The sequence below is a fragment of the Nitrospira sp. genome (assembly GCA_024760545.1).
GTDB lineage: Bacteria > Nitrospirota > Nitrospiria > Nitrospirales > Nitrospiraceae > Nitrospira_D.
Map to the genome: position 1 here is coordinate 1,601,887 of CP060501.1, position 57,671 is coordinate 1,659,557.

Here is a 57,671-nt window from a genome sequence, read left to right on the forward strand (position 1 = left end):
GTCCACGACCTTTGTGGTCACGAATTGCCGTCGGCTAAAGGCCAGCAGCTGGCTGGTGAGGCCGGCCGCCCGGTCAGCGGCTTTTTTCACCTCTTCCATTTCACGTCGCGAAGCATCGCCCTGCGCCAAGCGGCTGAGGATCAGCTCACTATATCCACGGATCACGGTCAGCAGATTGTTGAAGTCATGGGCCACGCCGCCGGCGAGCCGTCCCACCGCTTCCATCTTCTGCGCTTGGCGAAGTTGCGCCTCAGTCTGGCGCAACGCCTCTTCGGCTCTGGTGCGCTCCCCGAATTGCCCGATCTTGAGGGCAACATCGGCGATCATGCTCAGCAGCTCTCCATCCGGCTCGCGTATCTGATGGCTGAAGAACTCGATGACGCCTTCGATTTCACCTCCGATACGAATCGGAAACCCAAAGGCTCCGTGAAGCCCCGTCTTGGCCGCCAGATCCGCTCGAACAAAGGTGGGATCGAGCGCTACATCTCTGATCCATACCGGCCGTCCGCATTCCCAAATCCGACCCGGCAACCCTATCCCTGGTTTAAAGCTCTGACCCTGGTCCATGGCCACGAACTCATCGGCAGAGATCGCCCCTGTTTGCCAATGATGGAGACACCGTAATGTCCCCGTGTGTTTGTCCACCCGCCAAAAGACACCCAAATCCCATTCAAGACTCTCTCCGACAGCTTCGATGATTCTTGGGACCGCTTCCTCCATTGTCACGGCCTCGGAGAGGACGCGCGTGACCGCATACTGCGAGGCGAGGCGACGTTCTGCCCAGCGGCGGTCCGTAATATCGCGGACGAAGGCGCTGAACATATACGTTTCGCCGATGCGCGCCGGCGAGACAGCGAGCTCGACCGGAAACTCGTGACCATCTTTGTGCCGGGCAGCAATCTCAATCCGTCGATTCAGCACAGGACCGACCCCGGTCCTGAGATACTCCCGAATCCCTTGGGCATGGGCCTCTCGATCACGCTCAGGGATGATGGTTTCTGAAAGCAACTTCCCAAGCGCTTCATCGCGGGTCCACCCAAAGATAGCTGTGGCCTGGGCGTTCCACTCCGTCACGATCCCGGCAGCATCGATGGTGATCACTCCGTCGAGCGCCGTATCGACAATCGCTCGATTCCGTTCCTCACTTTGCCGCAACGCCGCTTCCGCGGCTCTCGCCCATGCACTTTCCTGTTGGGCTTGGCGATATTCTGCGCGCAATCGCGCCGTCGTCCATAGGAGGAACACGACCAAGGCCAACCAGACGATGATACCGACTGTCCCGACCTTCCACAGCACAGATCGGATCGGGAGGAGCACATCTTCGCGATCCATCCGCATCAACACCGTCCAGTTGAGACCGGGGAAATCCCTGAACCCCTTGGACGAGGCAAATCCAGTGACAGCCCGCACATGCCGCCGCAGGTGATCCTCTTCGAGAAATCCCGTCCGGCCGTCCCGGCTCACCACGGCGGAGGGCAGCCCCATCTCCCGCAGATTCACGTTGCCCTTGTATGCCAAGTCAGAATCCACGAAGGCGTCACCGTGCCGGGTGATCATCTGATATTCAACCGACCCCACAAACCCTGCGCGGAGTTCCAGGGATCGGATAGTCCGGAGGGCGATCTCTTCGACCGTGGTCACCGCGATCCGGCTGATCACCACGCCCAAGAAGTTGCCTTCCGGGTCGAGCATCGGCGCGGTGAAGGCCACTGTTTCGATTCCATTGTCCGCCTGATGGCCCCCGACGTCGTCGGCCACAATTTTCCGATCCACCCGAGCCGACTCAAACCATGCGTTCTTGCTGAAATCTTGCCCGACCAGTGAGCTTTCCGTCGAAGCCGTCATGATGCCTTGCCGGTTTGTCACCCCCAACCAGGCATAAACCGGTACGTAGCTCAATTTGATCGACTTGAGATAGTCGGTTAGGTAGGGCTGGTCGGCGATATGATTGGCCAGCGTCCGGGCTATCATCCGGGTATCGCCGTAGCGTTCATAAAGCAGCTGATCCAGCTTGTCCGACACACAGGCCGCCGCCAGCATCAGCTCTTCTCCGGAGGCGGCGACGAGGCGACGCTCGACGGCACCGAGGAGAATGATGCCGTTCCCCAGCGCGAACACGCTGATCCAGACGATCAGAAACGTGAGCCAGCTATACCGGTGGGGTGTGCCGTCCGCTTGTACCTCCACTTGCACATCCGGTGGCGAAGCCTTCGGCAATGTCATCGTAGAAAATCCGTCATGGTCCAATTTTCGATGACGGCCATGGGGCGATACCCCAGCTTAGCCCTGCGCAGCCCGGGAAGGCCTGCATCGTCCATGGCATTGATATAGACTGCCCCTTTGGCCATCGCAGTTCGACAGGTTTCGCGGAAAACCCACTGCGCCAGACCCGCGATCGAGCGATCTGCAACTTCCAACAAGATGGCCCAGGTGTGAGGAGTCAGCCAGTAACCGAAGGTATAGGCTGCAACGTCATTGTTGATTTTGACCACTGTACCCGACAGTCCAATTTGCTCGTGTTCTCGAAAAACACGACTATGGGCGGCTTCGGCGTCCTCCAACAGCAGCTTCCCCATGCAATCGAGATTCCCCTGACGCTTCTGGTCTGCCCACCGTCGGTGCAGAAGCGCGCAATCACCTCCATATTCAGCACGATACGGTTCGATCGCGATGGCGTAGTCTCGGCCGGCTCGATTGCAAAGCGCCCGTTGGGATTTATAGTGGTCTCCTGCCAATGCAGCAAGCGCAGCGGCGGAGTATAGATAATCCCCATCCTTTTTCCTGAACGAAACCCCGTCGCGTTCCAAGAAGCGCTTTTGTGACTCAGTCACGTTTTCGATTCGACTCACCGGCGATCGCCCATTCCACTGACGCATCAATGCAAAGGCTTGATCGACCGCCTGATCCAAAGGACCAGGCCCGAGCGGTGGCAGCAGCATGAACCACCCGTCTGGAGATTTCGCGAAGAGGAACAACGTATCATTGGATTCCATCCACCATGAGGGGAGCAGCGACGTCCATATGTAATGGTACGGGAATGCGAAAGCGGCCGGCGTGTCATGGCGGAGCACCTGAGCTCGTTCGAGCGCCTCCGTGATATACGGCGCGTCCGAGGCCGTCAATGGGCGGAGCCGAGAATCAATTTGCCTTGGCGCGAGACGGGCGGTCAGGTGCGGAAGTGTTCGGAGAACGACCACATCGTCCTGAAAGGGGCCAATCAGACGAGGGTGAGCAACAATCCTCTCAACAATGGTGTCAGACTCCAAGAAACTTGCCATATGCTCGGCATAGACGCGAATCGCACTGGAAGACTCTTCGCGCATAAAGGGGCACTTGGTATCCCAGCCAAGAAGGATTTCCTGTCCCAATGCATCCCACATCAGTGCCAGCGGATAGAGTTGACAATCCAACGGGCGCACGTCGTAGATTCCACACCGGCCGGACTCTCCATCAAAAGCAGGACAGAGATATCCCTCGCCCGCTGAATTCTTGACGAGATCGACTTGCGTGCCGGACTTGTCGGGAAAGAACGAATCGGACACTCCATGCATCACGGCATCGGCGATTTCTTGGCGCGTAAAGTACGGGCGCAAAAAACTGTCCGCTTCCGGAAAACGGCAGCAGACATCACAGCGTAAACACGTTGAATCAGGCACCAACTGGGGCAGCGTCCTCATAAGAAGTTTGGAATCCAATGTAATGAGATTCATCGGCTTCCAATCATACGACGCAAGGCGAAAGGTAGCAAGGATGGTTCGTTTCCGATCAACGCCCTCCGTGTCCCCGCGCCTCACTTCTGCACCCGAGAAAGTTGCGGACCCCTTGTCCGCCCATGAGCTACGTGCTAGCATTTAAATTTTTGAATCATCCGACGCCGCATTTCCGATTTGCCGGAATATCCAAGGATATTTTATTGGCACCGACTGAAGCCATCTGCCAGACGCTCTCCACCGAGGCTGCGCGCGATCGCTGTGCCGCCATCCGCACGCAGCTGTCTCTTGCCAATCTGTTTGGAGCTTCATCCACCGCCCCTCCTAAAGAAACAGCCTCAGACGTATCGGTGGTCAATTCCTGGCGAATCAGCCCCTGCCCGTTTTTCCTGTCTTCTGATCAGCTACAGTTCTTCACACAATTGGGCCCGCAACTCCTGTCGTTCTATCGAGGACTGAATCGGCTTTACAACGAGAGCGTCAAAGGAATTCAACCGGGCTGGGTCGCCGGCTACCTGGATCAGGGCAAGCCGGAAGCATTGGTCCAGTACAGCCGGATGAAACGATTTCGGGACGCATTGCCCGCCGTCATCCGGCCGGATATCATTCCGACCCAAGACGGCATGGTCATTACCGAGCTCGATTCAGTTCCAGGGGGTATCGGGCTCACCGCCTGTCTCTCCCGCATCTATCACGATCTTGACGGAGGTCGCTCCCAGATCATCGGCGGACGGGACGGCATGGTACGGGGCTTTGCCCGCATGCTGCGTTCCTACCGTGATCAGCGTGAGGGATGCGTTGCAATTCTCGTCTCTGAAGAATCCAAAGACTATCGGCCGGAAATGTCTTGGCTAGCCGCTCAACTCCGCGAAGACGGAATTTCCGCTTGGTGCGTCGAACCACGGGACATTCGATTTACGGAAGACGGGCTTCGGCTCCAGACTGACCGTAGCGAGCAACCCATCGGCGTGGTCTACCGCTTTTACGAATTGTTCGACCTGCTGAACATTCCCAAGGCCGAGCTCGTCCAATATGCCGCCAAGAAAGGGTTGGTCTCCATGACACCACCCTACAAGCCGGCCCTGGAGGAAAAATCAGCCTTTGCGCTGCTTCACCATCCCATGCTTCGACCGTTCTGGGAAAAGGAACTCGGAGCCGACGGCATGCTCCATTTGAGTACGATCATGCCGAAGACCTGGGTGCTTGACCCAACCCCGCTTCCCGCCATCGCGACGATTCCCGACCTTCATGTGGGGAACCGTCCAGTGGCGCATTGGGCTGCTCTCGAGACGGCCACGCAGAAGGAACGGCATTTCGTCATCAAGCCTTCCGGATTTTCCGAACTGGCGTGGGGGAGTCGAGGCGTCTCGATCGGGCACGACATGCCGCAGGCCGAATGGACGCAAGCACTTCGCGAGGCGCTTACATCATTTTCTAGGACACCCTATATTTTGCAAGAATTTCATAAGGGGCGATTGTTTGAGATGAGCTTTATGGACGAGGACCGAGGCACGATCGCACCTATGTCAGGCCGAGCGAGACTCTCTCCCTACTATTTTGTCTCAGAGGGGAGGACAGAACTAGCCGGTATTCTCGCGACGATCTGCCCTTCCGACAAAAAGATTCTTCATGGCATGAAGGACGCGATCATGGCTCCCTGCGCCCTTCTTCCCGACTGATGCATTCCCCGACAATAAACCTCAAAAAATGGGCGTTTCACTTTCCGGCTTTTCCTGGTAGCCTTATATGATTGTGACACTAACGCTTTTCCATGTTGATTGGTGTCCGGAGTGCGACGTCGTCCGCGAAAAGCTGGCCGAGTTGGGAGTGGCTTATGAAGCTGTCGTCGTGCCCGACATCAGACGAATGCGGACGCAAGTCTACGACGCGTCTGGTCAATATTATGTGCCGGTCATCAAGGACGGAGATCTCGTTCTGACGGAAACCGCCGACATTCTGGCCTATCTGGATGAGCGATACGGAGCCCGCGCCGAAGGAGCCGCATCATCGACACAGTTTCAGTCGCAGGCTCGAACGATGCCCGACGCGTCGGGCCCAGAGGACGAATTCCCTTCTTGCAGGATCAACTGATTACCAAAGGACGATTCATGGAAGACTGGAGACAAGTCCTAGCGGAAAGTATCGTAAAGGCCAAAGATCTGGCGGATCGGTTCGGCCTCGACGAGAAGGAGGTGGAAGCGATCGTCGGCCCGTATCCTATGCGGATCACGCCAACCGTACTCGAGACGATCAAATCACCGGGGGATGCCATCTGGAAGCAGGTGATCCCAGACGCGGCGGAGTTGGACGACCTTGAAGCCGACGATGACCCACTCGAAGAAGATCTCATGAGCCCGGTACCCCATCTCGTGCACCGCTATCCGGACCGGGTCCTACTGATGGTCACCAACCAATGTCCGATCTACTGCCGGTTCTGCACCAGGAAACGGTTGGTCGGCAAACCTGGCTTCCTCAAGAAAGGCGAATTGGACCGCGCCATCCAGTATCTTCGCGAACACACGGAGGTGCGCGACGTCATTCTCTCGGGCGGTGACCCGCTCTTGCTCCCTGACCATCTTCTTGAACGTGTGCTGAAAGCGCTTCGGACAATTCCGCACCTGGAGCTCATACGGATTGGGTCACGAGTCCCCGGAACGTTGCCACAACGGATCACGCCGAAGCTCTGTGAGTTGGTAAAACAGTACCATCCGATCTATATGAACCTACACTTCAACCATCCCGACGAACTCACCCCTGAAGTCAAAGCGGCCTGTGGCAGGCTCGCTGATGCCGGCGTCCCGTTGGGTGCCCAAACGGTTCTCCTCAAAGGGGTGAACGACGATCCGGAAATCATGAAACGCCTCGTCCATCAGCTGCTCCTCGCACGGGTGAAGCCCTATTACCTGTATCAAGCGGACCTGACGAAGGGCACCAATCATTTCCGGACCACGGTCGAAACCGGGCTGAATATCATTAAAGCCCTGCAAGGCCACACGAGTGGAATGGCCGTGCCTCATTTTGTGATCGATGCACCCGGCGGCGGAGGGAAGATCCCCTTATTGCCGAACAATTACTTGGTACATCTTGATAAAGATGGCGCGCTTCTCCGTAATTACGAGAACAAATCGTTCCACTATCCGCAGCCCAAGACTGAGCACGGGCGTGAACTTCCGATGCTTGGTGCACGATCATCGCGTGATGATTCCGAAGAGGCCTATGTGGCCTGCGGTGATAGTTACCCTGATCGCGATGGCTATGCCGCCTGGGGCAACAGCTGCGGCGGAGATTCGGACGACCTGTGACAACTCATTCACGCCGGGCCGGTATTCTTCCCTATCAAGACATCAAACGGCTGATCGCGAACAAAGCCATCAGTGCCTCTCCCGCAGTTGAAGACAGGCAGATCCAACCGGCCAGCCTTGATCTCCGTCTGGGCCGTAAAGCCTATCGGCTTATCAGCAGCTTCTTGCCGGAACTCTCGGCCATTTCTTCCAGATTGAATGTGCTGGATTTCTATCAATCGGACCTCGTGATGTATGAGATGGACCTGACCGACGGTGCCATTCTGGAAAAGGGCCATGTCTATCTCGTTCCGTTGCTGGAACAGTTGGCTCTGCCGAAGACAATTCGTGCACGGGCAAATCCAAAAAGCACGACGGGTCGTCTGGATGTGTTCACTCGTGTGGTCACCGATCTCACGGCCGGATTTGATGAAATCCGGGCCGGCTACCGGGGCCGGCTCTTCCTGGAAGTGGTTCCACGCTCGTTTGCCATCAAGGTGCGCACTGGGCAGTCGCTGAACCAAATTCGATTTGTCTGTGGCGAGTCTACCGTTTCGGACCGAACTCTTCAGACGCTTCATCGGAGCACGCCGTTGCTGTATCACAATGTGACCTCCGGTAAGATCATCAGCAGCCGAGACTTTCGCGCTGAACGAGGGTTGTTCCTCCGCATCGATCTGAAAGGCACGGATCAAGCCGACTCCCGTGTGATTGGGTACCGCGCGAAAAAGAACAGCCACGTTATCGACCTTGCCAAAGTCGGCCACTATGCGGCGGCCGATTTTTGGGAACCGCTCCATCGTCATCGCCATGACAGTTTGCTATTGGAGCCGGAAGAGTTCTATATCCTTGCTTCGAAGGAACGCATCTGCGTGCCGGCTGGCTATGCGGCTGAAATGGTTGCCTATGAAGCGGCCTGTGGAGAGCTGCGGACCCACTATGCCGGTTTCTTCGACCCAGGCTTCGGCTATGGGTCGAAAGGAGAGATCAAAGGCACACAAGTCGTGCTGGAGGTTCGCCCCCACGACGTGCCATTCTTGATCCATGACGGACAGACTTTTTTCAAGGTCGTCTATGACAAGATGATGGGACTGCCAACACAACTCTACGGATCATTACTGGGATCATCCTATCAACAACAAACGTTGACGCTCAGTAAGCATTTCAAAGTCTGATCATGACTCCATCCGACCTGCCACCTCATCAAGATGAGTCGCTGAAGCCGTCGCCTCCGACCGAACCGGGCGAGCAAGATGGTGGGAGCGATCACCAAGTGCATGTCATCGGCTTGATGGTCGGCACGGCGTTGATGTTTATCGGCTTTCTCAATGTGTTTCTGTCCATCAGCGGCGGCTTCGAAATCAATGTCGTCCCGTTTCTCATTTATTTCTGCGGCTTGACGATATGGGCCAATGCGGCCATCGAAACTCCGACTATCCGTTATGGGGTCATGGGCCTTGCGATCGCGTTAGCCTTGGGCCTTTTTCAATATGGGGAAGTCCTGTTTTGGCACAAGCAGGTCATCTTCTGGGCAACCATCATCATCGTCATGTACTTCATGTTCGTCGAGCCCAAGAAACCTACAACGTGATCTCCTCGATGACGTTATCCGTCATCATTCAAACTCTGAACGAAGAGAGCACACTCGCCCGGACGCCGGCATGCCTATCGGCCTCGGACATCCACGAAATGATCAGTGAGTAGAAAAGAATGCCGAACCCTCGTGTCAGCACTCAGCCCGCATCGTCTGCTCAGCGAGACGAGCATCCGACGCTCCGTACTGCATTGGTGATATTCGCCAAGGCACCGATTCCCGGCCAGGTGATGACGCGCCTCTGTCCGCCACTCACTGCCGACGAAGCGGCTACCCTGCACGGCAGTTTCGTACTCGACACGCTCGAACGTACAAAGGCCGCGGTCGGGAAGCCGCCGATCGAACGCTACCTAGCCTGCGCGCCATCTTCCACCCACGTGTTTTTCAAAATTCTGGAGGAGCGGCACGGTGTGAAGTTGATCGACCAAGTCGGCCACGACCTCGGTACACGCATGAACCAAGCTGTTGCAACACTGTTCGCCGGAGGATACCGGCGGGTGATCGTGATCGGGACGGACGCGCCGACGCTTCCGCTCGACCGTTTCAAACAAGCACTTACCCAGCTGGGAAATCACGATGTCGTGCTCGGTCCCGCGTTTGACGGAGGTTATTATCTCATCGGCCTGAAACGGACATGCCCCGAGCTCTTCGCTGATATTCCCTGGTCGTCTGAGCACGTGCTCAGACTCACCCAAGAGAAAGCGGCCACGCTCGGACTCACGACCGCCTTGATCGAGCCTTGGCGTGAGATCGATACCGTTGACGATCTTCAGGCCCTCATCGAGACAAGCATCGTTGACGGCAAGAAGCCCAAGAATGATCGGGCCTTTTCAAGTCGTACCACCGGCGTACTGCAACTACTCGCCAAACGACTGAGTTTAAGAGCATAATGCGCGAGGTCTTCATCGGCCAAAGGTGTTCTTATGGATGAACGTGTAGCACTCATTACCGGAGGGGCTAAAGGCATCGCACGCGGGATCGCGCTCGACCTCGCCGCCCGGCATTGGAAGATTGCCTTCTGCTATCGGAACAGCGAAGCAGCGGCACAGACAACGGCACAGGATATCACGCGGCAAGGAGGGCAGGCGCTGGCGATTCGCTGCGATGTCTCAGACCCCATAGCCGCCAAGAATCTGGTAGCACAGGTAGAAAAAGACTGGGGGCGGATCGACGTCCTGGTCAACGGAGCCGGTCCTTATCACCGAGTGAACATATTCGACGAGACGATCGAGGGGTGGAACGAGATGTTCGACGGCAATCTGCACCCTATTTTCTATCTTGCGCAAGCTGTCGCGCCAGGCATGAAAGCCCGCAAAACCGGTCGGATCATCAGTTTCAGTATGGCCAATGCGGACCAGATGGAAGCGCAGGCCGACGTCACCGCCCACTATATCGCCAAAGCCGGAGTGCTCATCCTCACGCGCACGTTGGCCAAACTATTGGCGCCATATGGCATTACTGTCAATGCCATCTCGCCCGGCTTCATCGACTCGGGCAGCGCACCGCCGCAGGAACTTGCAGCCATGACGAAACGCATTCCGGCCGGCTACATCGGTACAGTTGAGGACACCGTTGCAGCTGTCCGTTACCTGCTCAGCGAGGACGCACGGTATGTGAATGGTGCGAATATTCAAATCAGCGGGGCGTGGGGAATCTAGAAGGGAGGGCTGGATGCTATCGGATCAGGAACGGGAGAAGCATCGTCGATTCGTTCAGGCACTCCAACATGAGCATCTCACGTGTACCAAACCCGGCTGCGGGGGAGCGATGGCGATCACCGATCATACTCCGCACAGCGCCCGCATCAAGACATACGAAGCGGCATGCGAGCGTTGTCACACGATCGAGAAAATCACCGGCAAGGAAGAACACCAGCCGTCGTGGGACGTGGCCTCCATCACCTTGATGGCGGAAACGCATCTCCTTCACGAACAACCGGCGTGCCCCTACGACGATACACCCATCACTTTCATTTCCTTACCCAATCCTCGCCGAAAAGCCCGATACCGTCTCTTGTGCTACTACTGTGGCCGCCACACTGAAATGAACTGGCCGCCACCGGAAGCGAAAGGGTAACAAATACTCGCAGCTAGCGACGTGGTCCAAGGGAGATGGCGGTGCCACGTTGGCCATCCATCTCCCCTGAAACCATAGCTGGAGTCTACCGGTCCGCAATTCCTGGCGCGAGGACCAAGTTGACCGGAAGCTTCTCGTCTAGCGTATATGGGCTAGCTCTGTTTTCCTTGACCCATCGCTTCTCCGCCACAGATTCGAAGGGGGCAGGCAGCTCCCCTTGAAGCGACCACAGGTCAAAGGGTGTCTCATCTATGGATATCTCCCAGTCATATCCTCTGTCCTTCACAAAGGGAGCAATCACTTTATCCAGTGTCTTGACCCACCATTCTCTCAGAATCGGACCGGGCAGCGTCCTGGCGATTTGATCGACCTTGAATCGCACAAATCGGTCATTCGGTTCGCCGCCCACAAAGCACGAACCCTTGGGTACTTCCTCGAAGATATGGACGACATAGAACTTCGGTAAGGGAATGCTTGCGTACACCTCCGTGATGCGCTTAGCCATTTCCCTCTTGTCTTCAGCCGTATACGCTCCCGCCGGATGATAGACTTTCCACAATGGCATCGTTCTTCCCTCCTCATCTGTTGAGCACATGATATATCAACGGTGGCCTCGTAAAAGCTCACCTGTCCCTCTTCAACTAAACGACTCTTCTAGGTCGCTCACTTATTGATGATGTCTCCTCAACCGAGAGCGTTTCTTTCCTGACAAGAACTCTAGCCATTGCTCGCTTATCAATTGCGAAGCCTCTCCTATATATGGGCATATGCCCCTATATATCACCGTGTATTTGCCGTGTCAAACTCTTTATGTAGGAGGTGATTCAGTCATATAATGGTGTGGCATGTTTGGGCCGGCTTAGAATAGACCATCGATTGACGCGTATGAACAATGACTGATCATCTGTCGTTTCAATCTCCCTGCTACTGCGCTGAATTGCGAAAGGCCTCACGTCGTGTCTCGCTCATCTATGACGCTCGGCTGAAGGCGAGCGGGCTCAGAACGAGTCAGTTTTCTTTACTCGCTGAAATTGCCCGAGATCGTCCTGTACCTCCGACTATGAATGAACTGTCAAATTATCTTGTGATGGACCGTTCAACGCTGGGGCATAACCTGCGTCCTCTTCTACGTAAGGGACTTGTGGCCTTGCAGCAGGAATATGAGCAAGCATTGGGAGAAGGAGAAGCCGTATCACTCAGGACTACGCTCCACAAATTATGTAGATCGAGACTCCTAAAAAGTTGAACTCACGCGAGCGCCATTCTTTCCGCACGAGAAAGGTTGATGACGGAAGCGTCGCTCTTACTCGCCTTCTGAGCTAAGCTGATAGGGATTTTTTGACGAATTCTCCGAGCCGGCGGAAGTAGGTTTTGCCACCCACTGCATATGTGTCGTTGTGGTCGGCCCCTTGGATCACATACCATTCTTTGGGTGGCTTAGCAGCGTCGAACACTTGGCGTCCCAATTCAACAGGGATGATGTCATCCTTATCCCCGTGAATGATCAGCTTCGGCAGTGAGAGATACGGCAGCCGATCGATCAACCGAAATTCAGCCCCAAGGAACCAATGCATCGGCAAACCGCTGTAATGGAATTTAGCCACTGCCTCAATAGAGGGAAACGACGACTCGAGAATCAACGCTGAGGCGGGTCGTTGGGCCGCAAGGTCACCTGCCACGGAAGCCCCAAGCGATCGCCCAAACAGGACGACTCGTTCAGGGCGAATCTTTCTGGTTCGCGTGAGATGATCGTACGCTCCGCTCGCATCTTCGTAGAGCCCTTTCTCACTGGGACGGATATTCTGGCTCTTCCCATAGCCCCTGTAGTCGAACAAGAACACGGACAACCCCATCTGGTACAGGAGCCTGAGATTATCAAGGCGGTTGATGATATTCCCCGCATTGCCGTGACACCAGAGCATAACAGGACGATCAGCTGCTGCCTCGACATACCAGCCGAAAAGTTGGACACCGTCGGATGATTGAAACCACACCTCCTCAAGCGGTAACCCGCTCTGCCGTGCCCAATCGCGATCTTGCCAAGGTTCCGGATGATAGACGAAGAATTGATCGAGGATGCTCACCGAAAGAGAATAGCGGAACCGCCTTTGAGAAGGAAGAGCTCTCTCTCCTCACCACCCACATGTGCTCAATTCATTGAATCAGAAAAATCTTTGGACGCTGAATAGGACATCATTGTCGCGATCGCGGTGGTTGTACTCCAGCCTCATCGACCAATTTCGAGCCAACGTGAAGCGCGATCCCACATACCACCGAAAATCGTCGGATTTATCTCCCAACGGATACTTCAAATACGACCCCGTCGCCATCAGTTTCCAACGCTCCGTGACATCAGCCAACATCCCAACCGTTGCCCCACCTCCAACTCGATGCATCTCATCATAGGCCTTGCTGACGTTCGCCTCTACTTCCGCAAAGGCGAATAGCACTTCCCGTTTCAGCAAGCGAAATTCCTTTGCTCCTCCGATGCCGCCGTTGAAGAAGCCGTTGCTGCACAGTTGACAATCGTTGTGGCGGATCGTGTTCATACCGATGTTCAGTTTCCATGAGGGTGCGTGAAAGACGGAGTCCATCGGGGAAAGCGAGAGGAGGTTCAGCAACGTGGCCCGTTCTACCCGCGTCTGATCCGCGCGGTTGTAGTGTCGTACCGTGATGGAAGCCATTTCAATTTGCGCATCGGGAGTATAGCCGACCTCAGGATCCAGCAAAGTGTGGTAGCCTCCTCGAAACGTCGCTTCTTCAAAGGTATCGTTATTCCGCCAGCCTCCCCCGATGGCAGCCTGTAACATCTTGTGGCCGAGTTCGGGCTGTCTCGCGAAGGGACGCACGGTAAACTCTTCAGACGGGATGCGGAGCTGACTGCGGGCTGTCAGAACCGCTCGGTTTCGCTCCTTCCACTCTGGTTTTTGAGAGTCCGTCGTCTCAATCCGATAACGCAAATAATCTGATGCCAAGTCCAGCACGAATGCCTGCTTCGCAGGAACCAATCGGGTGAACGTCGGCGAGTTAAGCTCCCCAAGATCCTGTGTAATCCGGTGAGCCAGATCTCGCTCCACAGGAGGTAAGGACTCTCGCTTTCGCTTGATGACGGTACTACGGGAAGGGCGATAGGTGATATTCGATACCAAGCCTGGCTTTGACACAATCAATCTGACGGTGTCAGCTGGAACAGTCCAAAACATGAACTCGTCGGTCAAATGCAAATCGGGGTCGGCATAATCCAACAGCGCAAGGAGATGGTAAGAACAATTCTCCTTGAAGAAAAAATAGTCGAAGTACGCATTCCCGAGTTCCCACGCATGCATCAAGAATCGCCGCAGCTGGTCTTCCGTGAGATTTAGACGATATTCCCAAATATCCCGGTTTTCGATGTCCCGATACTGCTGTACCTTGAGGTAATAGGGAATCGTCGAAAAGTATCCCTTATAGCTTCCGAAGATACCCCGAATAGGATAGGCAAGGCCGGCGCCGGGAGGTACGTCGGCTGCATAGTTGATAGTGTAAGCAAGGATGCGGGTCTGCTCGGTCTGCCCCTTCTGGTCGACACGAAACAACGTATGGCCGAACATCGACGCTGGATTATTAAGGAAGGCCGAAGGAAAAATCAGGGAAATAGATTGAACCTCGAAATCTTCGTACCATCGATCAAACCGCTCGCAAGCGAGAGGCGGAAGACGGGTTGGATCAAACTTCAGTAGCTCCTTGAGCCAGTGGTAGCGGGCGATGAAGGCACATTGAGCCGGCTGTCGAGAGCGACCGACCAGTTCGGTGGAAAAGAATCGCGTAAGCGTGGCCGCGAGTTCGGCAGAAGGATCAGTCTTCCCTTGAGAGGATAAGAAAAATCCTGGATCATCCTGTTCGCTCTCATATCCTCCAAAGATTCCCTTGCGATAGTGCAACAACAGATGCCATTCACGCCGATCCGCAAGTTTTTCTTGCTCAGCTTGGTCGATCAGTTGAGCGAGATACTGCTCATGATCCGATTGTTGCGCACTGGAAGGAAACGGAGCGAACAAACATGCTAGAAGCGCAAGGAGGGAAACCAACACGGTGTAAGAAAGAGACAACAAGGGCTCTGGCATCTCTGCCAGAGCCCTTGCAATAACTTAGTTAGCGTACCGATGCTTGTGCGAGGACTGGATGGCCCGCAATGGCATCATTGAGGGACTTCACCAATGCTACCGGAGAAGCTTCTCCAGCTTGTACCAGGGACGTATAGCGCTCCTGGGTCATGGCAAAGAACTGTGCGTGGCGCTCGGCCGGCACACCCATCAGAGTCGCGAGTGAGGCCAGGTGTTCACCCTGCCCCTGAGCCATCTCCGCCGTGAGGGCATCGAAGTTCAGCGACGCGAACATCGTCGTCTTGTGCTCGCTCATGATCTTGCCATCGTTGGTGCATCCGGAGGTGCCAAAACTGATGCCGAAGGTCTGGCTGCCAAAGGTACCATTCGTGGTTGCCTGCAGCACCTGAGGGGCAATTTCCTTCTGGCCCTTATATTCGCCCCACGCCAGTTTCCCCAGCCCGCAGCCTGGACCGGTGTCTGGATTTGCCGCCATTGCCAGACCCGCCTGGGCGCCGAACAATACGGCGATAGACAACAAGAGCACTTTCTTCGACATAAGTCCTCCTCCGTTAGAATTGATTAAGTACCCACCGATATTGTGATATTGCCAAGACACCGACCCGAAGTATAACCGAATTCATCTCCGATGTTGACAAAAAAGTTCTCGCACCGAAATCATCAAGCCCACTTAAGTGAGGCGGATGATTATAGACAAATCACATGAGCGCAACAACTTTTTCTTGGCGCCGTCTTTCTTACGCGAACCCAACCGATGTCCGCCTTATAATCTCTTCCAGATCTCCAACTCGCTCGGCATCGACGGACCACCGTGAGCAATGGATTCCAGCTGTCCCACGCTTAACTGCTTGACCACTCGGCAATCTCCGTCCAGGAAGCGGATGTTGCCGTCAGCATCATGCTCTGTCTCTGACAGTACACGTCCGTTTTCATCAAGGAGGCGATACCCGGTTGCGCCGGCTACGATGGTCGCACGGTGTTCGACGATCCCATGGCGCTCGTATGTCACGGTTGCACCATCATCTGTCGGCGCCCATCGGATGGTGGTTTCACCTAGAGTGGCCACCTTCATATCATCACTTCCCGAAGCCGACCCCTTAATCGGACTTTCTCCGGTCCAAAAATGCATCGCGTTGAAGATGAACGTATCCAGCAACGCCGAGAACATATAGGCGGGAATGATCAGCATGCCGAAAAACACAATTTCCCTCATCCACTTATCGTTGATTTGGCCGCTGCCTTTGACGTTGCTGTTCCAGTGATAGACATTCTTCGTGAGATTGAACGGGCCATAGCATGCGGTGCTAACGGTTACGAAAGACATCAACACCACCGCGATGACAAACCGGCGAAACAATTTAGTCATCATCTCTCTCCTTTCTCAAAACACGACAAGATAGACTTCCAGCCTCGTTGGTCGCCCGGGACTTTCATCTAGCATAATAAGAGTTTGGGTACAAATCTGTTTTCAAGCAAGTTCACCGCAAGGCACAAGACCATGAGCAAAATTGCTACGGTTTCGCTGTCAGGTCATGTACGTGATTAGGGAAATAGAGTAGCTGGATGACAAGGCAGCTAGTGAGGGAATTGACTACTGATCATCAGCGCAAGCCGCTGCGCCGGCAGAGCTTTAGAAATACTGGGATCCTAGCGTCGTTGCAAATCTCTTCAACGAGCCCTCAGCCGCTTAGCTCTGGTCAACGATAAACCCGACGGGCGGTCGTTTTCGCACAGACCGTCACTCGGAAATCAAATCCATTTGTCGATCCTCATCAACATCCCTGGGCTTCCAAACCAGACTGATTCACTTTATTGAGACGCCATATTTCAACGGTTTGAGATGCATCGTATGTTGCAAACGCCTGACAAGTCGCATCCTTCATAACCGTCAGTTCCATGGGCCAGAGAATAATTTCGGCGAGACCTAATGTAACGATATCTGCCCCCAAATACGGGATTACACGCAATTTTGACAACTGATGCATTCCTGATTGGAACTCGAACATGTCCTGTTTGCGCCCTTGAGGATCGGTTTCTGACAGCTTTGGTATGCCGAGCCGTCCTACAACGTGATCCCTCTGCGAACCAATGCCTAATCCGTCAATATCTCTGGGAGGTGGCTGTTTCAACGCCCAAGCGATCGAACAGGCGCTCTGGACTAACATGAGTGAAACAAGCATCAACATGCGCATCACTCTCCCCATGAGTACATCTCCTTGTGTTGGTGGCAGGACCTGCACGTTGGCCAATTAAAAAACCAGGGTACAGACATTATCAAAACTATGAAAGCAATAATAACTTTTATGCGTGCAAATCGAGACCTATCTTGAGAAGGACGAGTTACGATAATATTACACCTCAATTCAAATATCCTAAGTAACTATATCTCTTAACACTATATGTTTCGCCAAGAGCCGATCCCCAATCGATATCGTTCCAATCATCCTGGGCAATGTGAACCGTCTTGGACCGGCCGATCCCGGGTTGAATAAAAGCGTCTCTCCCAGCCGTTCGTTTCTCGGCTGATGGGTGTGTCCGAAAATACAAATGTCCGGATGCGTACGATCCAAGAAAGCTCTTCCCTCTTTGGTGAGCTTTCCGCCTTCGTACAGAATGTGGCGGATGGCAATCCTAATGCCGGCCAACTCGATCACTGTCTCACGTGGGAATCCGCTTCGTTCATATTCGTCGACATTACCGGAAACGGCGGTTACTGGAGCAATCGTCTTGAGCTGCTCGATCACGGATTGTCCGCCGATGTCGCCTGCGTGAACGATATGATCGACACGACGAAAGTGCTGCTCAAGCACCGCATCGAAGAGGCCATGAGTGTCCGCCAGGACACCGATACGAAACGTACGGGAGGCACTCATGAGCCCGCACCAACCTGCCCGCCAAGCGATGCTCGGACCTTGACCCACTCGAATGTGAAGGGCTCAGGCCGTAACTTCGGCATGGCCGCAATCTCAGCTTTCAACCGCTCGGCCCGAGCGCCACTCATGGGATGGGTGGAGAGCCACTCGACTCGTCCCTCGTCCTCCTCCGCTAGTCGTTCAAAGAATGTAATCATGCCGGAGGGATCGATCTTGGCGCGATGCAGCAGTTGAAGGCCGGTCATATCCGCTTCGGTCTCTTGTGCCCGGCCAAACTTCAACGTCATCAATTCGACCCCAAGTTGCTTCATCACCTGGCCGAGGCCTTGCTGATTCCCCAGTACGATCGAGACAACGGCCACAAAACCCAGTTGCTTCACGATGCGTTCGAGTCCATGCCGCTGCAGCACATGGTTCAACTCATGAGCCAACACTCCCGCCACCTCTTCAGGATTTTCGGCTTTTTTCATCAATCCGGTAAAGACCACGACGTAGCCGCCCGGCAGGGCAAAGGCATTCACGACGTCACTCTTCACGACGGTCACATCGAATGTGTAGGGGTTATCCGGAATCTGCCTGGCCAAGCGATCAGTCATCTCCTTGACCGCCGCGATAGCCTGGCCGTCTTTCACAATCTCCTGACCGGCAAGAAAATCATGATAGGCCGACTCCCCCAGCTTCTGCTCCCATGCTACCGGGATTCGATCAACGGCGAGTTCGACCAGCAGGTCACTCCCAAACCACAGCCCCACTACCAAAGCCAAAAGAGTCCCTCCGACGATACTCCACACAATCCGGTGCCGTTGCCGCACATGACGGACTTGTTCCACTGCCTGTTCAAGCGGAGCGGTTAAATGATCCGGCGCTGCCTGCCGGAACGCACGAATCACATCGGAGCTCTTGAGATACAACGTTCGCTGCCCCATAGGCCCTGCCCATTTTATGACGAGTTGGTCGTGGTCCAACCCTCCTGCTGAGACCGCCATACCAGAAAATGGCAGCGCTTCCGACTGCGTGTGATTGGCCTCAGAGGAAAAAGTAATCGTAAGCCCATGGCCTTCAACATGGACAAGGCAAGGCGCGCCACTGGCAGGAAATTCTTCTCCAAAACAGAGTGCGTTGGGGTGGAATTCGGTCATGGTGTGGGTCTCGATTGATTCATTGGCAGCGGAATGTTCTCGAGCAGATGCTCAAAACCGCCACCAACAAGGCCGCAGGCGTCGTAGTTCTCACCCTTCCGCCCCGAGCTGCCAAGACAGAGCTCTCTCCTCCTGTGGGGTACATTGAGGATCGCTTCGAACCGAGAACGAACCTTGGGAACTGGCGCGTCTTGGCGCGACTGGGTTGGGAGGGTGATACCGTAGGCGGCTTCAGCATCCGCTATTCAGAGACTGGAATGAACTGTCTCACCCACGCACCGAACCCGCCTGGGTTTCGACTCTGGATATAGACAACACCCGGCCCGCGAAATCGGCAGACAAACCCTTCGCCGGAAGTGAAACTGGCCACCCACCCGGAAGTGGCTTTTTCGATGTTATACGAGGTCGTAGTGGACCAGGCCACTAGATGACTATTGTCGACAATATACTCCTGACCAGGTTTCAACTCGATCTTGTGAATGGCCCCGAAACTGTTCAGAACGAGCATCCCCTTCCCGCTCATCTTCAGAATGAAAAATCCCTCGCCGCCCAGCAGCCCGCGGCTCATACTCTGCATTTGACTGTCAATGTTGATGCTATCCGCTCCCGCAAGGAATCCATCTTTCTGCACCATATACTCGCTGACCCCATCGAGTTCCAGGACGACGATTTCACCGGGTACGGTGGGAGCAAGCAACGCTTCTCCGGCGCCTCGGCTGGCACGTAGCGTCTGAAAAAAGAACTTTTCTCCTGTGAGAAACTTCCGCGACAACGCTCCCAGAAACCCTCCTTCCATTTTGCTTTCAATGTCGATGGTCGGCGAGCACGCCACCATCGCGCCTGACTCGGCCTTGATGTGCTCTCCGTCTGCCAACTCCACACGCACCATCGGGAACGCACCGGGATAAAGAATTTCACTTTTCATCGTTCCTCTCCTCTTTCTTTCACTTCACCCATCCGCGGGCGGAGCTGGTCGATGTCTCGTTGCGCGCATATACCGAGCACCGACCGTCGCCTAGCTCTATAGTCAATCCTGTGTGCGCGGTGCGCGAGCAGGAGACACGACCTGATCCGCCCGTTCACCCCACCACCCATCCATAGACTCGTTGACTCGGTTTCGGTCCCTCTTCCAGATAGCTCATCCTCAGCCGGCCCAAGGCGTCCTGCGGCACCTCACGTCGTTTCGCCTCGGCGTCGACACCGAAAATCTTGGCGGCGTTCAACCCGAAAATCCGTTCTTTGACCTGCCTTGTCAAAGGAAGATAGTGATGATTCTCGATCAATTGATCGGGGATCTGGAACCGCCGGAACGCTTCGATCTGCCATTGCGGTGTCCCATACCAAATCGAATCTGTCCCCCACAACACGTGATCCACACCGAATGCGCGGATGGTCTGTCCAAGCAGATGCGCGCAGATCAGCGGATATGTCGTCACCAATTGCGCGAAGGTGGAACCCAACTCCATATAGATATTCGAGATCCCCGGCTCCTTTTCTTTCATCCGGCAGAATTCTGTCGTCCACGGAATCTCGCCTGTTTTCGCAAACACCTGATCGGCAGATGTCACGCCCCGGAGCCCGGCGTGATACACCAAAAAGTCAAGATCGGGGAAGTCTTTGGCCGCTTTGATCAGATCTCTCGGATGGTTGTAGTCCGGTATGGGACCGAGGGGCAATCCCTTGTGGACGCATACCCGCTTCACCCCGAGCTTTCGAGCCTGTTCCAACATCGGATAGGCGATGTGTTCATCGTTCATCCACCAGCCTCGGTCGAATCCCTTCGGGCAAGAACCGGTATAGCATTTCCAGGCATCAACCTTAAGGGTTTCAGCCTGCATCGCCATGAATTCCAAATCGGCCGTACCCAGTTGCGGAGTCGCCAATCCATGCGCCAACATCCGTTGCGAACCAGCCAACCGATTGATCTCATCCCGAATATGAGCCATTTCCTTCGGCGGAACGACGGCTTCTTGCGGATAAGGCCCGGGCGGCGTGCTGATCAACCCCAGGGTGGTTTCACTATCGAGAAACACTTCCTTCACAAAATTTTTCCATGACAAATCATCGATGGTTCCTCGATCCCCTGCCAACTTTGGATTCAGCCCTGCTTCACGGATGTGTCGTCTCAACGAGACCAGGGCCTGCTTAGAAACGGCACCCTTGCGCTTGGTCTCGGCGTCGGACGGATCATAGCCGGCACTCACGTAGTGCGTTTGCACGTCAAAAATAAAATAGGGCATCCCCTGTTGCTCGGCAAATGCCGCCGACTCGAATAGCTCAACCTCTGTGATGTTAAAAAAGCGTCCAAACGCGGCATTCATAGCCAACAATGCGGCCGCCATTCCCCCAGTCGTTGTCAGAAACTCTCGTCGAGTCAACCCTGCTCGAACCGCCGCTATTCCGGACAGCTCTGTCGCGAGGTGCTCGACGGCCTCTTGCTCCCTAGTCTGAGGAACAGGACAAAACTCTTCATTGGAGACAATCTGGGTAGGAATAGGCGTGGGACACGTCATCCCCTGCTTCATCGAAAGACGGCAAGAAGATAGGTTGGATGGATACCCCATGGAGCCTCTTCGTCTGAACAGCACGGGGAGATTGTGTGGAATACTGGCAGCGCTGTCAAGCAAACGATTCGAGGACAGTTGAAAAGCGACTGTGAGAAGGTACGGACTTTATCTGGACTTGGATGAACTAGTCGAAGATTTCGTCGGAGGGACTGTCGAATGAGCAACGGGGATTCCCACGACCACGTCCGACTGTGGATCGGCATCCTGATCTTTCCCGTCGTGCCCGACACTGTAGAACACACCTTTCTTCATGTTCACCAGCATCGGCAGCCCTGTATAAGGGTCATAGAAATTCTGCCCGGCTTTCGCCATACGAGCGAGAAGATCACCGTCTGCGGGACCACGGCGGAGCCAGGCCTGTAAACTGGCAAGCCGAAGATGGGCATCGGTGTCGACGACGAATCCATTGTACAAATCCCAAGGCGCAAGCGGTTCAAGACCCACAACGTTTTCGATCGGATTGGTGAAATAGTCCATCAAGCCGGATGCAGGGAAGTGGATATACTCCTTCCACTTTGGTAAGGAGCCATAGCGTCCTTCCCCAGCGGCCTTATAAGAGGCTTCGTAATACTCTGCATAGTCGTTGAGACGGCGCTGCTTCGGCAAGGGAAGAGCCGAGGCCACCATTGCGTGAGCCGCTTGTTCTTCAGCTCTCTCCGCCTTCAACTGTGCGTCGTATGTCTTTGACGCAGAGACCAATTCGCTCTGCATCGGCCAGCGCATCGAGAGTTCACCCTGGTCAAGCGGTCGAAGGAACTTGGTGACACGTCCGAGGTATTTGCCATCGAAATCGGAACGGACAAGTAGCCCAGAAGCAACTACAATGTCGTCATTGATCGCCTGCAGTGCCAGCATTTTCACTGGAAGGGTCTTTGCCTGGCCTAATACGATACGCCACGCTTCCATGTCCGTTTCAAGTCGGTCAACGCCGACATCTGTACTTTGCACGAACCCGTCCGCCAGATTGAGCTGGTGAGCAAAGACTATCGCGGCACATGGGGGCGTGACAGTTTGGCCATAGCCCCAATCTTCGAAAGGAAGCTTTTTCCATTGATCATACCGATTGAGCGCAAGCTGATTCTGACCGACCCATCCTTTGATGGTCTCCTGACGAGATTTGAACTGGTTGATGGGGTCCGAGCTACGGAACCAGCCACGAATGACGCTTGCCGATGCATTCGATCCATCCATCGACTTCGATCCGGAGTTCCCAAAACAGGCCAATGCTGTCTCACCACTTTTGACATCGGGCTTCCGATCAAACCCCGCCTGCACAGGATCTTGATCTGCCGACGCCTCGATCCCTAGCAAGAGCAGATAGCCGTTCTTTTTGTAATCAGACAGCGTTCGCTGGGGAGTCGTCGTGAGACTGTGATATCCCGGTGACGGGGCCTCTTCCATGATGAGCCATGTCACCGCAACGACACCGATTCCCAACGCGACAAGCGCCCCGGAAAGCACCACGAGGCCCACCAGCGTCGTCACGATGGCACGCGTGGTCGAGAAGCATGAGCTGACAAATCCGGCAATCGCGATACGGATCCGGCTCAGTGTCGAGCCGAGTTTTCGGTTCGGCTTCGGCTCAGCCGGACGTTCTCTCGTCTCTGCTTTCCTAACATTCCGGCTCGATTCGAAGAGCACGTCCACGGCAGAGGCTGCTGCCGACATCGGCCGGCCGACTTCAACTGGACCCGATAGTGGTGACGCTGCGTGCACAACCGAAGCGACGGAAGGCTGTTCGACGAATCGAATCGCTTCTTCGGTCCGCACATATTCTTCTTGACGAGGCGCCGGTTCAGGAATGGGCATTCGCGCTTCAACAAATGCTGCTTCCTGTGGCGGGCTTTCCTGCGGCTGATTCTCGGTCGCTTCCTTTGTGACAGGAGGGAACACCGCTCTCTCGGGTAACGGTTCCCAGGCTGCCTGTTTCTTGAGAGCTGACGGAGAAGATTGAATTTTGTCAGTATCCTTGTCCGTGATCTCATCAGCAGGTTGTAATGAATGCGTTGGAGGCTCTACCGAGGATTCCTGAAGAGAGTCCGGGGGTGCGACCGTAGGGACCTCCTCCATTTTCAAGAGCGCATCGGGGCTCTCAGAATGAGGTTCTTCCGGAGGGACCGCCACATTGTCCGCGATCGGTTTGTCGGCAAACATCGGCGGTACTGGCTCTGAGACAGATGTTTCCGAGATCGGCTCCTGCATCGCAGGAGCCTCCGCTACGGCAAGTTGCGCAGGCTCTACGAAAGTAGATTGCTCTCCTTCTGTTTGGACTAGAGCAAGCCCCACATCGCCGGCCGGAATGTCCGGTTCCGGTGACACGAGCGCTTGTGGAGCTTGACCTATTGAGAAAGAATCCGTTTCTGCAACAGGACTAGCTTGTGAAAGAGGTTCTGGTTGGCTTTCGCCAACCGTTGGTACCATGTCTTGCTCAGCTACTTCAGCTGATCGATCTACCGTCGGCTCCACGTTCTCTGCGATCACCTGATCCGTCTGAGCCGGAGGGATCGTGATGACGGATTCCTGAACTTGATCCCATGGCATCGGCACAATGGTAAATTCAGAAGCCGGTTTGTCCTCGAGCAAAGGCTCTCGCTTGTCTTCCGGTATCTCAACCGATGGATTCTCAAGCAACGGTTCCTGAAGAGAAGAAACAGTCGGAACTTGTGCTGTTGCCTCCTCGGCACTAGCCGGTACAAGCTCTGGCTGAGAGGTCTTTGGCGAATCGTCCTTTCCGAAATTCCAGGCACTGTTGAATACCGATGCCCATGAAAATCCCGGCTGCTTCCAAGGCTCTGAGATCTCATTCTCTGAAGCTGGTGCCGGGCTTGAGGAGTTACCGATACCGGACGGCGTTTCCGCAAGCAACTCGTGAGAATCTGTCTCGATAGGTTGCGGACTGGAGAATCCCGCAGTTTTTTGCGGCTGAATTGGTTCTGAAGTCAATGGCCCCGTCTCCAAGGACGGAGGTACTCCTTCAACCCGTGGAGAGGGTGTGTTGTCATCATGTGGAACATCCACTGACGTGCTGATCGGAGATTGTTGTGCATTCACCGAATCGGTCAGTACGGAAACCATTGATGCACCGGCAGCATCTGCAGGAGGCTTCGATTGAGACTCACCCGGCAACCTGTCTTGCTCATAAGCCGGCGCAGGATCGGCTACCGGCACAATTGGATCAGACTCTGCTTGTGTTTCCTGGATCTCACCCACTGAATCAGATAGCGAAACAGATGACGAGGAATCTGCGGAAATACCCTGTCTGGAAGGATTGCTTGTTTCCGCTCCATCCCGAGCGAGTCTAAATTCCTGAGCTGGACTTTCAGTCGGTGCCTCAGGGGGCACTTCATCGATCCGGATTTCGGCTGGCTGTAGTAGGGGTGGAGCAGAAGGCGATGCGTCTCCCACTAACGAAAACCCCACGTATGCACGATCATCCGTACTCGCAGGCGAGTCTGAAATGGACCGAGAATCAGCTGAGGCGGCTGCTTCGGTAGAGAACCCGGCCGCATCTGGAGAGTGCTGAACATCCCATGGCATGGTCCCGGTCACCGGCTCCGGCATGGGCGAACCGCCCGGACTCTCTGCCGTCGAAGAAAGGGATGGTGCGGCGGCGGTTTCTCCGGTATTGCCAGGCTGGCGAGCCAACAATTCGCCGGTTTGCGCGTCAAACAAAGACGCGAGACGGAACGCCACGGGACTCGCGGGAGCGAGTTCCCGTATTTTTACATAGAGCTGAGAGACATGGTGTGGATTTTCAGTATCAGGATCTTCGATCAAGATATCGACAGCCTTGCCATACTCGGCTACGGCCTCGAGGGCATCACCTTTTTCTTGATACAGCGCCCCAAGCTTTTCTAAGAACGGAACACATCGAGGACCTGCCACTAAGTATTCACGAAGCAGAGATTCCGCAAGCCAGTAGTCTTGACGTTCAAAGGCTTCGTGAATAAGCGAGTCAAAGGCCTGTCTCGCCGGAATGAGACTCCCAAGTCGAAGATGCAGTGTGGCAAAAAGCCGCCTTGCCTCCATGTTCTGCGGATCGAGTGCGAGTAATTCTTTGAGAGCAGTGGAGGAACGCCCATATTTCCCGGCGTTCATTTGGGTGATGGCCTCTTCGAGGAGCGCGGTCTTCCTGCTGTAGCCGACCACACCGCGCTTTTGAGCGCGCATGGCCTGAGTTTTATTCGCTTTTAATGGGGATTTCTTATTCGACAGCACAGTACAACCTTAGCAGATTTCGGCGCTGTGGGAGCCTGCAACGGCGACCTGATCCGCTACTCTAAGCTCTCGGAACTGGCTGTTCGCCCAGGCAAACTTGGGAAGAGAATGCAATCTAGGTGCCTTACGGCTTCAATAAGCCACGCAGAAAATCTTTTTAAAATTAATGGTTTATGTCTTGACTCTTCCATGCATTTGCATCACCCATCCATTATTGGACGGTCCCGACTTTGTGAAGAAGGGAAGCGCAAGGCTTCGGATACAACATCGAACGAAGCAGATCAATCAATGATGAAGCCACCATACAAGCGCAGTGCTGCAAAACAATGGATCTCGGTCTGCGTTCCAGACGTCGAGCCGACTTGTAGGTACATCATCGCCGTCCTAGAGCGTGGATAAGGTTTTAGGTACAGGCTCGGTAGTCATCACACGGTTCAGAGGTCAATCGTGGCCCAATTTCGAAAATATACCCTGGAACAAACGTTTCTTCTCGCTGATGACAATCTCTGGCCAAAACCTTTCCACATCGAAGGCAATGTTGAATTCCCTCCCATGAGACATCCCCGATAAGATGCTGAGTAGGTATCTGGGGCTCGCTTGTGCTGTCCGGCATCAGAACATGGCGTACTTCGAGCATGAGGCGCCAAGCATGATCTGGTGACGGAAGCTCTGCCCCATCCAAAACGAGGACCAAGAGCCCCAAGGCGCGTATTGGGTCACCCTTCGCCTCATGAAGCAGTTGCTGAGTAAATGCCGCAACTTTATCCTGTATGGCCCTAGGATCCATCGTTGGACTCGCCCCCTTCACCTCTCCTATCGGCTATTTTGTGGAAGGAATTAACAAGCATGGAAACCGGCCTGTCCCTCACCCCGTGCGCCGTTGCCGGGACTGTGGAGAGCATTAAAAGACGTTCAAGTCGTCGGGAACTATGGCAGAATCCGCAAGACAATCATTGAGTAAGAATCCTTTCCATTCGCAGTTTTGCCTCAGATCCTCCCTCAAAAAATTGCATCCTGGTTGTGTCATTCGATATGCCTATGATACGGTCAAACTTTGTTATCTGACTCAGCTGATATCACGGAATCACTAACCACCACCGTGCTACATCGTTCAAGCTTGAAACGTGCATTGGGAACGACCAGGGGATTTGGAATCTGCCTGGCCTTGTTCCTCCTATTCCCTTTCGTCTTCCCTTCTGATCTTTTTTCGCAAGGAACAGGAGCTCAATCGACCAAAGTCGCCCTTGATTTCAACGATGTTGATATCCCCGTTTTTGTTCGTTTTATCAGCGAGCTCACCGGAAAAAACTTTGTGTTGGATGAAACCATCAAGAAACAAGGGGGGAAGATTTCGGTCTTCTCACCCAGCAAAGTTTCCGCAGATCAGGCGTTTAACATGTTTGTGGCCGCATTAGAAGCAGCCCGCATGGCCGTTGTCCCCAAAGGAGGAAACCTCTATCAGATCGTGCCGATGGGCGACCTTCCCCCCGAACGCGGCGTGTTTGTGTATAAGCTCAAACATGCCAATGCGACAGACCTGGCTGCGGTGCTGACAAATCTGGTGGCTCGCTCACAAACCGTTGCACAAGTCACTCCTGGCGTTCGGCCTCCGATCAGGCCCCTGACGGAATTTGAAGCCCCCGTTCAAGTGTTTGCCGATAAGGCAACAAACTCTATCGTCATCAGCTCGACCAAAGCCGCCTGGAGTCGTCTTCAAACCGTGATTCGTGATTTAGACATACGGCGTAAGCAGGTCTTTGTGGAGGCAGTTATTTTGGAGGTTCAGGTTGACCGCCTGCGACAAATCGGCACTGACCCCACGCAAGTTCTGGGTGCAGGGAAGTCAGGATTTTTGCAGGGAATCGGCGGATTCAACAGGACACCCGAGGACCTTGCCACCGTGGCCCAGGCCATCAGTGGGGTTGCTGCGGGCGGGGCCACCGGTGGCGCAGTTACCGTGTTAAACACGATCAACGTCCGAGCCTTCTTAAACTTACTGATGAACCTAACCGATACGAATGTTCTGTCCACACCTCAAGTCCTCGCCGCCGACAATCAAAAAGCCAAGATTGTCGTCGGTGAGAATCGTCCATTCCCGACCGGGCAAGCTCAGGGCATCACCGGTGGAACCCTCGTAACAATTGAACGAAAAGATGTCGGCGTGACGTTAGAGTTGACTCCGCAGGTGCTTGAAGATGACTTGATTCGCCTTGAAATCAAGCAAGAGATTACGGCCATCGCAGAAAATGTAGCTCAGACGATTGGGTCTGGTACGGCATCTATCCCCGTTGGACCCACCACGACGAAGCGATCCATGGAAACAACAACGATTGCCCAGGACAAACAGACACTCGTGGTTGGAGGGCTGGTACGTGATAACGTCACGCTCAGCGAAAAGAAGATTCCTCTCCTAGGAGATATTCCTTGGTTAGGTTGGCTGTTTAAATCCCAGTCTCGCCAAACTGAGAAGCTTAATCTTCTCGTCTTTCTTACTCCCCATCTTGTTCGGGACGATGCGGATATGATCGAATTGAACGCCAGAAAAGCTAAAGAAGTCAATATCTTACAACGAGATAACCGCATTGAGGAACCTACAAAACTCAAGCAGGATGTGATTGAACGTCTGGAACTTTCTCCGACAGTCCCCCCTCCCTCGCCTGCTGAAGGGCCCAACAAGCCATAACACTGACGAATCTTGGCTGCCAAGTGAGTGCGAGACAGAGGCATTCTCTTGGAGGCTGACCAGCTACTGACCGGAGCGTCCTCCTGGTTTTCAAGAACATTGCGGGAATTGTTGCACTGCCTACTTCGTATGCCCTTAGGCCCCTCCTCCGAGGAATGGCCCCATTCCATCCCTCTCGATAGACTCCGTACCTAACGGAGGGTATTGGAATGGTGGACACAACTGTCAACTGGCGAATACATCCTCGGCTTCCTGTGGCATATCCTGTGATATTTGGAGGCGCCCCATTTGTAGGAGAGGGGACTGTCTCCGACCTTTCCCTTTCCGGCTGTGCAGTGACCTGTGATCGGACAGTCCTGTCCGGGAGCTACATTAAACTGAGCGTCCTCTTACCCGATCCAGCCTCTTCTCTATTTATCGAGTTGGGAAAGATCCGCTGGGTTCGCGAAAATACCTTCGGCGTGGAGTTCATTCGCTTGCCGACCATCGCCCGTCACCGACTTGATCGAGTGATGACTGGAGGGCTGGCCACAGATCAAAACCTCCTCCCAGCGTTGACCTAACCATCAAGTCTTGCTTCCAAATACTCCTCACAAACATCCCGCATTTCGGCGTGCCGCCTCTCAGAAATCCATGATTCAATCCATACCGCATGGTACAGTGAAGGCGGATACTGGATTTTGAAGATTGGCGGCCGGTATGAAATCGATGCACAACCTTCCTTTCAATCTCTCCGATTACGACATTTCGCCGGAGCGAGGCTTTCTTCCCGAAGATCCTCTTAAGGACCTTCCTAACTCTCCTGAGATAAACTTTGTCGGTGAGGAATTACCGAAGCTGCTCGTTGCGCGAGCAGTTCGGCGATTCATCGACGAGCAATTTCAGCAGAGCCCAGTCATTCCCCAGACATGGCAACGTGAACATTATAAGGCCGCGATGCGGATTCTTTCGTTCGCAAGTCATGCCTATGTGTGGGAAATTCCGGATCGACCGGCTCCGATATTACCCCCCCAATTAGCGCAATCCTGGTTTGAGGTCGCCCAGAAGCTCGGCCGGCCACCGGTACTATCGTACGCGTCTTATGCCCTCGACAACTGGCGAAGGCTCGATCCTGAAAAGCCGATCCAACTCGATAACATCGTCTTGTTACAGAATTTTCTCGGCGGTCAGGACGAAGAATGGTTTGTCGTTGTCCATATCCAAATCGAACAACAAGCCGGCTTAGCATTGGCTGGACTTCTTCTCGCGATGCGAAGCGCAGTTGAGGACAAGGAAGACGAAGTCTTGTCGGGCCTTCAATCGCTAGCGACAGCCCAAACCGCCATGCGCGATACGCTGATCAGGATGAAAGAGCGCTGCGATCCCTATGTTTACTATACGCGTGTGCGACCCTACATCCATGGGTGGAAGAACAGTCCTGCCTTGCCATCCGGTCTCGTATACCAGGGCGTCGCAGCCTTTAACGGTACCCCGCAGCAATTTCGCGGTGAAACCGGCGCACAAAGCTCTATCGTGCCCTGCCTTGACGCCGGGCTGGGTATCGTTCACGCCCCGGGTCTTCTGACTCTGTATCTGCAAGAAATGCGTGAGTACATGCCTCCGCGTCATCGGGCATTCCTGGAAGCATTGGAGCAAGCCACCGATGATCTGGGCCGGCCGGTGCTCCTCGGTTACGTTCGGGATCGAAAGCACCGACATCCTGCTCTCTGGGCCGCTTACCGAATCTGCATCGAACTTCTCGCGCAGTTTCGCGAGATCCATATCGGATATGCCGATAGCTACATCCATCGCCAGCACCAATCGCACACGAGCAATCCCACCGCCGTGGGAACAGGCGGCACGCCCTTCATGGCGTACCTACAAAAGCATCTTGACGAGACACGGCAGGTCTTGGTTGAGTAATCGGTATGCCCAAGATCTCCATCGGCCTGTCCGGTTATTCCTATAAAGCATGGCAAGGTTTACACAGGTTTTATCCACCGGATATCAAGCCCGCTGAATTTCTCCGCTACTATGCTTCTCGGTACTCGACCGTTGAACTCGACGGTGTCTGGTACAGGCTCCCAACCGAGAAGACAGTAGAGACCTGGTCTCAAATAGCACCACCGGATTTTATTTACGCTCCGAAAGCACATCGAGAGATCACACACATCCGCCGCCTGAAACCTGAAGGATTGACGACGCTGAACGCGATGCTTCAACGACTCGAACCGCTTCGTGAGATGGGCAAGCTGGGTCCGATCCTGCTCCAGCTGCCTCCTAACTTGAAGCGCGATGACGGACGGTTGGAGACGTTTCTCGAATCTCTGCCAACCACACATCGGTGGGCCATAGAATTTCGCCATGAGAGTTGGCACACGGACGAGATCGAACAACTCCTTCTCCGACATGCTATCGCGTGGGCAGCAGTTGAGACGGATGAACGAGAGGCGGAGCATCGAGACACGGCAGACTTTCGGTATGTGCGGCTTCGAAAAAGCGCCTATAGCGAAAGCCAGCTCAATCGATGGGCGGCACATCTTCAGGAGGCGTCACAGAAGGGAAAAGACTGCTTTATTTACTGCAAGCACGAAGACGAAGGTTCGCCCTGGCTCTGGGCAGATACACTGATACGACTTCTGAATCTGTCGAGGGCTTCAACCGACACAGTGGAGGAGAAAAACAACGGCCAGCTCTAGAAGTTGTCCAGAGCCGGCCGGCTGAGCCTTTCGCTAGCACTGAGTGACAAACCAGTGTGTTACGTCTGCAGGCTTATGGCTTGATGTCCCAGTGAATCGACATGCCCGCATGCGCGAAGATCGTATCGATGTTGGATGAATAGCGATTCACAACAAGAGTCCCTTGCGATATAAGATCATCGCCAAAGGCTTGGCCAGAGTTCCCGTACCGATCCGAGGTCAGCCCGGTGTGATGGGCATGGATATACTTCGCCTCCACAAACACGGCCACGTACTTGAAGAGATGCGCCTTGATTCCGCCTACACCCATAAACCCAACCGTCGTATCCCGTTCTTCGGTGATGGCGCGGAAAAAACCCGTCGCCCGTTGTCCACCTGGCTTCATCGCCATCTGATGCGCGCCCACGCCGATCCCGACGTACGGAAACCACCGCCCGTTGGGATAGGCCTCGGAAATCGCCAGGGGGTAGCGAATCAGGAAATTGGGGCCGACGTAGATGCCATTAACTTCAGTCGTGGTACCCCGATTGGCGATACCATCCTGTTGAAAATTCCCCGTGGGGTCATTGTTATAAAAGTCCTTACAGCAGGCCACATCCGCATACCACAGCATGCCGGCGATTTCGAAGCCGAGATCGAACCCCGCCAACTTGTTTCTGGTGGGAAACCAGATCCCCGCGTTACCCCCGAATGAGTGTTTCGTCTGATAGTCGACATCCTTGACCACCGTCGGCTGGGTCCCATCCGTAAACGTGGCGTCCGCACTGCGCGGAATTGCGACGCCCGCGAAAAAAGACAGATAGGGCTCGATCGTCCCGGAGGACATGGTCGGGGGAGCGGCACTCATCGATATCGCATAGGGATCGGCGATCCGTTGGCTGGAGGGATCCTCCGCCCTGGTAAGATCCGCAGAGCCGAAAACAGAGAGGAGACAAATTATCGCCGAAATTCTCGCTTTCATTCATCGTCCTCCTACAGTAAAGCAACCATGTTCTGCAACGAATGTGGGTTGCACACTCTGAGTTCCGTCAGTCGATCGTTGAGGGTCAATGCGGTGAGGCGAGTGTGTCTTCATGCGACTCGACTCGACCCCCCGACCCTACGGCTTGACGTCAAAGTGAATCGACAAGCCCGCATGCACCAGGACCGTTTGGATCGTGGATGAATAGGGATTCACAATTGGACCAGGGCAATCTGACCCGGTACCAAAACATAGACTGCCAGAGCCCGAATTCCCGAACCGATCCGACGACAGCCCGTTGTGATGGGCATAGAGATACTTCGCTTCCGCAAACGCCGCCACGTACTTGAAGAGATGCACTTTGATGCCGCCCAAGCCCTGAAACCCGATCGTCGTATCCCGTTGGGTAATGTCGAAGCCGAAAAGGGACCCCCCCCGGAATCCACCATTCCTCATCCCCATCTGATGCGCGCCCACGCCGACCCCGACGTACGGATGCCACCGCCCGTTGGGATAAGCTTCGGAAATCGCCATGGGGTAGCGAATCAGGAAATTGGGGCCAACATAGACGCCATTGCCTTCAGTCGTGGTGCCTTGATTGGCGAGCCCTTGACTATTCTGACTCCCCGTGGGGTCATTGTTAAAAAAGTCCCGACAGCAGCGCACGTCCGGATACCACACATAGCCGGTGATTTCGAAGCCGAGATCGAATCCTGCCAACTTGTTTCTGGTGGGAAACCAGATCCCCGCGCTGCCCCCCCATGAGTGTGACATCCCATAGTCGACATTCGGGATTACCGTCGGCTGAGTCCCATCCTGAAACGTGGCATCCTGACTGAATGGAAGTGCCACGCCCGCCATCATGGAAAAATAGAGCTCTGGCGTCCCGGAGGACATGGCTGGGGGATCAGGCGAGATCGCATAGGGATCGGCGACCCGTTGGCTGTACGGATCTTCCGCCCGGGTGAGATCCGCAGAGCCGAGGACACAGAGAAGGCAAACGATCGCCGAAATTCTCGTTTTCATTCATCGTCCTCCAAAGATAAAGCAACCATGTTCTTCGACGAATGTGGGTCGCGCAATCTGAGATCCGTCAATCGATCGTCGTTGGTCAGTGTGGCGAGACGAGTGCGTCTGCATGCGACTCGACTCGACCCCCGCTTCGGCGGTTGCGGTGCTTGGCATGAACGTCCATCTCTCCGCCTCTCAGAGCGATCAGGAGGGGAATGCTCTTCTCGCATCGTAGGGGCGAACGGCGCCCACAGTAGCAACCCCGCGTTCAGTTTTGAAAATAGATAAAACGGATTGAAGCTATCGGTAAATCCAATAGCCCATCGGACGTGCGGACAGGGCTGTGGCGCTGGCTGAATTGACTCTGTCTCCTGCCGTCACGCACCGTCATCACACGTCGCGCTTTATCTATGGCACTGCCACACGCCAGCAAACACATCTTCGAAGGATCTGACCATCGTCATACCGACGTCACGGAGTGGAGGCAATGGACATTCCATCGAGATGACATCGACGACGTCATGACGGAGGAGGATGCCAACGGAAGAATGGACCTGAGGAACTACCGTCCCAGCGCCTGTTTGACCGCCGCGCCGATCTCAGCTAGATTCTTAATGATTTTGCCCCAGCCGCTTCCAGGGCATTCATCTTTTCGGCTGCGGTAACCCTTGCCGCCGGAGATCCGCTACAAGCCTACGGTTTGACGTCAAAGTGAATCGACAAGCCCACATGCACCACGATCGTATTGATCGAGGATGAATATTGATTCACAACTAGAGGAGCTCCCGCTGCAATGATTGCGGAATTCCCGAACCGATCCGACGTCAACCCGTCGTGATGGGCATGGATATACTTCGCTTCCGCAAACGCCGCCACGTACTTGAAGAGATGGGCCTTGACTCCTCCCACTCCCAAAAAGCCGACGGTCGTATCTCGTTGGTCGGAGATGACATTTCCATTTCCAAAAATATCAGAATTCGCTCCCCTGGATCCACCTGGCCTCATCGCCATCTGATGCATGCCCACGCCGATCCCGACGTACGGAAACCACCGCCCGTTGGGATAGGCCTCGGAAATCGCCAGGGGGTAGCGAACTAAGAAATTGGGGCCGATGTAGAGACCTTGGACCTCAGTGGTGGTGCCTTGAAATTGTCCGCCTGAATCAGTTTTCCCATTAAAATTTTCCTGACAGCAGCCCGCGTCCGCTTGCCAAAGAAAGCCGGCGAGTTCCATGCCGAGATCGAATCCCGCCAACTTGTTTCTGGTTGGAAACCAGACCCCCAGGTTGCCTCCGACCGAGAAATTCTGTCTATAGTCGACATCCTTAACCACCGTGGGCTGGGTCCCGTCCGTAAACGTGGCGTCCGCACTAGAAGTATGCGCATAGCCCGTCAGAAAGGAAATATAGAACTCGGGCGTCCCGGAGGACATGGTGGGGGGATCAGGCGAGAGGGCATAGGGGTCGGCGACCCGTTGGCTGTACGGATCTTCCGCCCGGGTGAGATCCGCAGAGCCGAAGACACAGAGGAGACACATCATCGCCGAAATTCTCGCTTTCATTCAGCGTCCTCCCACGGTAATGCAACCATGTTCTTCGACGAATTTGGGTCGCGCAATCTGAGATCCATCAGCCGATCGTCGTTGGTCAGTGCGGCAAGACGAGTGCGTCTGCGTACGACTCGACTCCCGCTTCGGCGGTTGCGGTGCTTGGCATGAACCTCCATCGATCCGCCTCCCAGAGCGATCAGGAGAGGATACTCTTCTCGCATCGTAGAGGCGAACGGCGCCCACAGTAGCAACCCCGCGTTCAGTTTTGAAAATAGATAAAACGGATTGGAGCTATCGGTAAATCCAATATCCCATCGGACAGGGATATGGTGCTGGAGGAATCGACTCTGTCTAAAGTCTGTACTCACCCTCATCACACGTCGCGTCTATCTATGGCACTGCCGTACACCAGCACACAACCCATTGGAAGACATGACCGTCGTCACACGCGCTTCACTGCGCAGAGGCGCTGGACACCCCATCGAGATGACATCGACGACGTTGTGACAGAGGAGGATGCCAACGGAAGAATGTACCTGGAAAACTACCGTCCCAATGCTTGTTTGACCGCTGCACCGATCTCAGCTGGGTTCTTGACGACTTTAACCCCAGCCGCTTCCAGGGTTTTCATCTTTTCAGCTGCGGTCCCCTTGCCGCCGGAGATAATGGCACCGGCGTGGCCCATGCGACGTCCAGGAGGCGCCGTGATACCGGCAATGAAGCTGACCACCGGCTTCTTGACGTTTTTCTTGATAAACTCGGCGGCTTTCTCCTCGGCATCGCCGCCGATCTCTCCGATCATGACGATCGCCTGCGTCTCAGGATCTTTTTCAAATAGCGGTAAGACGTCCACAAATCCCGTCCCATTGACCGGATCGCCGCCGATACCGACACAAGTCGTTTCTCCTAATCCCAAGGTCGACAATTGATGCACGGCTTCATACGTCAAGGTGCCACTACGGGAGACCACCCCCACGACGCCTTTCTTGTGAATGAAGCCCGGCATGATGCCGATCTTCGCTTCATCGACCGTGATGACGCCGGGGCAATTCGGTCCGACCAAGCGCACCTCTCGGCCTCGGAGAGCCCGCTTCACTTTCACCATATCGTTGACGGGAATACCCTCCGTGATGCAGATCACGAGTTTGATGCCGGCATCAGCCGCTTCCAAGATTGCATCGGCGCAGAACGGCGGCGGCACAAAAATCAGCGAGGTATCGGCCTCAGTCTTCTTGACCGCATCAGCCACCGTGTTGAACACGGGAATGCCTTCTACCTCTTGCCCTGCCTTCCCCGGTGTGACACCGGCGACGACTTTGGTTCCGTAGGCCTTACACTGAGTCGCATGGAACGAGCCTTCTTTACCCGTAATCCCCTGCACCACCACCCGCGTATTCTTGTTTACCAATATGCTCACGATTCCCTCTTTTCCTGTTCTTCCTTTTCAAGAAGGTGTGCCGGGTCGGGGCTCAGACTGTGCGCATCAATCTCACCCGCCCACCCCAGTCGCGCCAAAGCGCGCACTTCTCTTACGCCGCCTTGCCCGTCAGCTTCACAATCTTCTGCGCCGCTTCCCACAGATCATCGGCCACATCGAGCTTGAGGCCAGATTCAGACAACAGTTTTCGACCTTCTTCCGCATTGGTCCCCTGCAGACGAACAACCAGCGGCACCGTAATCTTCACTTCCTTGGCCGCTTCGATCACGCCATGCGCAATGCGTTCGCAGCGGACGATTCCGCCGAAGATGTTGATGAAGATGCCTTTGACGTTGGGGTCTTTCAAAAGAATGCGGAACCCGGCTGCTACAGTCTCCTTCGTTGCCCCGCCACCAACATCCAGAAAGTTCGCCGGCTCACTGCCGGCCAACTTGATCACGTCCATCGTCGCCATGGCGAGGCCTGCGCCGTTGACCATGCAGCCGATATTTCCGTCCAGCTTTACATAATTCAAGTTGTTGGCTGTCGCTTCGATCTCCAGCGGCTCCTCTTCGTTGAGATCCCGCATCTTCTGCACATCCTCGTGCTTGAAGAGGCCGTTGTCGTCGAACGAGACCTTGCCATCCAAGGCCACCAATGTCTTTTCCTTCGTGACGATGAGCGGATTGATCTCGACCAACGCCGCGTTCTTTTCCATGAACAGGCGATAGAGATTTCCGAGCATCTTGACGAAAGGATTGATCACCGCCGGCTCGATATTCTGCAAGCCGAGTGCAAAGGCCACATTGCGGCCGTTGTACCCTTGAAAACCGACCGCCGGGTCGATCGCTTCCTTGATGATCTTTTCCGGTGTTTTCGCGGCAACCTCTTCGATCTCCATCCCGCCTTCTGTACTGGCGATGAAGGTGGGCCACCCGGTGTCGCGGTCAACGAGGATCGACAGATAGAGTTCTTTGGCAATATTGGCGCCTTCTTCCATCAAAAGGCGATGGACCTGGCGCCCCTTCGGGCCGGTCTGATGAGTCACCAGAGTCTTGCCGAGTAACTCCTTGGCGAAACCAGCCACTGCGCCCTTGTCCTTCGTAATCTTCACCCCACCGGCCTTGCCGCGGCCACCGGCATGGATTTGCGCCTTCACGACGAACACCGGTGTGTTCAGCTCGTCGGCCCAAGCCGTCGCGGCGTCGGCAGAGGTAATCTCTTTTCCACGCGGCACAGGCACTCCGAATTGCCCGAACAATGACTTCGCTTGGAACTCATGCACGTTCATTCTGTTCTCTCCCTCTCAGGACGGTGACGGGGATAGGTCTCATGACGCGGGCTATCTTCACCCGCCTCCCCTGAGCGCGCTCTTCTTCCTTGCGCGCACCGACCGAAATCTTAGAATCTGATTGAGCGTTGCGTGCGCGGTGGGCAAGCACACGACATATCCGCGTCGCGGTCCTCTTATCCTACCTTTCGAGTATAGGCCGGCAGGATCATCGGTGAGACGACCCCGCTCACATTCCCATGTTTTGTGGCATCTTCGCGGAACCGCTGGAGATGGTTCAATGTGAGCCTTCCCTGTTTGATCGATCCGGCACGTGAGGCGGCGGTCAGTCCAGAACGCTTTCCGAATACCATCAAGTCAAGCAGTGAATTGCCCATCAGACGATTGCGGCCGTGTAACCCGCCCGACGCCTCGCCGGCCACGAATAGGTTCTTCACGTTCGTTTCCGAATTCGTATCGATCTTGACGCCGCCGTTTTGATAATGCAGCGTCGGGTAAATCAGCACCGGATCCTTGCTGATATCGATGCCGAAACGCTCGAATTGCAGCATCATGGCCGGAAAATGTTTTTCGACCGTTCCCGGTCCATGCTCCGCATCCAGAAGGGGGGTATCCAGCCAGACACCCACACGGCCGGACATGGTTCGGATACCACGTCCTTCTTCACACTCGCGGATAATCGACGAAGACACGACGTCACGAGTATCGAGCTCATTGACGAAGCGCTCGCCCTTCGCATTCACGAGCTGACCGCCCTCCGAACGGATGCCTTCTGTGACCAAGGCCCCGATCAGCTGTTCCGGATACACAGCGCCTGATGGGTGGTATTGGAACGTATCGACATGCGCCAGCTTGGCGCCCATGCGGTAAGACAGGCAGAGACCGTCGCCGGTCGCGCCATAGTGGTTGCTCGTCGGGAACCCCTGAATATGCAGCCGGCCAATCCCACCCGTCGCGAGAATGACGGACTTCGCGGCAACGACGACATGTCGCTGATTGTCGAGGTCTTTGAAGATGGCGCCACTGCAAGCCCCGCTGTCATCACTGAGTAATTCGATAGCCGCTGCAAACTCGAGCAGCTGAATTTTTTGATTGATGACCTCGTCCTTGAGGACCCGCATGATTTCGAGGCCGGTGTAGTCGGAGCAGGTCAGGAGGCGAGGCTTGGAGCTACCGCCACCCTTCTTCACATGTAGGTTGCCGTCGGCTTGCCGATCAAATAGGACCCCTAATTCGAGCAGCCATTTGGCGATCGCCGGTCCGTCTTCCACCATGACCTTGAGCAGGGCATGGTCATTCTGCATGTGCCCGCCCTTCAGCGTATCGAGAAAATGGGTAACGGGGGAATCTTCCGGCGCCACAGAAATCTGCATACCGCCCTGCGCCATCACGCTATTGGAATCGCCAAGCCGCAATTTCGTGGCCAGGATTGTTTTGGATCCGGCCCCATGCGCGTGCAAGGCCGCAGCACAGCCGGCTCCACCGCCCCCGATCACAAGCACATCGGTCGTATAGTGCGGCGTGAGATCGGCATTGTTCTGGATCGGACTGTCGCCCTCGAGCAATGTTGCCAGCTCAACGACGGTCTTGTCCCCTTCGTTGGGACCGAAGCGAATCGGCCGATAGGCGCTTGCGCGGTAATCCGGATGATATTTATGGATCAGCTGGTCGCGGTCTTCGGAAGAAAACTTCGGGATGGTCTGTTGACGGCGGGCATCCCGCGTCTTGTGCACGATCTGTTGGAGTGCGTGAATGTCCATGTCCGGCTTTGAGGTATCAGCCTTCAGCCACCGCGTCCATCGGAGCCTGAAAGCCGACGGCTGACTGCTGCTTATGCTATTTCACCGTCGCACAATGATCGGCTAGTTCCTTCTCACTCATCTTGAGAATCCTGTTCCACTCGTCGCTGAAGCGGCCATCCTGAATTTCCTTGATACGGGTATCGAGTCCCACCGGCTTCTCGGTGAAATGCGCTCCCTGCGCCCGGCTCACGTACAGCGCCACAAGATTCGGCGCGATGTCTGCGATACAGACCGGCGTGCACATGCCGCACATGACGCAGTCCATGAACATCTCGGAGACACTCTTGAAGTCACCGAAGACGGCTTTCCACACCCCTTCGCGCACATCGATTTGCTGCGGACAGGCTTCCGTACAGGCATTGCAATTCCGGCAAAGCGGCGCTTCCGGGTAGAAATTGAACAAGTCTTGCTTCGGATCTTGGAGCTTCTGGATATCGTACGTGGCCTTGCGCGCCGGGAACGGCGGCATCATCGTGAAGCACATTCCATCTTGCACCGCCGTCTGGCAGGCCAGGCAGGTCCTGACTTTCGGATCGTCCTTCGTCCGATAGTAGGTCGCGCACGCGCCGCAGAATCCACCAAGGCACCCGACACCGCGGATAACATCTTGGCCGGCATACCACATCGCCTTGATGACGGTGATCCCTTCCGGCACTTCCGCCTTCTTGCCGGCAATTTCGATCGTCACCATCCGAGGCTTCATCACCTCAGGTTGATCGATTACATTGGTGTCTTCGTGAGCCATCGTTCTCTCGTAACCCGTGAGGCGTAAGAGGCAAATGCCTCCTACGCCTGACGCTGTTTAGCTGATTTAGTCTCTAGGCAATCGCGTCGATGATCTTGTTCAAGGTTGCGCTCGGACGCATCGCCTTGGAAGCCTTGGCATCGTCCGGGTGATAATACCCACCGATATCCTGTGGCTTGCCCTGCGCCGCAAGCAATTCCTGATCGATCGTCTTTTCGTTGTCACTTAGATCCTTCGCGATCTTTTGGAACCTTTCCGCAATCTTCTTGTCCGCAGTTTGCGCTGCAAGAGCCTGCGCCCAATAGAGTGCGAGATAGAAGTGGCTGCCGCGGTTGTCGATCTCACCGACCTTGCGGGCTGGAGACTTGTTGCTCTCCAGGAACTGCGCATTAGCCTGATCCAGTGTATCCGCCAGGATTTTCGCCACCGAATTGTTTCCCACCTTCGCGAGATGCTCCAACGAGGCCGCCAGCGCAAGGAACTCTCCGAGCGAGTCCCACCGTAGATAGCCCTCTTCCTGGAACTGCTGCACATGCTTCGGCGCCGATCCACCCGCGCCCGTCTCGAACAGTCCGCCGCCGTTCAACAACGGAACGATCGAGAGCATCTTGGCGCTGGTCCCGATCTCGAGAATCGGGAAGAGGTCCGTCAGATAGTCCCGCAGCACGTTGCCCGTGCAGGAAATGGTTTCTTTGCCGTCCTTCATCCGTTCAATCGAGTAGCGGCAGGCATCGGCCGGTGACATGATCTTGATCTCGAGACCGGTTGTGTCGTGCTTCGGCAAGTAGGCATTCACCTTCTTGATCAGCTCAGCGTCGTGCGCGCGATCCTTGTTCAACCAGAACACAGCTGGAGCTCCAGTCGCCCTTGCACGGCTCACCGCCAGTTTGACCCAATCCTGAATCGGCGCATCCTTCACCTGGCAAGCGCGCCAAATGTCGCCTTCCTCGACCTTGTGCTCATGCAGGGTCGTCCCGGCTGCGTCGACGATGCGGATCGTGCCGTTCCCGGGGGCCTTGAAGGTTTTGTCGTGCGAACCGTATTCCTCGGCCGCCTGCGCCATCAGACCGACGTTCGGAATCGTTCCCATAGTACGGGGATCGAAGGCACCATTCTTCTTACAGAACTCGACGACCTCGTGATACACCGGCGCGTAGCTCGAATCGGGAATCACACACTTAACATCCTGCAGCTTGCCCTCAGGATTCCACATCTTACCGGAATCGCGGATGACCGGCGGCATGGAGGCATCAATGATGATGTCGCTCGGCACATGAAGATTGGTAATGCCCTTGTCACTGTTCACCATCGCCATGGGAGGCCGCTTCTTGTAAACCGCTTGAATGTCGGCTTCGATCGCCTTGCGCTGATCGTCCGGCAGCGACTTGATCTTGGCGTACAGGTCACCGAGGCCGTTATCCGGATCGACACCCAGCTTCTTCAGTGTCTCTCCATGCTTCTCGAAGACGTCCTTGTAGAAGACCGTCACGGCATGGCCGAAGATCTTTGGGTCCGAGACCTTCATCATGGTGGCCTTCATGTGGAGCGAGAAAAGCACCCCCTGCTTCTGGGCATCCTCGATCTGCTCTTCCAAGAACTTCCGCAAGGCTTTCACGCTCATGTAGGTCGCATCCAGCACTTCACCGGCCTGCAAGGCGATCTTCTCTTTCAGTACCGTCACCTTGCCGTCCGCGCCGACGAACTCGATCTTCGCCGTCGTCGCAGCGGGGATCGTGAGTGATTTTTCGTTCGAGCGGAAATCGCCACCCTTCATATGAGAGACGTGGGTCTTGGAATCCGACGGCCAAGCGCCCATTTTGTGGGGATGCTTCCGTGCGTAGGCCTTCACAGAGAGCGGAGCGCGGCGGTCCGAGTTCCCCTCACGCAATACGGGGTTGACCGCGCTTCCCTTCACCTTGTCATAGCGGGCCTTGATGTCTTTTTCCTTGTCGTCTTTCGGATCTTCCGGATAGTCCGGCAGTTTGTACCCCTGGCTCTGCAATTCCTTGATCGTTGCCACCAACTGCGGAATCGACGCGCTGATGTTCGGCAATTTGATGATGTTGGCTTCGGGTGTCTTGGCCATCTCGCCCAATTCGGCCAGAGCATCATGCTGCTTCTGCGCCGGAGTCAAGTACTCCGGGAACACCGCGATCACACGGCCCGCGAGCGAAATGTCACGCAGTTCCACCGACACCCCTGCCGCCTTTGAGAAGGCGTTGATGATTGGGAGGAACGAATAGGTTGCCAACATCGGCGCTTCGTCGGTCTTTGTATAAATAATCTTGTCTGCTTGTGCCATGGCTTTCCCCTCTTCAATATCTGTTTAGTTCAGCGCGTTCAACGCGGAACCGGCCTTAAACCAGGTTAGTTGTTGTGCTGTCATGCTGTGGTTCGCTTGGATCTTTATATCGCCGTCGGCCTTGTGAATGACCACCGTCACCGGTTTGCCAGGCGCCAGGTTCGCCAAGTCCACAACGCTGAGCCGATCGTTCATCTCGATCTTCTCGTAGTCCTTGGGATCGGCGAAAGTCAACGGCAGGATGCCCTGCTTCTTGAGATTTGTCTCGTGGATGCGCGCGAAACTCTTGGTAATCACCGCTCGCACATTCAAAAACCGCGGCGACATGGCGGCATGCTCCCGGCTGCTGCCTTCGCCGTAATTCTCGTCGCCGACGACGATCGATCCGATGCCCTTTGCCTTGTAGGCGCGGGCGATCTGCGCGATCGTGAGGTTGGATTCGCCGGTCAATACGTTCGTGCCCTTGCCCGGCTCGGACGCGAACGCGCTGTTGGCGCCGAGGAACATATTATCGCTGATCTTGTCGAGATGTCCGCGAAACTTGAGCCACGGACCGGCAGGAGAGATATGATCGGTCGTGGTCTTCCCTTTGGTCTTGATCAATAACGGCAACTTCTCCAAGTCTTTCCCATCCCAACGCGGGAACGGTTGCAGCAATTGCAGCCGTTCACTGGTCGCTGGAATGTCGACGGTCAAGGCATCGCCGTTATCAGCCGGCGCCACGTACCCTTCTTCACCCTTGGCGAAACCTTTGGCCGGAAGCTCTTCTCCCACGGGAGGTTCGAGCTTGAATTCCTTCCCGTCGGCAGCCTTCAGCTTCTGGTTGACCGGATCGAACCGGAGATCGCCGGACAGCGCATAAGCCGTCACGACTTCCGGGCTGGCCAAGAACGACAATGTCTCGTTAATGCCGTCGTTGCGGCCCGGAAAATTCCGGTTGAAGGAGCTGACGATCGAATCCGCTTTCCCCTTCACGCCGTCGGCGCGTTTCCACTGTCCGATGCAGGGTCCGCAGGAATTCGACAACACTGTGCCGCCAAGGTTCTCGAACGTCTCCAGAAAACCATCGCGCTTCATCGTGTGATAAATGCGCTCGGATCCCGGCGACACGAGAAACGAGGTCTTCGCTTTCAACCCTGCTTTGAGGCCCTGCTGGGCGATGTGGGCCGACCGGCTGATGTCTTCATAGGAGGAATTGGTACAGCTCCCGATCAAGGCCGCCTTCAATTCAACCGGATACCCCTTTTCCTTCGCTTCTTCAGCCAGCTTCGAAATCGGCCGCGCGAGGTCCGGGGTGTGTGGACCGACGACATGCGGTTCCAGCTTCGACAGATCGACTTCGACGATCTGATCGTAGTATTTCTCCGGTGACTGATACACTTCAGGATCGGCCACGAGCAAAGCCTTGTTGGCCTGAGCCAAACTTGCCAGATCCGACCGGTCCGTGATGTTCATGTAGGCAACCATCTTTTGGTCAAATGGGAACACGGACGTTGTCGCCCCGAGTTCGGCCCCCATGTTGCAGATGGTCCCCTTCCCTGTCGCGCTGATCGTCTCCGCGCCGGGTCCAAAATATTCGACAATCTTATTGGTCCCGCCCTTGACCGTCAGCAGGCCGCACAGATAGAGGATCACGTCCTTCGGCGAGGCCCAACCGTTCAATTTGCCGGTCAGACGGACACCGATGAGTTTCGGATGGAGCACCTCCCACGGCAAACCAGCCATAACCTCACCGGCGTCAGCGCCGCCGACGCCGATTGCCAACCCGCCCAACCCACCGCCGTTGGGCGTGTGGGAGTCGGTGCCGATGATCAAACTGCCCGGGAATGCATAGTTTTCGAGCACGACTTGGTGAATGATCCCGGCGCCCGGCTTCCAGAACCCGATCCCATATTTCTTGGCTGCTGAGGCCAGGAAGTTATAGACCTCCTTGTTTTCATCCACCGCGCGAAGCAGATCCTTTTCGGACCCCATTTCGGCGCGAATCAAATGATCACAATGGATCGTGCTCGGCACGGCCGCTTTATTTTTTCCGGCTTGCATAAATTGAAGCATCGCCATCTGCGCCGTGGCATCCTGCATCGCCACACGATCGGGGCGCAGCGCCAGCATGGCTTTACCACGCTCCCAGTGTTGGGTTTCGAAATTATCGGCATGCGAAACGAGAATCTTCTCCGCCAACGTCAAGGGACGGCCGAATTTCGCCTTTGCTTTTGCGCAAAGATCCGGCATCTTGGCGTAGAGCTTTTTCGCGAGCTCGAGTGACATTGCTCTCTCCTTACGAGCGGGCTAGGGACATGATGTCGGGAGCGAGGGAGTTGCTCTCCCTTGCCGCGCACCCTTCACCGATAGCCTCTGTTAGAGCGGCACATCCCGCCACTCTCTGAGCAGCAGGAGCTCCCGCAGTTATTTCAGCAGTGACACTTCGCGACCCTATTTTAACGGCGGAACTTCCCGCCGCTTCGGCGCCGCGTAGTTCACCAGGTAATCGAATAGCCGAATCAACCGGCTGTCTTGGCGCTTCTGATCGACCCAGTGGCCGATCAATCCGATCGTGCGCGATAGAATGAAGAAGCCGTTCAAGCTGTCGACTGGAAAGCCGAGATCGACTAGAACAGCCGCCATCGTCCCATCCACGTTCAGAATCAGGTTGTCTTTCTTGGCCGCCGTCACCTGTTCAACTTGCAAGGCGAAATCGAGACAGGGCGTCTTGATATGGAGACTCTTCACATAGCCGACAAGCTCCTTCACCCGCTTGTCCGGATTGCGCAAGCTTTTCACCCGGTGGCCGATACCAGGCACAGGCCCGACGTTCTTCTTCATGTAGGCCAGGAACTCATCCACGTTCATCTTGTTGTCGACCGCATATTTGAACCAACGGCCGGCGTCCGTGACCGCGCCTCCAAAGCGAGGGCCAATCATAATCAATCCGGCAGCCACGGCTTGCGACAGACCGATTCCGGCGCAGGCGGCCAGAATCGTCGCATAGGCACCGCTGACACAAGGGCCATGGTCGGCCGACAACATCATAATTCGCTTGATGATTTCGGCCTCTTGCTTCGAGATCAGCCGTTTGTCCCATAGTAAGCCGATGACGTGCGGGATTTCGTACCCCTTGTTGATGAGTTCGGAGGCTGGATAGCCGTCATAGCACGGTTCGTCACCGCGATCGTCGCTGATCGTCGTGCGGATGAGGGGCGCCACCATGACTTCGTCCGCCTTGATGGCTTCTTCGACGGTTTTGGGGAGCTTGGGAAGACTGACAGGCTCGATGACTTCTTTGATCTGACCGGACTTTAAGAGTTCTTGATACGCGTCCTTGATGGCAGGTCCAAGCGCGCCGAATGTCGGAGGGACGATGGCACCGGCCTTCTTGAGCGCATCCGACTTGGACCTGGCCGACCCTTCTCCCTTCATGCCTTCCTTGGCGCCGGCATGGCCGAACTTCATCCCCTTCGGTAAGCTCTCCTGACAGAATCCGGAGACGACACCGATCAGCTTGACCCGTCGCTTCTTGGCTCCATACCACTCGGCAGCCCGCTCTTCGAGGTCCCCACCCATTTCACCGACAATCACCACGGCTTTCGTCTGCGGATCGTTCTCAAACATTTCGAGATAGCTCACATAGTCGGTGCCGGGATATGCATCGCCGCCGATCCCGATAGCCGTCGTAATGCCGTCCGCAAACTGCGAGCAGATCCAGATGATCTCGTTGGACAAACCGCCGGACTTTGTAATGACGCCGAAGGAACCCTCACGATATAACTTTGAGAGCACCAGGTTATCGAACGCTCCGCCGATCACTCCCAACCGGCACGCACCGGCGGAGATGATTCCGATCGAGGAGGGACCATTGAACACCTTGCCGAGCTTGCGGGCATGAGCGCCGAGCAGCTTCGCGTCTTTTTCCGGCACTCCCTCTGTGATCATTGAGACCACCTTAATGTGGGAGTCATCCAGTGCTTCCATCGCGCCCTTCATCGCGCGATCCGCGCCGATATAGACCAGGCTGGTGTTGATCGTCGAATGGCTCTTGGTCGCTTCAGCAATGGTCTTGTAGATCGGGATAGCCATCAAGCCGCTGCCGTACGGAATTTCGTTGGTTTTGCCGGCGTCCGGCGGATAGACGAACGCCTCGACGTTGAGCGGACGCTTGATCAGATAGCAGAACTCCGCCATACGGCGGGCTGCATTGACGCCCGCGGCGCCACCCTGGATCACCACGCGGGTGTCTTTATTGGCTAGAATACTCATCGGAATCTCCTCTTGTCAGTGCTGAGTGCTCAGTGCCATGTCCTGAGGCGAAGAATTGCCGCTACTCACCCCTTAGAACTGCGCACTGTCGTTTTACTTCTGCAACGCTTTGTCGACAATATCCGTCAGCGGGGTGTTGCGGTCGAAGACATGGATGTCGAAGCCCTCGTCCTTCAGCGCGCGCATCGCGTCAAGACCTTCTTTTTCACGAGGCCCACCACGGCGGACCCAAATCTTGACGTTTTTCATCTTGCCGTCGCCCTTCGCCTTGCGGAAGCCGTTGATGATGCCGCCAAACGTTTTTTTCACATCAGTGAAGTTCGCAATCGCGCCGCCCACAATAATGTTCTTGATCCCGGGCAAGGAACAGACCTTCTCCGTCAGGACTTCGACAGCCCAGTCTGGAGGATCGCCGGAATACTCGGCGTAGTTGGCCAGCTTCCCGCCACGAGCCACAACGGCATCGGAGTAGTACACGCTTGCACCGCCGCCGGCCGGGAGCATCGCCGTATCGCCGCCCGGAATTTCGATGAACTTGACCGACCCTTTGATTTTCGAATCGACCGCCATAACCTCCATTTCATCTTTGGAGTAGGCACGGCCGAACTCAGCGGCAAACTGGAAGTTCCAATCCGGATGGCGGAATTTGGCGTCACCGTCAAGGAGGGTGACCGCGTCAAGCGCCACTAATTCGCCGTTGCTCTCCCGGATCACGACCGGATTTACTTCGAGATACTGCGCATCTTCCGTATCGAAGCAGGTGAACATCTTCCCGGAAAAATCGGCCATTTTCTTGGTCAGTGCACCGGTAAAACCTGCGTCTTTTGAAAGCTTTTCCAGCGCTTCGTGGGTTGGAGCCTGCCCGACTTCGAGGCACAACCGCTTCACACGATCCCAGTTCGATTCGACTTCGATTCCACCGCAGTTCGCGACGAGGATCTCGCTGCCTTCACGTGTGGACTTTACCGCGCAATAGTATTCTTCCTTGTGGGGGATCATTTCGGAGACGATGACCTGGGTGACTGTAATGCTGCCGACCTGGCGACCAATCATTTCCTTGGTCGCAGCCACCGCACCGGCGAGATCAAGCCCGACTTTCACCAGACCGAGTTTGAAGCGAGACCCAAGGGCCTCATGCGCCTTCGCTACCAGCTTGGAGTTTTTCATCCAATCATTGGCTTGCCCGAGCTTGGCAAGTTCGTCTGCGGAAGTGACGACGACATAATTCGGAACATGAATGCCCCACTTCTTCATCAGCCCCATCCCGGGGCCTTCCAACACCTTAGCCATACGAATTCTCCTTCGTCGTGAACGTAGCCGATAAGGGGAGCCGGATTGTAGCGGAAATCAACAGGATGTCTCAAGACACCAGAGGGACTAAAGTGGAGAGGATCAAAAGGCCTAGCGCGGGTTTACCAAGTTGCCTGGAGACCTAAGCGCTTAAAAAACAAAATGTTCTTCTGCGCAGTGCTTTACCGTGGGAATCCTAATGATTGGCATCGAGGACACCAATAGGAACTTCGTTCACTTTGAAGGCGCCGAATCACTCTGCCACATTGATTTGGACAAGCGTGTCCTTCCTTTCCATAGACCAAATGATGCCGTTTGTATTGCCCTTCTGTTCCGTCAGGGGCAAAAAAATCTCGGATGCTGGACCCTCCGCAGGCGATCGCCTCTTCAAGGACCTCCCGCATAATCCTGTAGAGCCGTTCAACTTTACCCACGGAAAGCCGGTTGACCTGGATATTAGGGTGTAAGCCGGCTCTAAAGAGAATCTCATTCGCATAGATGTTTCCGATGCCGGCAATGACCTGCTGATGCATCAAAAGCGGCTTCAGCCGGCCACGACGTTCTCGCGAGACTCTCACGAAGTCCTGTTGCGAGACAGAGAGCGGATCCACCCCGAATCGGCGGGCAAGATAGTGCTCAAGCCCTGTCTTATCCAGCAGTGAGAGCCGGCCGAATCGACGAGGGTTCCAGTATCGCAGTTCCGGTTCACTCGCACCTTCGAACAATAGTCTGACATGTATATGCTGTGGATATTTGGTGGGCACCGACCGGAACAGGAGCAGTCCGGTCATCCCAAGCTCGGCCACCACATAGCGCCAGGCTCGTTCATTCACAAAACCCAAGACAACACTCTTTCCGTATCGATCGACAGACTGCAAGATGGCACCGCGATACAGAGACAAGGTCGTGAGTCCCGACCGTACAATATCGGCCCGTCCGACCCACACATCGTGCAGTTGTGCACCAAGAAGGCAAGAACGAATCTGTCGGGCAACGACTTCTGCTTCTGGCAGCTCCGGCATAACTTGACCAGTCGGTAGAGTGGAGAGAAACCTATTACGCCACGCGGATTACGGAAAGGCAAGACGATAGTGTGAGATTGGGAAGAGGCTCACGACTGAGGGACGGGAGGATTACCGGCACGTCGGAGTTGGCGAACCCGTTCGATCGCCACTTGAAGATTCGGCAACGGCATGGCGCCGGGTCGCCGAGCCATGACCAACTTCAACGTCTCATCGTAGGTCCGGCCTTCCACACAACACAGGTATGCCATGACCACAGAAACCGAGCGCCCCATTCCAGCCCGACAACAGACCAGCGTTCGGCTAGTTGGTGCGCGTAATTCAAGCCATTGGACGGCTTCCATCAGCTTGGCGGGATCGGCTTTCGCAAACTCCCGAAGGGGAATCCGTCGATAGTCCACCCAAGGAGCCGGCGTGATCGAAAACTCTTCGGCCACGAGCAAGAGCGTGCTCACCGTGGCAGGAGGCTCCTGCGCATCATCGACGCTCCCCACCAACAGATTGTCCGTAATCACATGCATGGCGATGTCAGTATAGCTCGACTATGGTGCGCGTCAAGTCTTCTCGCCGCCTCTGCGTAGCGGTTGCGATTTCATTTCTTCGCCCGTTATACTCGCAGCATGGTCACCCTGACTCAAGAGGAAGTGGAACGGCGCCTGAACACGGTCTCCTGTGCCATCTGCAAACAGTCCAGCTTTGCCATCGACGAACGATTCATGGGACCGGACGGTGACTGGCGTGCCATCTGCAAGAAGTGTTACTACACGTTTCCGGTCTATACAGACATGGAATTCTACCTGCGAACGCAACCCGATGTGCCTCTGTGGCTAAAGGAGATCTCCTGCAGAGCCTGCAGTCAGAAGGGAGTGAGTCTCGATTTCCGAGCGACGGTATCCGTACGAGAAGCGTACTATTTCGTCACATGCCGGAACTGCAAGCAGCAATTCCCGGAGAAATCGTCACTGGAGGCATTTGAATAAGCATCAGGATGTTCAAAATGGCCGCCCAGCAAGGCTGCAGCGAGCAAAGACGCGAGGCGTACGCTTCGGTACGGTGAGCTTCCGAGCGATGCGAGAGTGAAGCTGGAGGACTTTTTGACCATCCTGGGTGTATACTAAATCTTATGACTGACCATCCAAAACAGCCTGAGCCCTCCCCGCCGGAAGAGAAGCCCAAGACGAGAAAAGAAATTCCTGTGTTCGCCATTCAGGATGATGATGCGGTAATGGCTGAAGAAATGGCCGACCTGTTCGAAGAAGATAAGGTGTCCCACCAACACGGCAGTTCAGAGCCGGAAGCGGACTAGCCATCCAAGGACCGCGAGCCTGTCATCGGTTACCCCGTTCGTCCTGACTCCATGCATCCGACGGTGGGGATCATTCAATTCTCATCTCTGAACAATTCATGATGACGCAGACGAATGCGCGTATTCGTCTGTCACGTGGTCATTCGGACTTGATTCCGACCGGCCTCACGATCTGTACAGCCGCATCCTGTTCGATCCGTCCCAGCGACGACACCCTCCCCTTTCGTTCTTTGTGAACAATCTTTTCGATCTGCACGATGGCGCCGCGATGCCACTGATCAAGCGCTTGGTTTTGAGGAGAGGCGAGACGATCCTGCCGCCCAACTTCCTGTCGACCTCGCTCATTGCACAGCCACGCCCGCTTTTCACCCTTGAGTTGACGGAGTTCACTCACGATCCGAAAGACCTCCGGTCGCCGTTCGACGATTGTCTTGCCGTCTTTACGCAGCAACACATACGAAAACTTCAGTGCGTCTTTGATGAAGCCTACGTGTTCGTCGATTTGCTGAATCATCATAGGCGGCTCCCACATCCGCTCTTCATGGCACCAATCGTCAGGCTTCACGAGGGCCGGGCAATTCCGTTCATGGAGACAGGGGCTATAGATGGTGCAGCGGTTGTCATCGAGTAATCGGTCGCGCACCCGATGCAGTGCTCGTGAGGTCTCTCGTAATGCCGGCTCCATAATCATCATGGTGCCGGAGGGTTTAAGGAGCGATAAGGCTTGTGTCACGAAGCGAGTTCGCGTTTCGACCGGATCTGTCGCATCTGCATACATCTCGTTCAAACAGTTCGCCAGGATGATGAGATCGAAAGGCCCTCTTGGTACTACTGCGTTCAACCATACGCTTCGTTCCAAATCTCCTTCGTAGGTTTGAAGATTCGCTCCCCTCACCCCTGCGGTTTGGCTATATCGATCCCACAATCGTGCAGCCTCATGCAGTGCCGACGATGAGCGGTCTACGCTCACGACAGACAAGGTCGAAGCATCCCGGCGCCCATGCCACCAGTCGAGGACCGCGAGGCTCCCGGTTCCCGGCCCTGATCCTAAATCGAGCACTGAGAATGGTTCATGTTCCTTCTCGACCGGCATTTCATCGAGAAGCACTTGGATCTTGGCAAGGTTCACCGGCAGAAAATAATTGAGATATGCGGAGGCAAAGGAGGGAACGTCAAGGTACGAGAAACCTAATGTGGGTCGCTTCTTCGTGAAGAGACTTGAGAGTTGAGCGACCTCATGCGCGAGACCCTTACGGGAGACACCTCTCTGCGTCGCGACCTCTTCGATGATCTGGAGCACAATTGGAGAGACCGTGGCGTTGAGGCCTTGCATGAACCTAGTGTATGCTCAGCGTATTACGGAGGACAACTATGACAGACGAAATTCTGAAAGCCTATAAAGAGGTCGAAGCGGCCGTGGAGCGCTATATCAGTTTGCTGCACGACCACGTCACGATGTTGCAGAACGTGGAGCCACCTGGGTCGGACAAGGTCGTACGAATGACTGCAGGCTCGAAGGCCATGACGGATAGCGCGTCAATCTACCTCTCATATGCGAAATACGTCGCCTATGGGATGCCGGCCAGTGAAGAGATGGTTGAAGACGAAATTCAGGGCTAAGCGCGTACCTCGGCATTCGTCACACGTCATCTCGTCAAGACCAAGATAGATTTTCAGTATGAGTTTCGAGTGAGGAAGACCACGCGTTCGCTGGAAACAAAAAGGCCCGATCCTATGGAAGATCGGGCCTTTGTTTCTCTGAAGCTTCGCCTCAGATGCTGCGCATAAAGTGAGCGACCTCGTCAGGATTGACCACCCCGCCCATTATCTGCGACATCGCGACGTTGGTGGACTTCTTACCGCTCACACCGGATTCAACTTCGTCCACGATCAACTCTACCGGCATGGACTGACCACCGTATACACGCGGCCCGCCGATGATTTTTGCGTTGGAGAAGCCATATATAGCGGTCGCCACTTCCTTCGCCAGCCAACCGACGTAGTTGAACTCTGGGACCACGATGAGCTTGGCCTTCACGCACAATTGGCGGAGCTCTTTCGTCGGAAACGGACGGAGGGAGCGGACCTTGATCAGCCCGACCTTCATACCCTTTTCCTTGCAAAGACGAACCGCTTCGCGCGATTGCGCGGCCGCGCTGCCGGACGCAATGATGATCACTTCTGCATCATCCACGTTTTCCGCCGTCAGCAATCCGCCCATGTACCGATCGATATATTTTCTCGACCGTTCGACCGCTGCCCAGACTTCTTGCTGCCAGACCGCGTGAATATTATACGCCATGAAATTGGACTTCTGAACCGGGGCATCGCGCGATAACCGGGCTGGAGGATTTTCTGCATCCAAGACTGGAACCGCCCCGCGCCATGCTTCTCGACCAGGCAGTTTGATTCCTCGATCCTGCATGCGAACGTAGCCACGGGCATGGGTAACGAAGAAGCCATCGCAGCAGACACCGACGGGCAACGTCACGTCATTCTTTTCGCTGATCGTGAAGCCCGCCATCGTAAAATCGAACATGTCCTGCTGATTCTCAGCGTGGAACACAATCATACCGCAGTTGAGCAAATAGGACACTTCGATGTTATCCGGCTGAATTGCGAGTGGAGCGTTGACAACTCGGCAGGTAAACATGGCGACGACCGGAAGACGGTGGCCTGGCCAGGAAGCGATACCTTCAAGGCCGCGCAACGTACCGGGGCCGGCAGTGGCAGTGTAGCAACGGACCCCTGCACGAGAACCACCGGCGATAGCGGCCATGACGCCAACTTCTTCCTCTCCACGATAATACTCTTTCACATAGCCTTCCCCGTAGAGTACGCCGACGAGCTGCATTGTTTCGCTCTGCGGCGTGATGGGATAGGCAATGGCCAAATCCACGTTTGAGCGTCGGATCGCCTCCTTCGCCGCTTCACTACCGGTAATGAACTCTTTTGTCCGAGGCGCCTCGTGAAACATATATTCCGGCGTCACGACCCGCTGCCTTTTGGCCTCGCCATGGGGATCTTTCTTCCCATCCGACTTAGGCACGGCCACGCTGGTAATCGGATCGCCCTGTGGATTCGTTTTGACTTCGGTCTCGCTCATAGTTACACCTCTTGGCTAGTTCAAGCGTTGCCGCTCGACCTTATCCTTCCCGCTTCATGTGCTCGGCAGAATGACCAAACATTGCCGCACTACCCGTCCCGCCTGGAGTCGGAGCGAACGCCATGGGGTTAGTGTGGGTCTTCCCGCCATGCACTTTGGACTGCGTGCCGGTAAACCGGACATTTTCACCGTTCTCCGGCAACTTGATTCCCATCTCCTCACGGATACGCTTGAAAATCTGAGCCACACGCTTGATCTTCAGCGTATCGGAGTCTCGGATCGTCAGCATCGCATCTTCATGGCCTTGCTCTGCACAAACCGCCATCGTGCAGCAATTGGTTCCGGCCCTGATCATTTTGAGGGTGAGATTCGCATAATGGCAATGCACACCGATAAAGATGCATGCTTCGATCTTATTGCCCCAGATCGTCAGATTCGGATGATTGGGATTGATCACTTCTTCGGGATCGATCTTCGGGTATTTCGGCCGATAATCCGGCATCGGAATGATCATGACTTCAGGAATCTGCGCCGCGATTTCGAGCGTCGCCTTCGCTTTTTCTACTGCGTGATCGTTCCAAGCCCACAGGAGGAGAGGACCTGGGAAAATAGTAGCATTTGGGCTCGTGAGCATCTTCCGAGCCATCTCTTCAATGACGACCTCTTCATTCGGCTCGAGGAGGCCATAGTACAATGCCTGCCCGGGATCCGGAAGGGCTACACCTAACTGCGCTGCGGACGGCGGATGAAATCCAGCTGGACCCGGTACGATGATCCGCTCTCTCGTATCTTGTGTAGTTGCCACGCCTGACTCCCCTTCCTTAACTTACCCGACGACAGGACTTGCTAGAACCGCCGTGGTGCTCTTCTCACCATAAGTAATGTTGTCAGTCAATGCCGCTTTGGGCAATTGATCGATCATGATCATCTTGATGGCATTGTTCTTCGCCATGTTGTCACAGACCCATACGCACTGCGCGCACCCCTTGCAGCGGTCTACGGCCACATAGGCGGAACCGTATTTGAACCCGCGATCTTTCCCCATCTCATCACTGTAATTGATCGTGTTGGCTTCCGGGCAGTATTGCGTGCAGAGCTTGCAACTCTTTGCGGCACAGATTTCAATACTGATATCAGCTACGAGGTACATGAAAACTCCTTTATGGCTCGGCTATGCGGTAGCCGCTGCCACTGGTTCTTCAGCACGTTTGACGTCGGCCGCAGCCCAACCATGGTCGACGGCGTAGTTCCATCCCGCGCGCATGACCGCGACGTTCTTTTCGATCAGTTCCTGCTTCTTTTTGAACTTTCGCTCAACAACGCTATCGAGTGCGGCTGTACCGCCGGATACCACGAAGCCTTTTCCGAGGAACCGATCCTTCACCGCCTGATCCAATCCAGCCATGCTCGTCAGGCCTGTAATCGCACCGATACAGCCCATCAGAGCCATGTTGGTGGCGAGGTCCATGCCTGCGACCTCCAATGAGATCTTCGTCGCCGGGAAATAATAGAGCTTCGCGCGACGCTCCTGTAGCTCACGCGCCTGATCCCTGTGTAAATTCATCGGGCCATCATTATTGATCAGCGCAATCCCGTCCTCTTTCAGACCAAAGTAGAACGGCATCGTATAGGATTTTCCGTGCGTAATGACCTGTGGATGAAAGATGATGATGATGTGCGGAAATGTGATTTCACCGATTTCATAGATAGGCTCATCCGAAACACGGACGTAGCTTTCGACCGGCGCCATTCGCTTTTCCGATCCGTAAAACGGCACGATGGTGCTTTCACCACCGGCGTTGATGACGGCTGTGCTCAGAATATGCGAGCCGGTCACAACACCCTGTCCACCGACACCTGCCATTCGAATGTTGAATCGCTTCGCCATAGTTCAGACTCCTTTTCGTCGTCCTTAGGCCTTACCTGGAATGGCACCGGCGGGAGCGGTCGGCTTCGGGAGATATTCCTTGTAGCCATACCGATCGGCTAGATACTGTTTTGCCTCGTCGCTGACGTATTCCGTGAACTGATACCGATCGTTCTCGACCGTCTTCGCATCTTCCATGACTTTGTCGGTAGGAATCGCGTACTCGATATTGCAGGAAGTATACGCCTGAATGTAGCTCGAGCCGACTTCGCGAGCGATCAAGACGGCCTTCTTAATGACGCTTTCTACACGGCGTGGATTATTCGGCACCACCGTCGCCACATAGGCGCAACCCGCAACCTTCGCCATCTGTAACATATCCATCTTCTCGAACTTCTTGCCGAGAGGGGCCATCTTCAGCACGGCGCCCCGATTGGTCATGCCGCTTTCCTGACCACCGGTATTCCCATACACTTCGTTGTCCAACATGATGGTCGTAAATCGCTCCTTGCGGAACCACGAATGGAGAACCTGTTGGAATCCGATATCCGCCGTTCCACCATCGCCAGCCATCACGACCACATCCTTCGGCTTATCGCCGAAGCGAAGACGGAGGCCACGGGACAGGCCGCTCGCCACGCCGTTTTGGTCGCCGTAGTTGCCGTAGACGAAAGGAATCGCCGCCTGAGAGATGGCAAGACGACCGCATCCGGCTGTTCCGACAGTAATGGTATCTTCGGGATTGGGAAACGCGATCATGGCAAGCCGAATGAAGAGCGTCATCGCGCAACCGGCACACATGGGATGCTCCTCCAACACTTCCTTGAAACTTCCCATCTGTGAGACCGTGACCTTTTTCCCAAAAGGTCCATGCTCCACCATATCCCGGTATTCTTTTGGCATAAACTTTTCGAACCCATTCGAAAATTTGACATAATCAAGACTCATCAGGCACCTCCCTATATCGTGAGCAACGGCAGACCGCTGCTTATATTCCGCACACTATCGCATGCAACGAAAAAACTTGGGGACTTGAGGATCTGGACAATCGAACCAACACTCTCGACCACTAAATCCCGGCCATCCTAGCAAAGCCGAAAAAAGACTGTCAATCTTGCTCCAGCCTTTTCTCGCCCCCATGGTTGCTCTACTACACGTAACCCGATCGTCTACACACCTGTAAAGATTATAACGCCACGGAAATCAAAGCAACTTCTAAGTGGGCCCAGGGCATCCGAAAGAAGGCCTAGATCCCACTGGCTGGATAGGCCATTCGCCCCAAATATCTCAAACGATCGACCAGTACGCATGAAGGTCTCCAAATCTTTCAACAATTCATGTTTAGAGATTGCCGATTCGCCGCGTTCCGTTTACACTGACTTTTATGCTACTACGGGTCCTCATCCCGGGCGAAGATGATGCGGGCATCCACGTTGGTGGGGTCCATAAACGCCCGCCGATTCCGGACGATTCGATCAAGGCTGAATGCCCGAAGTTCATGGCACACGGCCCTTGCGGAGGTGTCCGTCGGGGTGGACTGTGCGAAGTCTATCCCGAAATGAAATGTCCATGGGTCACGCTCTATATTGAATTGGAAAAAATCGGTCAGACCGAATGGATGAAGCAAGTGTGAAGAGACGGGCGGAGTAGAGGAGACCATGAGGGGTAAGCAGAAGACCACGAAATTGGGCTACAATGAGCGGCACGCGAGAAGCGGTATCGACTCTCCTCTGCCTCAACTCGAAACTTTCCCAAATCAGTATAAGGGGTATGAAATAACGATTGAGATTCCCGAGTACACTGCGATCTGTCCCAAGACTAATCTGCCGGACTTCGGGACCATCACGCTGCACTACATGCCTGATAAAAAATGTCTCGAACTAAAATCCCTCAAGACATACATCCATGCCTATCGCAATCTCGGCATCTTCTATGAAAATGCCGTCAACCGAATCCTCCACGATGTCGTCACGTCCAGCCGACCCGTTTGGGCAAAAGTGACCGGTACTTTCACCGCACGAGGCGGACTGTCGAGCAAAATAGAAGCCAAGTTTCCATAACTGAAAACTCGAATGGACTGAATCTGCCGGTGAGATGTCACAGTTTCGCCTCAGTGTTGTCACGACAAGTTGAACGCGAAAGGAGAATGATCCTTCATCCATGGCCACCTATGCGATCGGCGATGTGCAGGGATGCCATGATGCCTTACAACGGCTTATTGAGCATATTCAGTTCGACCCGACTGTCGACCGGCTCTGGTTCGTCGGTGATTTGGTGAACCGCGGTCCGGATTCGCTTCATGTCCTCCGCTATCTCAAGGATCTGAAGGAGAGGGCCGTTGTCGTGCTGGGCAACCATGACCTGTTCCTCCTTGCCGTTGCGGAGAACGTTGTCGCAGTCCGCCCAGAAGACACCCTCCAGGCCGTCCTTGAAGCGCCGGATCGTGATGAGCTTCTCGCATGGGTCCGCCAACAACGGCTCTTCTATCGCGAAGATCCTTTCGCCCTTGTCCACGCAGGCTTACTGCCTCAATGGTCGATCGAAGAAGCTCAACAGCTGGCCCATGAGGTTGAAACCGGCTTGCGGGGCCCGTTTTACCGGGACATTCTCCAAGCTCTCTATCCCAGCAAACACTTACAATGGTCCTCAACCTTGACCGGTTTCACTCGACTCGCAACCATCTTGAAAGTCTTCACAAGACTTCGGGCTTGCTCTCCCGATGGTCGGATGGAATCTACTTACAGTGGCCCCCCCGAACGAATCCCCGTCGGATATGTCCCCTGGTTCAAAATTGAAGACCGATCCCATGGCGACACGACCATCGTCT

The 57,671-nt window shown here is 55.1% G+C and carries 50 protein-coding genes and 1 pseudogene (2 of these 51 only partly in view); 18 read left to right on the forward strand and 33 right to left on the reverse strand.

Features of this window, described 5'->3' with window-relative positions; all coding sequences use genetic code 11:
- On the reverse strand, positions 1-2,223 hold the 5' portion of the coding sequence (locus H8K03_07645) for a PAS domain S-box protein (protein UVT21758.1). The gene continues 909 nt to the left of window position 1, outside the view; only the first 2,223 of its 3,132 coding nucleotides appear in the window; the start codon lies at positions 2,221-2,223; the stop codon falls past the left edge of the window.
- Positions 2,220-3,710 carry a DUF2156 domain-containing protein gene (locus H8K03_07650; GenBank protein ID UVT21759.1) on the reverse strand — a complete coding sequence of 497 codons (1,491 nt, stop codon included), beginning with the start codon at positions 3,708-3,710 and terminating at the stop codon, positions 2,220-2,222. Before H8K03_07650 ends, H8K03_07645 begins: the two co-directional genes overlap by 4 nt.
- A gap of 122 nt (positions 3,711-3,832) precedes the next feature.
- Here H8K03_07650 and H8K03_07655 point away from each other — a divergent pair, with 122 nt between their 5' ends.
- The 8 genes from H8K03_07655 to H8K03_07690 all read left to right on the forward strand — a co-directional run bounded on the left by H8K03_07655 (position 3,833) and on the right by H8K03_07690 (position 10,661).
- Positions 3,833-5,389 (forward strand): hypothetical protein, encoded by a 1,557-nt coding sequence (locus tag H8K03_07655; protein UVT21760.1) that lies wholly within the window; start codon positions 3,833-3,835, stop codon positions 5,387-5,389.
- A gap of 67 nt (positions 5,390-5,456) precedes the next feature.
- A complete protein-coding gene (locus H8K03_07660) occupies positions 5,457-5,801 on the forward strand; it encodes a glutathione S-transferase N-terminal domain-containing protein (GenBank protein UVT21761.1) in 345 nt (114 codons plus the stop codon).
- A gap of 17 nt (positions 5,802-5,818) precedes the next feature.
- A complete protein-coding gene (locus H8K03_07665) occupies positions 5,819-7,012 on the forward strand; it encodes a KamA family radical SAM protein (protein ID UVT21762.1) in 1,194 nt (397 codons plus the stop codon).
- Complete coding sequence (locus tag H8K03_07670) at positions 7,009-8,166, forward strand: 2'-deoxycytidine 5'-triphosphate deaminase (GenBank protein ID UVT21763.1); 1,158 nt, start codon at positions 7,009-7,011, stop codon at positions 8,164-8,166. Before H8K03_07665 ends, H8K03_07670 begins: the two co-directional genes overlap by 4 nt.
- Positions 8,167-8,168: 2 nt before the next feature.
- Positions 8,169-8,582, forward strand: coding sequence for a hypothetical protein (locus H8K03_07675; GenBank protein UVT21764.1), 414 nt, complete (start codon positions 8,169-8,171; stop codon positions 8,580-8,582).
- A gap of 119 nt (positions 8,583-8,701) precedes the next feature.
- Positions 8,702-9,475 (forward strand): TIGR04282 family arsenosugar biosynthesis glycosyltransferase, encoded by a 774-nt coding sequence (locus H8K03_07680; protein ID UVT21765.1) that lies wholly within the window; start codon positions 8,702-8,704, stop codon positions 9,473-9,475.
- Between the two features lie 33 nt (positions 9,476-9,508).
- Positions 9,509-10,243, forward strand: coding sequence for an SDR family oxidoreductase (locus H8K03_07685; protein ID UVT21766.1), 735 nt, complete (start codon positions 9,509-9,511; stop codon positions 10,241-10,243).
- A 13-nt stretch (positions 10,244-10,256) separates the two neighbouring features.
- A complete protein-coding gene (locus H8K03_07690; protein ID UVT21767.1) occupies positions 10,257-10,661 on the forward strand; it encodes a hypothetical protein in 405 nt (134 codons plus the stop codon).
- Positions 10,662-10,746: 85 nt separating this feature from the next.
- On the opposite strand, the gene H8K03_07695 is transcribed toward H8K03_07690, so the two are convergent.
- The 11 genes from H8K03_07695 to H8K03_07745 all read right to left on the reverse strand — a co-directional run bounded on the left by H8K03_07695 (position 10,747) and on the right by H8K03_07745 (position 25,513).
- On the reverse strand, positions 10,747-11,226 hold the full coding sequence (locus tag H8K03_07695; GenBank protein UVT21768.1) for a tautomerase family protein: 480 nt from the start codon (positions 11,224-11,226) through the stop codon (positions 10,747-10,749).
- A 754-nt stretch (positions 11,227-11,980) separates the two neighbouring features.
- Positions 11,981-12,745 (reverse strand): alpha/beta hydrolase, encoded by a 765-nt coding sequence (locus H8K03_07700; GenBank protein ID UVT21769.1) that lies wholly within the window; start codon positions 12,743-12,745, stop codon positions 11,981-11,983.
- Between the two features lie 78 nt (positions 12,746-12,823).
- Positions 12,824-14,764: a DUF4105 domain-containing protein gene (locus H8K03_07705; protein ID UVT21770.1), complete on the reverse strand. Its 1,941-nt coding sequence runs from the start codon at positions 14,762-14,764 to the stop codon at positions 12,824-12,826.
- A gap of 28 nt (positions 14,765-14,792) precedes the next feature.
- A complete protein-coding gene (locus H8K03_07710; protein ID UVT21771.1) occupies positions 14,793-15,302 on the reverse strand; it encodes a DUF3015 domain-containing protein in 510 nt (169 codons plus the stop codon).
- A 225-nt stretch (positions 15,303-15,527) separates the two neighbouring features.
- Positions 15,528-16,133 (reverse strand): DUF3332 family protein, encoded by a 606-nt coding sequence (locus H8K03_07715; protein UVT21772.1) that lies wholly within the window; start codon positions 16,131-16,133, stop codon positions 15,528-15,530.
- 403 nt (positions 16,134-16,536) lie between these two features.
- Positions 16,537-16,968 (reverse strand): hypothetical protein, encoded by a 432-nt coding sequence (locus tag H8K03_07720; protein UVT21773.1) that lies wholly within the window; start codon positions 16,966-16,968, stop codon positions 16,537-16,539.
- A gap of 168 nt (positions 16,969-17,136) precedes the next feature.
- Positions 17,137-17,637, reverse strand: a complete 501-nt coding sequence (locus H8K03_07725; GenBank protein UVT21774.1) for a metallophosphoesterase family protein — start codon at positions 17,635-17,637, stop codon at positions 17,137-17,139.
- Positions 17,634-18,776 (reverse strand): M48 family metallopeptidase, encoded by a 1,143-nt coding sequence (locus tag H8K03_07730; protein ID UVT21775.1) that lies wholly within the window; start codon positions 18,774-18,776, stop codon positions 17,634-17,636. The genes H8K03_07725 and H8K03_07730 overlap by 4 nt, the downstream gene beginning before the upstream one ends.
- Positions 18,777-19,017: 241 nt before the next feature.
- Positions 19,018-19,701 carry a TIGR00266 family protein gene (locus H8K03_07735; GenBank protein UVT21776.1) on the reverse strand — a complete coding sequence of 228 codons (684 nt, stop codon included), beginning with the start codon at positions 19,699-19,701 and terminating at the stop codon, positions 19,018-19,020.
- Positions 19,702-19,855: 154 nt separating this feature from the next.
- Complete coding sequence (locus H8K03_07740) at positions 19,856-21,289, reverse strand: amidohydrolase family protein (protein UVT21777.1); 1,434 nt, start codon at positions 21,287-21,289, stop codon at positions 19,856-19,858.
- Positions 21,290-21,448: 159 nt separating this feature from the next.
- Complete coding sequence (locus H8K03_07745) at positions 21,449-25,513, reverse strand: hypothetical protein (protein UVT21778.1); 4,065 nt, start codon at positions 25,511-25,513, stop codon at positions 21,449-21,451.
- 1,165 nt (positions 25,514-26,678) lie between these two features.
- Between H8K03_07745 and H8K03_07750 the strand changes: the two genes are divergently transcribed.
- From H8K03_07750 to H8K03_07765, 4 genes are all read left to right on the forward strand, one after another.
- Positions 26,679-28,244, forward strand: a complete 1,566-nt coding sequence (locus tag H8K03_07750) for a hypothetical protein (protein UVT21779.1) — start codon at positions 26,679-26,681, stop codon at positions 28,242-28,244.
- Between the two features lie 209 nt (positions 28,245-28,453).
- On the forward strand, positions 28,454-28,807 hold the full coding sequence (locus tag H8K03_07755) for a PilZ domain-containing protein (GenBank protein UVT21780.1): 354 nt from the start codon (positions 28,454-28,456) through the stop codon (positions 28,805-28,807).
- Positions 28,808-28,943: 136 nt separating this feature from the next.
- Positions 28,944-30,146 carry a hypothetical protein gene (locus H8K03_07760; GenBank protein UVT21781.1) on the forward strand — a complete coding sequence of 401 codons (1,203 nt, stop codon included), beginning with the start codon at positions 28,944-28,946 and terminating at the stop codon, positions 30,144-30,146.
- A gap of 5 nt (positions 30,147-30,151) precedes the next feature.
- The gene (locus H8K03_07765) at positions 30,152-30,922 is read left to right on the forward strand and encodes a DUF72 domain-containing protein (protein ID UVT21782.1); all 771 of its coding nucleotides are present in this window, start codon (positions 30,152-30,154) and stop codon (positions 30,920-30,922) included.
- A 73-nt stretch (positions 30,923-30,995) separates the two neighbouring features.
- Here the strand turns inward: H8K03_07765 and H8K03_07770 are convergent, their stop codons facing one another.
- The 14 genes from H8K03_07770 to H8K03_07835 form a co-directional block, all read right to left on the reverse strand.
- Positions 30,996-31,883 (reverse strand): hypothetical protein, encoded by an 888-nt coding sequence (locus H8K03_07770; protein ID UVT21783.1) that lies wholly within the window; start codon positions 31,881-31,883, stop codon positions 30,996-30,998.
- A 138-nt stretch (positions 31,884-32,021) separates the two neighbouring features.
- Positions 32,022-32,909 (reverse strand): hypothetical protein, encoded by an 888-nt coding sequence (locus tag H8K03_07775; protein ID UVT21784.1) that lies wholly within the window; start codon positions 32,907-32,909, stop codon positions 32,022-32,024.
- 678 nt (positions 32,910-33,587) lie between these two features.
- The gene (locus tag H8K03_07780; GenBank protein UVT21785.1) at positions 33,588-34,454 is read right to left on the reverse strand and encodes a hypothetical protein; all 867 of its coding nucleotides are present in this window, start codon (positions 34,452-34,454) and stop codon (positions 33,588-33,590) included.
- Positions 34,451-34,810, reverse strand: coding sequence for a hypothetical protein (locus H8K03_07785; protein UVT21786.1), 360 nt, complete (start codon positions 34,808-34,810; stop codon positions 34,451-34,453). The genes H8K03_07780 and H8K03_07785 overlap by 4 nt, the downstream gene beginning before the upstream one ends.
- A gap of 176 nt (positions 34,811-34,986) precedes the next feature.
- Positions 34,987-35,859 (reverse strand): succinate--CoA ligase subunit alpha, encoded by an 873-nt coding sequence (gene sucD, locus H8K03_07790; protein ID UVT21787.1) that lies wholly within the window; start codon positions 35,857-35,859, stop codon positions 34,987-34,989.
- 112 nt (positions 35,860-35,971) lie between these two features.
- Entirely contained in the window at positions 35,972-37,150 is a 1,179-nt protein-coding gene (gene sucC, locus H8K03_07795) for an ADP-forming succinate--CoA ligase subunit beta (GenBank protein ID UVT21788.1), read from the reverse strand.
- A 176-nt stretch (positions 37,151-37,326) separates the two neighbouring features.
- Positions 37,327-38,910, reverse strand: coding sequence for an FAD-binding protein (locus H8K03_07800; GenBank protein UVT21789.1), 1,584 nt, complete (start codon positions 38,908-38,910; stop codon positions 37,327-37,329).
- A 76-nt stretch (positions 38,911-38,986) separates the two neighbouring features.
- Positions 38,987-39,697 (reverse strand): (2Fe-2S)-binding protein, encoded by a 711-nt coding sequence (locus tag H8K03_07805; protein UVT21790.1) that lies wholly within the window; start codon positions 39,695-39,697, stop codon positions 38,987-38,989.
- A gap of 73 nt (positions 39,698-39,770) precedes the next feature.
- Positions 39,771-41,999: an NADP-dependent isocitrate dehydrogenase gene (locus H8K03_07810; protein UVT21791.1), complete on the reverse strand. Its 2,229-nt coding sequence runs from the start codon at positions 41,997-41,999 to the stop codon at positions 39,771-39,773.
- Positions 42,000-42,023: 24 nt separating this feature from the next.
- Positions 42,024-44,267, reverse strand: a complete 2,244-nt coding sequence (locus H8K03_07815) for an aconitate hydratase (GenBank protein ID UVT21792.1) — start codon at positions 44,265-44,267, stop codon at positions 42,024-42,026.
- A 165-nt stretch (positions 44,268-44,432) separates the two neighbouring features.
- Positions 44,433-46,253: an ATP citrate lyase gene (locus tag H8K03_07820; GenBank protein UVT21793.1), complete on the reverse strand. Its 1,821-nt coding sequence runs from the start codon at positions 46,251-46,253 to the stop codon at positions 44,433-44,435.
- Between the two features lie 93 nt (positions 46,254-46,346).
- On the reverse strand, positions 46,347-47,543 hold the full coding sequence (locus H8K03_07825) for an ATP citrate lyase (protein ID UVT21794.1): 1,197 nt from the start codon (positions 47,541-47,543) through the stop codon (positions 46,347-46,349).
- 182 nt (positions 47,544-47,725) lie between these two features.
- Positions 47,726-48,565 carry a bifunctional DNA-formamidopyrimidine glycosylase/DNA-(apurinic or apyrimidinic site) lyase gene (gene mutM, locus H8K03_07830; protein UVT21795.1) on the reverse strand — a complete coding sequence of 280 codons (840 nt, stop codon included), beginning with the start codon at positions 48,563-48,565 and terminating at the stop codon, positions 47,726-47,728.
- 89 nt (positions 48,566-48,654) lie between these two features.
- A complete protein-coding gene (locus tag H8K03_07835) occupies positions 48,655-49,086 on the reverse strand; it encodes a dual specificity protein phosphatase family protein (protein ID UVT21796.1) in 432 nt (143 codons plus the stop codon).
- A 195-nt stretch (positions 49,087-49,281) separates the two neighbouring features.
- Between H8K03_07835 and H8K03_07840 the strand changes: the two genes are divergently transcribed.
- Positions 49,282-49,545, forward strand: coding sequence for a hypothetical protein (locus tag H8K03_07840; protein ID UVT22411.1), 264 nt, complete (start codon positions 49,282-49,284; stop codon positions 49,543-49,545).
- A gap of 143 nt (positions 49,546-49,688) precedes the next feature.
- Positions 49,689-49,871: a hypothetical protein gene (locus H8K03_07845; protein ID UVT21797.1), complete on the forward strand. Its 183-nt coding sequence runs from the start codon at positions 49,689-49,691 to the stop codon at positions 49,869-49,871.
- 139 nt (positions 49,872-50,010) lie between these two features.
- On the opposite strand, the gene H8K03_07850 is transcribed toward H8K03_07845, so the two are convergent.
- Positions 50,011-51,204 (reverse strand): methyltransferase domain-containing protein, encoded by a 1,194-nt coding sequence (locus H8K03_07850; GenBank protein ID UVT21798.1) that lies wholly within the window; start codon positions 51,202-51,204, stop codon positions 50,011-50,013.
- A gap of 38 nt (positions 51,205-51,242) precedes the next feature.
- Between H8K03_07850 and H8K03_07855 the strand changes: the two genes are divergently transcribed.
- A complete protein-coding gene (locus tag H8K03_07855) occupies positions 51,243-51,491 on the forward strand; it encodes a hypothetical protein (GenBank protein UVT21799.1) in 249 nt (82 codons plus the stop codon).
- 151 nt (positions 51,492-51,642) lie between these two features.
- On the opposite strand, the gene H8K03_07860 is transcribed toward H8K03_07855, so the two are convergent.
- From H8K03_07860 to H8K03_07880, 5 genes and pseudogenes are all read right to left on the reverse strand, one after another.
- Positions 51,643-52,977 carry a ferredoxin oxidoreductase gene (locus H8K03_07860; protein ID UVT21800.1) on the reverse strand — a complete coding sequence of 445 codons (1,335 nt, stop codon included), beginning with the start codon at positions 52,975-52,977 and terminating at the stop codon, positions 51,643-51,645.
- Between the two features lie 40 nt (positions 52,978-53,017).
- Positions 53,018-53,782 (reverse strand): 2-oxoglutarate:ferredoxin oxidoreductase, encoded by a 765-nt coding sequence (locus tag H8K03_07865; GenBank protein ID UVT21801.1) that lies wholly within the window; start codon positions 53,780-53,782, stop codon positions 53,018-53,020.
- 114 nt (positions 53,783-53,896) lie between these two features.
- Positions 53,897-54,127: pseudogene (locus H8K03_07870) on the reverse strand (hypothetical protein).
- Positions 54,128-54,148: 21 nt separating this feature from the next.
- Entirely contained in the window at positions 54,149-54,865 is a 717-nt protein-coding gene (locus H8K03_07875) for a 2-oxoacid:acceptor oxidoreductase family protein (GenBank protein ID UVT21802.1), read from the reverse strand.
- 24 nt (positions 54,866-54,889) lie between these two features.
- A complete protein-coding gene (locus tag H8K03_07880; protein ID UVT21803.1) occupies positions 54,890-55,792 on the reverse strand; it encodes a ferredoxin oxidoreductase in 903 nt (300 codons plus the stop codon).
- 436 nt (positions 55,793-56,228) lie between these two features.
- Between H8K03_07880 and H8K03_07885 the strand changes: the two genes are divergently transcribed.
- The 3 genes from H8K03_07885 to H8K03_07895 all read left to right on the forward strand — a co-directional run.
- Positions 56,229-56,477: a methylenetetrahydrofolate reductase C-terminal domain-containing protein gene (locus H8K03_07885; GenBank protein ID UVT21804.1), complete on the forward strand. Its 249-nt coding sequence runs from the start codon at positions 56,229-56,231 to the stop codon at positions 56,475-56,477.
- A 25-nt stretch (positions 56,478-56,502) separates the two neighbouring features.
- Positions 56,503-56,904: an NADPH-dependent 7-cyano-7-deazaguanine reductase QueF gene (queF, locus tag H8K03_07890; protein UVT21805.1), complete on the forward strand. Its 402-nt coding sequence runs from the start codon at positions 56,503-56,505 to the stop codon at positions 56,902-56,904.
- A gap of 100 nt (positions 56,905-57,004) precedes the next feature.
- On the forward strand, positions 57,005-57,671 hold the 5' portion of the coding sequence (locus H8K03_07895) for a symmetrical bis(5'-nucleosyl)-tetraphosphatase (GenBank protein ID UVT21806.1). 140 nt of this gene lie beyond the right edge of the window; only the first 667 of its 807 coding nucleotides appear in the window; the start codon lies at positions 57,005-57,007; its stop codon lies beyond the right edge, outside the window.

Excerpts from the sequence above, each read along its gene's own strand:
- H8K03_07690 (UVT21767.1), top strand. The coding sequence starts at position 10,257 with ATGCTATCGGATCAGGAACGGGAGAAGCATCGTCGATTCGTTCAGGCA.
- H8K03_07835 (UVT21796.1), bottom strand. The coding sequence starts at position 49,086 with ATGCATGTGATTACGGACAATCTGTTGGTGGGGAGCGTCGATGATGCG.
- H8K03_07820 (UVT21793.1), bottom strand. The coding sequence starts at position 46,253 with ATGAGTATTCTAGCCAATAAAGACACCCGCGTGGTGATCCAGGGTGGC.
- H8K03_07825 (UVT21794.1), bottom strand. The coding sequence starts at position 47,543 with ATGGCTAAGGTGTTGGAAGGCCCCGGGATGGGGCTGATGAAGAAGTGG.
- H8K03_07845 (UVT21797.1), top strand. The coding sequence starts at position 49,689 with ATGACTGACCATCCAAAACAGCCTGAGCCCTCCCCGCCGGAAGAGAAG.
- H8K03_07880 (UVT21803.1), bottom strand. The coding sequence starts at position 55,792 with ATGAGTCTTGATTATGTCAAATTTTCGAATGGGTTCGAAAAGTTTATG.
- H8K03_07740 (UVT21777.1), bottom strand. The coding sequence starts at position 21,289 with ATGACGTGTCCCACGCCTATTCCTACCCAGATTGTCTCCAATGAAGAG.
- H8K03_07780 (UVT21785.1), bottom strand. The coding sequence starts at position 34,454 with ATGAAAGCGAGAATTTCGGCGATGATGTGTCTCCTCTGTGTCTTCGGC.
- H8K03_07725 (UVT21774.1), bottom strand. The coding sequence starts at position 17,637 with ATGAGTGCCTCCCGTACGTTTCGTATCGGTGTCCTGGCGGACACTCAT.
- H8K03_07720 (UVT21773.1), bottom strand. The coding sequence starts at position 16,968 with ATGGGGAGAGTGATGCGCATGTTGATGCTTGTTTCACTCATGTTAGTC.
- H8K03_07875 (UVT21802.1), bottom strand. The coding sequence starts at position 54,865 with ATGGCGAAGCGATTCAACATTCGAATGGCAGGTGTCGGTGGACAGGGT.
- H8K03_07650 (UVT21759.1), bottom strand. The coding sequence starts at position 3,710 with ATGAATCTCATTACATTGGATTCCAAACTTCTTATGAGGACGCTGCCC.
- H8K03_07855 (UVT21799.1), top strand. The coding sequence starts at position 51,243 with ATGACAGACGAAATTCTGAAAGCCTATAAAGAGGTCGAAGCGGCCGTG.
- sucC (UVT21788.1), bottom strand. The coding sequence starts at position 37,150 with ATGAACGTGCATGAGTTCCAAGCGAAGTCATTGTTCGGGCAATTCGGA.
- H8K03_07655 (UVT21760.1), top strand. The coding sequence starts at position 3,833 with ATGAGCTACGTGCTAGCATTTAAATTTTTGAATCATCCGACGCCGCAT.
- H8K03_07840 (UVT22411.1), top strand. The coding sequence starts at position 49,282 with ATGGGACCGGACGGTGACTGGCGTGCCATCTGCAAGAAGTGTTACTAC.
- H8K03_07705 (UVT21770.1), bottom strand. The coding sequence starts at position 14,764 with ATGCCAGAGCCCTTGTTGTCTCTTTCTTACACCGTGTTGGTTTCCCTC.
- H8K03_07885 (UVT21804.1), top strand. The coding sequence starts at position 56,229 with ATGCTACTACGGGTCCTCATCCCGGGCGAAGATGATGCGGGCATCCAC.
- H8K03_07810 (UVT21791.1), bottom strand. The coding sequence starts at position 41,999 with ATGGCACAAGCAGACAAGATTATTTATACAAAGACCGACGAAGCGCCG.
- H8K03_07735 (UVT21776.1), bottom strand. The coding sequence starts at position 19,701 with ATGAAAAGTGAAATTCTTTATCCCGGTGCGTTCCCGATGGTGCGTGTG.
- H8K03_07715 (UVT21772.1), bottom strand. The coding sequence starts at position 16,133 with ATGATGACTAAATTGTTTCGCCGGTTTGTCATCGCGGTGGTGTTGATG.
- H8K03_07665 (UVT21762.1), top strand. The coding sequence starts at position 5,819 with ATGGAAGACTGGAGACAAGTCCTAGCGGAAAGTATCGTAAAGGCCAAA.
- H8K03_07805 (UVT21790.1), bottom strand. The coding sequence starts at position 39,697 with ATGGCTCACGAAGACACCAATGTAATCGATCAACCTGAGGTGATGAAG.
- H8K03_07760 (UVT21781.1), top strand. The coding sequence starts at position 28,944 with ATGAAATCGATGCACAACCTTCCTTTCAATCTCTCCGATTACGACATT.
- H8K03_07770 (UVT21783.1), bottom strand. The coding sequence starts at position 31,883 with ATGAAAGCGAGAATTTCGGCGATAATTTGTCTCCTCTCTGTTTTCGGC.
- queF (UVT21805.1), top strand. The coding sequence starts at position 56,503 with ATGAGGGGTAAGCAGAAGACCACGAAATTGGGCTACAATGAGCGGCAC.
- H8K03_07710 (UVT21771.1), bottom strand. The coding sequence starts at position 15,302 with ATGTCGAAGAAAGTGCTCTTGTTGTCTATCGCCGTATTGTTCGGCGCC.
- H8K03_07775 (UVT21784.1), bottom strand. The coding sequence starts at position 32,909 with ATGAAAACGAGAATTTCGGCGATCGTTTGCCTTCTCTGTGTCCTCGGC.
- mutM (UVT21795.1), bottom strand. The coding sequence starts at position 48,565 with ATGCCGGAGCTGCCAGAAGCAGAAGTCGTTGCCCGACAGATTCGTTCT.
- H8K03_07660 (UVT21761.1), top strand. The coding sequence starts at position 5,457 with ATGATTGTGACACTAACGCTTTTCCATGTTGATTGGTGTCCGGAGTGC.
- H8K03_07860 (UVT21800.1), bottom strand. The coding sequence starts at position 52,977 with ATGAGCGAGACCGAAGTCAAAACGAATCCACAGGGCGATCCGATTACC.
- H8K03_07815 (UVT21792.1), bottom strand. The coding sequence starts at position 44,267 with ATGTCACTCGAGCTCGCGAAAAAGCTCTACGCCAAGATGCCGGATCTT.
- H8K03_07695 (UVT21768.1), bottom strand. The coding sequence starts at position 11,226 with ATGCCATTGTGGAAAGTCTATCATCCGGCGGGAGCGTATACGGCTGAA.
- H8K03_07755 (UVT21780.1), top strand. The coding sequence starts at position 28,454 with ATGGTGGACACAACTGTCAACTGGCGAATACATCCTCGGCTTCCTGTG.
- H8K03_07685 (UVT21766.1), top strand. The coding sequence starts at position 9,509 with ATGGATGAACGTGTAGCACTCATTACCGGAGGGGCTAAAGGCATCGCA.
- H8K03_07680 (UVT21765.1), top strand. The coding sequence starts at position 8,702 with ATGCCGAACCCTCGTGTCAGCACTCAGCCCGCATCGTCTGCTCAGCGA.
- H8K03_07745 (UVT21778.1), bottom strand. The coding sequence starts at position 25,513 with ATGCGCGCTCAAAAGCGCGGTGTGGTCGGCTACAGCAGGAAGACCGCG.
- H8K03_07730 (UVT21775.1), bottom strand. The coding sequence starts at position 18,776 with ATGACCGAATTCCACCCCAACGCACTCTGTTTTGGAGAAGAATTTCCT.
- H8K03_07675 (UVT21764.1), top strand. The coding sequence starts at position 8,169 with ATGACTCCATCCGACCTGCCACCTCATCAAGATGAGTCGCTGAAGCCG.
- H8K03_07765 (UVT21782.1), top strand. The coding sequence starts at position 30,152 with ATGCCCAAGATCTCCATCGGCCTGTCCGGTTATTCCTATAAAGCATGG.
- H8K03_07800 (UVT21789.1), bottom strand. The coding sequence starts at position 38,910 with ATGGACATTCACGCACTCCAACAGATCGTGCACAAGACGCGGGATGCC.
- H8K03_07850 (UVT21798.1), bottom strand. The coding sequence starts at position 51,204 with ATGCAAGGCCTCAACGCCACGGTCTCTCCAATTGTGCTCCAGATCATC.